Here is a 55,814-nt window from a genome sequence, read left to right as displayed (position 1 = left end):
TTTCCTCTTTATTAAACGGAAAGGTTTTGTCCTGAACTCCGTCTGTTACAAGGTTGATCCATAAGATCTGGGTAGGATACAGGGGAAAGGGCAAACTCAAGATAAAAGCGAGGGATATAAGGATTACCTCCGCGAAGCTCGCAGATAACAGGTAGTATATAGCCCTCCTTATGTTCCTCGCAATCATCCTTCCCCATCTGACGGCGTCCACTATGACCGAGAGGTTGTTGTTCGTTATGACCATCTTGGCTACGTCCCTCGCCGCTTGAGCTCCGGAGCCCATGGCTATACCTATGTCTGCAACCTTGAGGGCAGGAACGTCGTTTACACCGTCCCCAGTAACCGCAACCACCTCTCCCCTGCTCTGGAGGACCCTAACTATCCTGTACTTGTCCTCGGGAAGAGCCCTCGCAACGACCGTTATCCTCCGGAGGGCATTGTAAAGCTCCTCGTCGGTGTAATTCTCTATCTGTCTCCCTTCCACCGCCCAATCCCCTTCTCTGTATATCCCCACCTCCCTACCCACAGCCCTTGCAGTCTTCAGGTTGTCTCCCGTGAGCATTATCACTCTTATCCCCGCTTTCCTTGCGGTTTCGACCGCCTTCCTAACTCCCTCTTTTGGAGGATCTAAGAAACCCACGAGACCCACTATCTCTATATCCACCTCCTCAGGAGAGGCAGGGAGATCGGTCACGTCGGCGTAACCGAAGGCGAGAACTCTCAATCCTTCCTCAGCCATCCTGTCGTGCTCTTCAAAGATCTTCTCTGGGATCTCTTTCGACATGGAGGAGAGGCTCTCTAAGGCTCCCTTTATGAGGAGAAGATTCCTACCTTTACAACGATGGATGGTAGCCATGTAGCGCTTCTTTGTATCGAAGGGAAACTCTTTCACTTTCGGACATCTGCTCCTGATAGACTTCCAGTCAAAACCCTCCTCCTCGAGCCATCCTACAAGAGCTACTTCGACCGGATCTCCAGTTGAGCCATCGGAGTTGTTGCATAAGGCGGCGACGAGCTTAAGAAGCTCAGGCTTTACCTCGTAAGTTTCCCTTACCTTCAGCTTACCCTCCGTTATAGTTCCCGTCTTGTCCACCGCTATGTAGGTGGTGCTCCCGAGGGTCTCGGCCGCTGGAAGGTGTCTTATGTAGGTTTTCCTCCTGCTCAGCCTCACCGCTCCTACGACGAGAACTAAGGTTATGACTATGGGAAGTCCCTCTGGAACAGCGGAGACGAGCTCAGCTATAATGAGTAGGGCTACCTCGTAGAGATCCCTTCCCTGAAGGATACCTATAAGGAAGAGCAGGGATAGGAGAATTAGGAGAACCGTTATCCATCTCTTTGAAAACATCCTTAGGGCTTTGGTAAGAGGCGTGTCTGGAGACTTCTCCTCAGCCCTCAGGCTTATCTTCCCCAACTCCGTTCCCGCTCCCGTGGCGTAAACGACCCCTTCCCCGTGCCCTCTGACGACGATAGTTCCTTTGAAGAGGAGGTTCTTTCTTTCGTAGATAGGTGTATCCTCGGATAGGACAACCTCCGGATCCTTCTCGACGGGGACGGACTCGCCTGTCAGGACCGATTCGTCCACCAGGAGTCCTTCAGCCCTTATAAGCCTCATATCGGCAGGAACGACGTCCCCCTCACCAAGAAGAACTATATCTCCGGGAACCAAAAGGCTTGAGGGTATCTCCCTTTCCTTCCCCTCCCTCCTAACTCTGACCCTCACCTCAGTCATCTTACGGAGAGACTCTAAGGAAGTTACAGCCCTGTATTCCTGTACAAAGCCTATGAGGGAGTTCACGCAGACTATCCCGATTATGAGAAAGAAGTCGAAGGTTTCACCTATCAGGAGGGAGACAAGTGAAGCTGCCAGGAGGATGTAAACCAAGGGGCTTTTGAACTGGCGTAAGAATATCCCTAAGGTGCTCTCCTTCTGATGCTCTACTTCGTTCTTACCGTAAATCCTGAGCTTTCTCTCAGCTTCTTTCTCTGATAGTCCCTCCCTGCTGGTTTTGAGCTTCTCAAAGATCTCTTCAATTGGGAGGGTGTGAGCCTTAGGAAGTTCCATACTGACTTAAAATTTTAAGGGCATGCTTCCTATCCTGTTCGTTAACCTAAAGCTCCTCTTAGAGAGGAGGAGACAGTCTTTAGTTTCCATTGTCGGTGTCGCTATCGGCGTCACAGCCTTCGTAGTCATGAGCTCCCTTATGTTAGGGTTTCAGAAGCACTTCATAAAGCAGGTGATAGATCTCGATGCCCACATCAGCATAAAACCACAGCTGAACTACGACGAGAAAAGGATACTTAGAAGAGTTTTTGGCGATAAATACATTTTGGAGATACTCGGCTCTAAGCCGAAGGAAGTGAGAGACAGGATAGGAAGTTACAGGGATGTAATCAAAAGGTACACTGGGAAGCTTGGAATAATCGGTATAGCTCCCCATCTCAGGGGGAACGTGATAGTCAGGTACGGACCGAAAGATAAGCCTGTGAATCTTTTTGGGATAGATCCAAAGTTAGAGGGTAGAGCATCCAGTATAGAAAGGTACCTTGAGAACAAAGGTTTGGAGGATCTTAGGAGAAACAGAAGGGGTGTAATCCTCGGTAAGCTTGTAGCCCGTGATCTCGGAATAAAGGAAAGGGGTAAGAAGGTTCTACTGATAACCCCCGAGGGAACATCGGAAGTCTTCGAGGTTGTGGATTTCTTCAACTCGGGAATAACGACGATAGATCAGAGTAGAGCTTACATACATCTGAGGAGTATGCAGAAGCTCTTCAATAGACCCAACGAGGTAAACGAGCTCGTTGTTAAAGTCAAGGACGTGGACGAGGCTGTCCGGATAGCGAGGGTGATCGAAGAAGAAACCGGCTACGATGCCAAGAGCTGGCAGGAAGCTTACAGCAACTTCCTTCAGCTTTTCAAGATACAGAAAACCATAACCTACCTCGTGGTAGGCGCCATACTCCTCGTCTCAGCCTTCGGTATATTCAACATACTGATGATGACGGTTTTAGAGAAGAAGAGAGATATAGCGATACTGATGGCCATGGGGTATTCGAGAAAGGATATAACCCTAATATTCTTACTTCAGGGGTTTACCATAGGGACATTCGGCGTGATAGTGGGAAGTGTGGCTGCTTACCTACTTCAGGAGTACTTGGAAAGCGTGGAGATAGACCTCGAGGGACTGCTCAGAGCCAAAGGATTTATCTTGGACCGCTCCTACTGGTATTACGTGGGAGGTGCCCTCTTCGCCCTCGCCTTCTCCTGGTTTGCCTCAGTTTACCCTGCGAGGAGAGCAGCCAAGCTCGATCCTGTCGAGATATTCAGGAGCGGAGGAGTCTGAAGCAGGCTACCGTTCCAAAGAGGTAGAGGAGATGGAGCGTCAGGAAAGATATCAGGGAAGCGAGGGGAGGCAGAAAGAAGAATAAAAGACTCAAGAGGAAGAGAAGGAGAGATATTATGGAGATGACAAGAGAGGACTTCAGGTAATCCCAGCTGAGGAGCATCCTCCAGCTCACCTCTACGAAGAGGGCTCCCAAGAATTTGGTGAGCGTCTCACTAAAACCCTTCCCTCGGAGCATAGCTCTTCCGAAAAAGAGAGGAAAGGAGGTAACTGTGGAGAAGTAAAGTAAGAGGGCAAGGATTAAAGTTATCAGGAGTCCGGTCCAGCTAACCTCACCTCCAGAGAGAAGGGGCTTTATGACCGATACTCCCCCGCCTATAAGGAAGATCAGAACAGAAACTATAAGGACGAGGACCGTTAGGACGAACTGAGCAACTAAGACAGCCAGAGTTTCTGGTATATACTCTATAATGAGGTTCAAGAAGTTTTTCCTCCTCAGGCTATCCAAGAAAGCGTCTTCCCTCCCTTCGGAAGCTACGTAGGTCTTGGAGACGAGAACCATAAAGGAGAAGGTCAGGGAGGAGAGGAGTAGAGCTGATATCTGACCTATCAGTGGGATAGAAATGGGAAGGCTAAGAAACAGAAAGATCAGTAGAAATGGTACCGACAGGCGGGGGTTGGAAAGGAGGCTGTATTTCCAAAGTCTAAGGCTTTCTCTCCACAAAGGTTATATTATTATCCCAGACCCGTAGGAGGAAGGAAATGGAAGTTCTCATAGATGATCTATTCAAGACCGTAGAGGACAAGAAGTTTCTGAGCGTAGCGGAGAAGGTTTTTGAAGATAAAAGGATAACTGAAGAAGAAGCTCTATACCTCTTCGAGAGCAACGAGCTGACCGCGCTCGGACATCTCGCCGAGTTTGTAAACAGGAAGAAGAACGGTATGAACGCCTACTTCATAGTGAACAGACAGATAAATCCTACCAACGTCTGCGTCTATCAGTGTGACTTCTGTGCCTTCGGTGTGAGAAAGTCCGACCCGAGAGCCTACGAGATGGATACGGAAGAGATACTGAGGAAGGTGGGGGAGACCTACGAGGCTGGAGGTAGGGAGGTTCACATCGTCGGAGGGATACCTCCCCACTGGGGTTATGAGAAGTACGTCGATATAGTGAAAAAGATAAAGGAAAGGTATCCCGAGATAGTCGTTAAAGCCTGGACCGCTATAGAGATACACCACATGGCAAAGATCTCCGGAAAGAGTTACGGGGAAGTCCTCACGGAACTCAAAGATGCAGGGCTCGAAGCCATACCGGGAGGAGGGGCCGAAATATTTTCCGAAAGGGCGAGGAGGATAATAGCTCCCTACAAGGCGAACGCGGAAGAGTACTTAGAGGTTCACAGGACAGCCCACAGGCTCGGCATACCCTCAAACGCCACGATGCTCTACGGACACGTTGAAACTTTAGAGGAGAGGGTGGAGCACTTGTCCAAACTCAGGGAGATACAGGACGAAACGGGCGGGTTTCAGGTGTTCATCCCCTTAGCTTACTGGCCTGAGGGAACGAGGCTTGGGGGAAGGAGAACCTCCTCGGTGGACGATCTTAAGACGATAGCCATATCGAGGATATTCTTGGACAACTTCGATCACATAAAGGCTTACTGGGTAACCCTCGGAGAGAAGGTAGCTCAGATAGCTCTGAACTTCGGAGCGGACGACTTGGACGGAACCGTAGAGGAGGAGAAGATAGTCCACTCCGCCGGAACCAAAGCGGCCTACGGACATTCTGTAGATAAGCTTGTTAACTTGATCAGAAAGGCGGGGAAGGTGCCCGTGGAGAGAGACACCTTCTACAGGGTCGTTAAGGTTTACTCCTGAGTTTCCTTTACGCTGAACCAGGCGACTATAAGAAGAATCTCTCCGATTAGAGAGATTAACCCTCCAACCATTATTATCATCAGCACCGTTCCGATGAACATGAGAAGTCCACCGGTCTTGAAGAGTCCCACGCCTGTTTTGTCCGAGAGAGAGGCGTTCGCCTTATACCAGAACCATGAGGCTGCCAGAAAGAGAATCCAAGCGATTACCATCACGAGGAAGCCAGTCCCTCCGAAGTGCATACCTCCCCCCTCTCTAATCGAGGAGATCATGCTCAACATCATCGTTCCACCGCCGATCATGAAGACGATCACCCCCACTATCCCCGCTATTATCGCTTTGAGGGTGTTGTTCTTTATCTCAGGTTCTCCCAACTCATCCGATGCCTTGAAGTATGCAACTAAGACGGCTATCCAGCCTCCAAGGACGAGTATCATCGAAAAAGGTATGACCATGCCGAGTACACTCCCCACGAGAGCTACTACGAGGCCCCATCCTCCCAGTTGCTTGGTTTGCTTACTCATCCCTCTACCTCCCTTTTTAATTTCGACATGACGTTTTAGAATTTAACCTGCAGCTTTCGGCTTGCAATTCCTATTTGAGGGGATAAATTCAAGACACCATAAAAACTACAAGGAGGAGTAAATGCAGTTCACATTCGATCAGTTAAGCGAAAGGGTTCAGAATGCCCTGAGAGAGATGGAGTTTACAAAACCCACACCCATTCAGGAGGAGGCTATACCGAGAGCTTTGGAAGGTAAGGATCTCCTGATACAGGCGAGAACTGGCACGGGAAAGACGGGAGCTTTCGGAATTCCACTTGTTGAGATGATGAGGAGAGGGGAGAGAGCTCTCATACTCGCACCGACGAGGGAGCTTGCCATACAGATAAAGGATCACCTGAGGGACATAGCTAAATTCTCGAGGCTCGGTATCTTCACCTTCTACGGAGGAACCTCCGTCGGTAGGGATCTTAACCTCCTCTCCAGGAGGATACCAGACGTGGTCGTCGGAACGCCGGGAAGGATAAAGGATCTTATAGAGAGGGGAGCCCTAAAGCTCGATACCTTCCGATACCTCGTTCTCGACGAGGTGGACATAATGCTCGACATGGGCTTCAGGGAGGATATCGAGTGGATAGTCTCGAAGCTCCCGAAGGATAGGCAGACATTCTTCGTGTCCGCCACCGTTCCGAGAGAGATCAGGGAGATAGCGAGGAAATTTATGAAATCCGACTTTGAACACGTAAGCGTAGAGTCGGAGGAGCTAAAACCGAAGATAAACGAGATAGTGGTCAGAACCCACTCCGAGAGGCATAAGTACGAAGAGCTTGAAAGGATACTCAAGGAAAACCAGGACAGGAAAGTTATCGTCTTCGTGAAGATGAAGAGGAACGCGAAGGAGATGGCTTTCCAACTCAAGAGGGACGGCTTCAACGTTGAGGCTCTTCACGGAGACATGACCCAGAGGAGAAGGGAAACGGTGATGAGGCTCTTTAGAGAGGGTAAGGTCAAGGTTCTGATAGCGACCGACGTAGCGTCGAGAGGTCTTGATATAGAGGGGGTTTCTCTGATAATCAACTTCCACCTTCCCGAGGATCCGAGGGTTTATACCCACAGGATAGGAAGGACGGGAAGGCTCGGAAGGGAAGGGACGGCTATAAGCCTTGTATCTCCTTTAGAAAAGAAGAACCTCTGGAGAATACAGAAACACAGGGAGCAGGCTGTTTAGCAAGTAATGAAGCTCAGACCGAGAACTTTCAAGGAATCATGAGTTTGGGAATTATCTTATTAGAGCGGGGTGGAAGAAATGAATGAACTTATTCCCTATATCGGAAGTGCTATTTTGCTCCTGTTTCTTACAGCGATCGTTCTATTTACTGAACCGTCCAAGAAATCAGAAGGATCTGCAGAGGGTAAATGATCGTAGAAGTCCTCCCGCCCGAAGAGAACATGAAGAGGGACTTCGAGTCCTTTCTGAGGGTTGAAGAGGGAGGAGAACCTTCTTTTAGGCTTTACCGCTGGGATAGGCTCTGTTTGAGCCTCGGACACTTTCAGAAGGAAAAGGTAGGCGTAAAGCTCCCTACGGTCCGCAGACCTACAGGAGGGGGAGCTCTCTTACACGGTTGGGACATTTCCTTTTCGATGGCGGATCTAAAGGAAAAATGGGGAGGGAAGCCTTCCAAGATCTACGCTGAGGTCTCTGACATTTTTATAAAGATCTTTCGGGAGTTCGGAATAACCTTGAAGCTTGAGAAGTTCAGGGGAAGGTATTTAGACAGGTTCTACTGCTTCTGGGTTCCGACCTTGGGAGAGCTCAGTCTTGACGGGAGGAAGGTTCTATCCATGGCTATGAGAACCGGAAGGAGAGCCTTCCTTATTCACGGGAGTATATACGTCAACTTCAATTACGAAGAAGCCTCTAAATTGCTCGGTGTTCCTGAGGAACTTCTGAGGAGCAGGATAGTCTCCCTTAAAGAGCTCGGTATAGATGAGCGCTTCTTCATTGAGACCTTACACCGACAACTGAGCTCATCACTTCTCTCAAGCTCACGGGTTTGAACTCCCAAAGCTCCACGTTTACGTTTAGGCAGGGGATGCCCTTAAGATAACACCCGCACATGGGACCCGTAGGGTTATAGTGAACGTGTCCGTGAATGAGGATATCGCACCTTTCTTCAAAAAATCTCTCCTCTACAAGTTCCTGCATCTCGGGGAACCTGTCCGTCTTCAGATCTAAAGCGGGGTAGTGGGAGAGTAGTATCCTTAGCCCGTCCACCTCGAGGATGTAGAAGGGATCGTATATCTCGTCAAAGAACTCCTTTAGAACCTCCTTACCGAACCTATGATCGTGGTTTCCCATAAGGAGTATCTTCCTTACACGTAGCCTCTTCCATCTCTCAAGGACTCTCATCTTGTCATAGAGTTGCCAGGTGAAGTCTCCGAGGTGGTAGAGGGTATCCCCTTCCCTGAGGGTTTTCTCAAGGTTTTTAAGTATCTCTGTTTCAAAGCCGAACTTCCTCACGAGAGGGTTGAGCTTCAGAATGTTGAAGTGGTAGAAATGGGTGTCGGAAACAAAGTAGATCATTCCAACTTTCCGAGGTGGATAAGTAGAGCGGTTATAGCCGCCGGAGTGATGCCGTCTATCCTCGCCGCTTGACCCACGGTGAGGGGTCTCATCTTCTTGAGCTTTTCCCTCGCCTCGTTGGTGAGTCCGTGAACCTTATCGTAATCTATGTCCTCGGGTATCCTTATGTCCTCGAGCTTCTTCAGTTTCTCATTTAATTTTCTTTCCCTCTCTATGTAAGGCTCGTACTTGAGCTCTATCTCCACCTCTTCCTTCACGTAGGGGTGCTCCGGTATCTCGTAGCCGAACTTCTCCTTAACGTCCTCTATGGTGTGGTTCGCCGTAAAGAGGGTAGCTATAGAGTAGCTCCTTGTTCCCTCTCCGACCGCTACAGAGACTCTTTCCTTTCTGTAGAACTCCTTCCACCTCTCTATCTCCTCCTGAAGCTCTTTAATGAGTTTGAACTGCTCATCGGTGAGGAGTCCGAATCCGTGCCCCAACTTGGCGAGCCTGAGTATGGCGTTGTCCTGTCTGAGGTAGAGCCTGTACTCTGATCTTGAGGTGAAGAGCCTGTAGGGTTCCATAACTCCCTTGGTGGTGAGATCGTCTATCATAACTCCGATGTAGCTCTCGTCCCTCCTCAGGTATATGGGTTCCCTCCCGAAGGCTCTGAGGGCGGCGTTTATCCCCGCAACGATGCCCTGTCCCGCAGCCTCCTCATAGCCCGTCGTCCCGTTGAAGTTCCCCGCGTGGAAGAGCCCTCTTATCTTCTTGGTTTCAAGGGTCGGGTAGAGCTCGGTGGGAGGAACGACGTCGTACTCAATCGCGTAGGCGGGACGGATGAGCTCCACCTTCTCAAGTCCCGGAATGGAGCGGTACATCTCCCACTGGATCTCCTCCGGGAGGGAGGTGGAGAGTCCGTTGGGATAGATCTCTATGGTGTCGAGCCCTTCCGGCTCCAAGAACACGGTGTGCCTCGGTTTGTCGGGGAACTTGACGATCTTGTCTTCAATCGAAGGGCAGTATCTGGGACCTATCCCCTTTATCAAACCTCCGTATAGGGCGGTTCTGTGGAGGTTCTTCCTTATTATCTCGTGGGTTTTCTCGGTGGTGTAGGTTATCCAGCAGTCCACTTGCTCTTTCCCCGGTTCGAACCAGTAGGATCCTACCGGATCGGTCCAGAAAGAGAACTTGGGAGGTGGATCGTCTCCGGGAGCTCTCTCCAAAACGGAGAAGTCTATGGTTCTTTTATCAAGCCTCGCGGGAGTTCCCGTCTTAAATCTCAGGAGGGGGAAGCCGTGCCTTTTGTAGAAATCCGCGAGGCTCTCGGATCTCGGCTCCCAAGCCCTCCCTGCGGGAAAGGTCTTATCTCCGATATATATGAGCCCGTTCAGGAAGGTTCCGGTGGTAACTACGACCGCTTTAACCTTGTACTCTATTCCCAACTTGGTTTTTACGGCTACGACCTCGTTCTTGGAATTTAGGATTATGTCCACCACCTCGTCCTGCTTTATGTAGAGGTTCTCCTGATTTTCGCAGACCTTCTTCATATACTCCCTGTATCTCTTCTTGTCCGCCTGAGCTCTTGGGGACTGAACCGCCTTGCCCTTACGGGTGTTGAGCATCTTAAATTGGATACCGGTGTTGTCTATCGCCTTCCCCATCTCCCCGCCGAGGGCGTCTATCTCCCTCACCACTATCCCCTTCGCTATCCCGCCTATTGCAGGATTGCAGGACATCTGACCTATGTTGTCGGCGTTCAGGGTGAACATGACGGTCTTCGCCCCCATCCTCGCGGAGGCTAAAGCCGCCTCTATCCCCGCATGACCACCGCCTATAACCGCAACGTCGAACTCTTCCACCAGCATGGGAGATATAAGATAGAGCTAATAAGTCAGTCCTTCAAGGTTCCCTTCAGCAAACGAACGTCGTCGGTGGCTATACCGTCCACTCCCCTGTCCCACAGCTCTTCCGCCTTAATAGGGTCGTTCACCGTCCACGCCACGACGTAGAGCTTGAGCCTGTGAGCGAAGTTCACCGCTTTTTGGGTAGCGAGCATGTACTTGGGGAGGACGAACTTACATCCAACCTTCTTCGCTTCGGGGATCATCCCCGGAGGTCTAGAGTAAACGAGACCAGTAACCAGCTTACCTTTAAGCTCTTCCATAACCTCTAAGTGGAAGCTTATAACCGCTACCCAGTCCTTAACTCCCTTTTTCTCTATAAGCTCGAGAACGTGAGGAGTGTCCTCGGGGTGCTTTATCTCGACGAACATACCCGCCCTCCCGTTTACGAGATCGAAAGCCTCCTCGAGCCTCGCGAGGGTGTAGCCGCCCTTCTTGATACCTTTCAGATCCTCCCAGGTGCTTTCCCTGACGTTCACACCAATACCGAAGGTTCTCTCAAGGCTCTCATCGTGACTCAGAACCAGAACACCGTCCTTCGTCCTCTGGACGTCGGTCTCTACTATGTCCGCTCCGAGCTCTATGGCTCTTTCGAAGGAGGGAAGGGTGTTCTCGAGCTCTAAGGCAGGCACTCCTCTGTGCCCAACTATCGCCCTTTTAGATAGCTTTTCGAGAACGAGCATAATTCAATTAATAGAGATCAAATCCTCTTTTTCAACCTTGACCTTCATATCTATATTCCTTAGGAAAGTAAGGAGGTAAGAAACTAAAGTTTTGCAGATCTTGACAGGAAGCCACTCAAGTTGATAAAAAAGAACCTCCCCGAGGAAGTCCCCGAGGAGGTGAAACTCACGGTAGAAGCCAAATACCACGCTCTACTTAATATTCTCTCACAATCTCCCTATACTTTGTCATCCTCTCCCACCTACTCCGCCTCTGCCCTCTCAAGATTCCTTAGCCCTACCAACTCCAATCCAATGCCCTTGATTCAGGATCTTGCCTCCTCACTCCTTGACAAACTCAGATCCTTAAAGACCACCGCCTTCCTTATAGCCGATACAACTCTCTTGAGAAAGACAGGCTAAAAGATAGAAGGTGTCAGAAAACTCTACGATCCTTCCCTCAAAAGATCTATCCTTGCTCACAGAGCCCTGGTTATCAGCTTCTCAGTTCAAAACTTCAGAATCCCTATTCACTTGGAACTTCTGGTTGACAAAAAGCCCATAGATGCTCTGATATCTGTTCTCGGAGATCTCATTCCTCCACTGAAAAAGCTTTTCCCCAATCTCCTCTTTCTTTGCGATGCAGGGTTTACCTGCAACAGACTTATTAACTTCCTTCTCTCTCAAGAGATAGACTTTGTCTGTGCCATAAGCCAGAGGAGAGTGGATGAAGAGACAGGACACAAATTAAGGGATCTGTGGTTTCCCAAGTCTGAGAGGTTTGAGAGCTACTACAAGGTGAGATGGGATATAGAGCATGAGATAAGGACTATGAAGGGGATGGGACTTGAGGACTATATGGTAAGGAGACTCAGAGTTATAAGGCTCTGGATACTGGCTGTATGGCATGTGAGGCTTATAAGGCTCAAGGCGGAGCTGAGCGGCAAGGACTTCAGGAGGTTTCTTCTTTCTCTTGTTATGCCAGATGTTTATCTGCGGGTTTTGGATCTACTTGAGTTTCTTGAGTTACTGGTGCGACGAAGCTTAAGGTCCTCTCCTTTTCCGGACGATAGATTGGTTCTATTTCTGCTCAAAGACTTGATGGGAGGTTACTCATGTTCCGCAAAAGTTTAGTATAGATAGAACATGTCAACTTTTAACCTCCAGTAAAGTGTAAAGTGTAATAAAGGAAGCCAACCAGCTCCAAACAGTTTCATACTTCGCGTTCCACGAAAACCTCTTGTAGAACCTCTTGAGCCTGTGCTTTATGGGAAAGAACCACCTCTCTACAACGCTCCTCTTCCCAAAGGTCTCATGAATCCACTCCATCGGAAGCTTTTTAACGGCACTAACATACCAGGGACCTTTATCAGTAGTGCATACCTTTGCTCCTGTGTTACTAAGCACTACTTGGACTGTCCAGGAGTCTCTCTTAGCCGTGAGACTTGCATATACGGGATTTCCTTTCTCGTTTACTGCAAGCCACAGGTAATAGAACTTCTCTCGTTTCTTTATCTTCGTCTCATCCACATAAATCCATAGTGCATAAGTGTATAGAGCTCTTAGCATCTTGCCTACTGAGTGGAACCACTCCCTAATGGCTTCTATGCTTACTTTGTATCCCTCGTCTGAAAGGTATTTCTGAACATCTCTTAAGGACATGCCTCTGAAATAGAGCAAAACCGCTTTTTGCTTTCACACTTGCAGGGACTCTGTGCCGGTGGTAAACTTTATCAAGCAATTCTCTTACAAGGTTTAGTGCACTCATATCCCAATTCTACCCCTCCTTCTTGGGGGAATGCTTTCGTACGAAAAAGTTGACATCCTCCTCAGGAGAGTTCTACTGAATAATTCAAGATTTCTTTTATAAATGGTCTGTTTTCGATCTTCTTCAACTCATCTTCCGTGTAGATGAGGATGTTCGCATCAAAGGGCAAGTGCTCAAAGTATGGGGCAAATTCGTCCCGTCTCTTTATAAAGGGAAGATCGCTTCTTTTTACAACTATAAGGATATCCAGATCGCTCGAGGGTGTGAAGTTCCCTTTAGCAAAAGAACCAAACAGAAGAACTCGCTCTGCATTTTTTTCCTTCTTAAGGCGTTGTGCTATTTTCTTTAATTCCCTGATCAGCTTCTCCTTATCTACCGATAGTATTTTCAACGAACCTGATGATTTCCTCTGCAGCATCGACAGCCTCCTTGGCTATATCTCTATCGAAGTACTCGGCAGGATAGCCTTCTGGAAATCCATTAGGATACCTTGCCTCTATATAATACCTGTCCAGAATTCTGCCTCTGTGGATCAACTCTTCCGGAACATCGAAAAACTCCCTTGCATTAGATAACATCCGGGCTATGGAATGACCTCTGACGTCCCTGTTTGTGGCATAATACAGAGCTTTTACAGCCTTCTCCGCCGCCTGCTGAGCGGTAAAGCAAGCCCACTCATAAAAACCGTGTTCTAAGTCGAGATAAGCCTTTTTCAAATCTCTTATCGCCTGGGTTAGCCAATCCCTACTCCTCTCTGGCATCCCTTACTCCTTCGAGTAGTAAACCTTCAGATCAAGATCCCTTGCAAACTTGGATAGATCCTTAGATTGGAGCGAGAGAAGGCTCAGAACAACGAGGTCATCGAACCTGACATTCTTGTTTGATACAAACTTTATGCTCCCTCCCTCACTAAGCATTTTTTTTAGGGCTCCTTTGAGAGAATGTCCGAACTCGTCCACAGATGGGATACTCTTGTCGATTTTTGCTATCAGCTCCCTTTTAACCTCCTCTGGTTTCTTGCCACTTTCTCTGGCTTCCCTGCTCACAGCCCTTTCTATGAAACCGTAATCTCTCAAAGTAATCTCAAAGTTCTTTAGAACCACCTTCTGCAGTTCGTTGACTAATTTTGCCGTGTCTTCCCTATCTTTTGGATCACTATCCCTTATAAGTTCGAACACCTTTTCATCTATACCTTCAATCCTCAGCTTTATTCCCATGGATAGGGCTTCGGGAATTTCAACGGAGATATCTCTTACATAAAGTTCCTTCTTATTTCTGTAAAAGCTAAGATCTAAATGGGCATTTATTACGGGGTTCCTGTAGCCGAGGTCCCGGAGATCCCGTTTGAATTTATTAAATTCTTCGTCATCTCCCTCTATCCCCATCAGATAGATCTCTAAATCCGATTCCGTTATCTTCTTGAGGATAAGTTCTCTTATCGTTGTCTTACCCTCTTCCGTTTGTATGCTTGCACCTCTGACCTTTACCTCTCCAGTTGTTAGAGAGTAGTCTACCGACTGGTAGGTGGTTTTCTTCTCTATACCCAGGCGCTCTAATAAGGTTTTGATTGTCTTTTCTGCTCTGTAATTAGTGTAGAGCTTCAGACCTGCGAAGGTAGCTACTAAAAGGATTAGTCCGAATATTAACGCTTTCCGCATGCTTCAATTATAAGTTATACTTATGCCTATGAAGGAGTTCTGGGTCTGGGTAGAACCTTACGATAAGAAGATAGTTACCACGGCAATAGAGTCGGGAGCTACCGCTCTCGTTATACCGGACGCCTCTAAGGCTGAGGAAGCTAAGAAGCTTGCGCGGACTACTGTTATATCCCCTGACGGAGACCTTAAGCTCGGAGAGGACGTAGTTTATGTAAAGATAGAAGGGAAGGAGGACGAGGAGAGGGCTGCAAAGTATCCACCTCACGTCAAGGTGATCGTAGAAACCACCGACTGGACGGTGATACCCTTGGAAAACCTAATAGCCCAGAGGGAGGAACTCTACGCGGTCGTTAAAAATGCCCATGAGGCTGAGGTTGCCCTCCAAACCCTTGAGAAGGGTGTAAAGGGTGTTGTGTTGAAAACCCAAGACATAAACGAGATAAAGAGGGTGGCTAAGATAATAGAGGAAGCCCAAGAGATTCTCAACTTCGTAACTGTGAAGATAACCCGCATTCTCCCTCTCGGCTTGGGAGACAGGGTTTGTGTGGACACGACCTCCCTGATGACGAGGGGAGAGGGTATGCTCGTTGGTAACTCTTCCGGGGGAATGTTTCTCGTCCATGCGGAAACTGAGGAGAATCCTTACGTTGCTGCAAGACCTTTTAGAGTAAACGCGGGTGCGGTTCACATGTATATAAGGGTTCCGGGGAATAAAACAAAATATCTTTGCGAGTTAAATGCAGGTGACCAAGTTATGGTGTACAACTACAAGGGTCAGGGAAGGGTGGTTTACGTTGGAAGGTCCAAGGTGGAGAGGAGACCGATGCTTCTGATAGAGGGAAAGTATGAGAACAAGAAGCTAAGTTGTATACTCCAGAATGCCGAGACCATAAGACTAACTAAACCGGACGGGACTCCCGTATCGGTGGCGGAGCTGAAAGAGGGGGATGAGGTGGTAGGCTACATCGAAGAGGCGGGCAGACACTTCGGAATGAAGGTTGAGGAGACAATAATAGAAAAGTAGGAGGTAGGGAGATGAGATTCCTCGTCCTACTAATCAGCCTGTTCTTTTTTATATCAATATCTTCTGCAGAGGTTCTCAAGCTCGGGGCCGCCGTTTCCTTCTCGGGGAAGTACGCTAAGGAAGGAGAACTTTTAAAGAAAGGCTACGAGCTGTGGAAGGATAGGGTGAATTCCCAGGGTGGTATAAAGATAGGAGATAAGAGGTACAAGGTGGAGATAATATACTACGACGACCAGAGCGATCCTAAAACAACGGCTAAGCTCGTTGAAAAGCTCATAACCGAGGACGGCGTGAAGTTTATCTTAGGACCCTACGGAAGTTCCCAGGTCTTCGCCGCCGCCGGCGTGGTTGAGAAGTACGGAGCGTTGATGGTTCAAGGGGGTGGAGCTTCCTCAAAGATATACAAACAGGGATACAAACACATATTCGGGGTGTTTAACATAGCTCCGGACTACGGTAAGAACCTGATAGACCTTGCTGTGAAATTAAGACCTAAACCCAAGACCGTGGCTATAGTTTACGAGAAGGATATCTTCTCTGAAGATGCCGCGAAGGGCGCCCTCGATGCTGCTAAGAGGCACGGTTTAAAGGTGGTTCTCTATGAGGGATACCCGAAGGGCGCTCAAGATCTATCCTCGCTTATGTTAAAGATAAGGGCAAAGAAGCCCGATGTAGTTATAGGTGCGGGGCACTTTAAGGACTCAGTCCTCGTTGTCAAACAGCTCAAGCAGTTCAAGATAAACCCGAAGTTTCTTGGACTAACCGTAGGTCCTCCGGTTCCAGCCTTCGTCAAAGCACTGGGGGAGGATGCAGAATATATCTTCGGACCCGTGCAGTGGTCTAAGGCTTTTAAGTATAAAGATCCTCTATTCGGAAGCACCCAGGAATACGTTAAGGCTTTCAGAGAAAAGTACGGGGAGGATCCCGAATATCACGCCGCGGGCGGAACCGCAGCCGCTCTGACCCTTCAGATTGCACTGGAAGAAGCGGGTAGCCTCGACGTAAAGAAGGTCAGGAGAGCCTTACTGAACATGAAGGTAGAGACATTCTATGGAGTAATAGGGTTCGATGAAACAGGTAAGATAGTCACAAAACCGATGGCTGTTATCCAGATCCAGAAGGGGAAACCTGTAACCGTGTACCCCTTTGAGGAAGCTAAGCCAGTTTACCCCAAACCCGCCTGGAAGTGAATGGAGATCCTGCCCCAACTTGTCGTAGAGGCTATTCTGCTTGGTTCCTTTTACGCTTTTATGTCCCTCGGCTTTTCCCTTACATGGGGTGTCTTGGGAATTCTCAATTTGACTTACGGTAGCTTCGTAGTTCTTGGTTCCTACTTTGCCTATCTATTGTTCTCTCTTGCGGGTATAGATCCCCTCCTTTCTCTTCCACTGTCTTTCCTGTCAGGTTTTCTCTTAGGTGCTGTTCTTCAAAGGATTCTTGTAAACAGAATAATGGTGTTTGAGCCATTTATGGTTCTCATACTTACCTTCGGACTTGATATTCTACTGTCCCACTTGCTTAACCTTATATTTAAGGCGGACATACGTTCTATAGATGTTCCTTACGCTGAGAGAAGCTTTATCGTGGGCAACCTCATAGTATCGGAGGTGAAGCTGATCGTATTCTTGTTCTCCCTCCTGCTCACCTTGTTGCTCTTTATATTTTTAAAATTTTCGTGGATGGGGAAGGCTATTCGGGCGGTAGCTCTCGACAGGGAGGGTGCCCAGCTCGTCGGGATAGATCCCTCTAAGATATTTACCCTTACCATGGGAATAGGTACGGGTATAGCCCTGTCTTCGGGAAACCTCTACGGTGTACTTCAGGGCTTCACTCCCTTTGACGGAGGATTTTTAACGGTCAAAGCCTTCCTTGTGAGTATAGTAGGAGGGCTCGGCAGGGTTGAAAGCGCCTTAGCGGGCGGACTTCTCTTAGGATTTCTGGAGATATTTGTGTCCTTTTACTTTGGTGAGAGCTGGAAGCTCTTCGCTTCACTTCTGCTGATGATCCTGATCCTTGTAATCAGACCAAGAGGCCTTCTTGGCGGTAAGTACTATGGGGAGATCTGAAAAGTTAGTTATAGCCGGCTTGGTGCTTCTCCTTTTTGCACCCTTACTGCTCGAAATTCTGAACCTACCAACCGGCTACTGGATAAGAGTTTTAACCTTGATACTCATGCTAACCTCCTTGGTCTATGCCCAAAACGTTATCCTCGGTTACACGGGTTATCCTGCCTTCGGTATAGTCGCCTTCTTCGGTGTGGGAGGTTATACGACCGCGGTCCTCATGAAAAAGTTTTCCTTTCCCTTTCTTGCCTCGCTTCCGCTGGGAGCTCTCTTTTCTACTCTACTCGCCTTTCTCCTTGCCGCGCCACTTATGAGACTTAAGAGCCACTACTTTGCTATAACCACGCTGGCTCTTCAGCTCGTTCTTGGTGAGATGGTGGGCAATCTCGAAATAACGGGAGGATCTTACGGGATAAACCTTCCTATCTACAAGGGTCCCTTAGGCACCTTAGTCTTCTATTATGCCTTCTGGCTCTTAGTTCTTTCTTCCTTTCTCCTTAACCTTTACATCGACCGATCTGTCTTCGGATACGCCCTGAAGGCTATAAGGGAAGACGAGGTGGCAGCGGAGAGCGTCGGTGTAAACACTCTGCTTTTTAAAAGTATCTCCTTCTCTCTCATGGCTCTAATATCGGGTCTTTCCGGGGGTATCTACGCCTACTGGATAACCTACATAGATCCACCCTCCATGTTCGATCCCGTCCTCTCGGTCAAAGTTTTCGTTGCGCTCTTGCTGGGTGGTGTGGGGACTGTTGCCGGACCTTTCTTCGGCTCCCTCTTCCTCGAGATGTTTTCGGAGATGGTCTGGAGTAAGTTCTTTGAACTTCACGGTGTGGTTCTTGGAACCGTAATAGTCCTCACCGTTCTCCTCCTGCCGAAAGGAATATTGGGGGTAAAGAGGTGAGCATTCTGAGGGTTGAAGACCTTAACAAGAGCTTTGGGGGGAATAGGGTTCTCAGGGGTATCAGCTTTGGCGTCGATGAAGGCGGTATACTCGGTATAGTGGGTCCCAACGGTTCGGGGAAAACCACCCTCCTCAATGTTATCTGCGGGGTTCTGAAACAGGATAAGGGGAGGATAATATTCGACGGAGAGGAGGTGTCAGATCTAAAACCAAGTCAGAGGGCAAGACTCGGTATGGGTAGAACCTTTCAGATAACGAGGCTCTTTTCAAACCTTACGGTCCTTGAGAACGTCCTTATACCTCTCTACTACGGATCCCCTCTTCCTCCGAAAAAGTCCATTGCTGAAGAAATCGTAGATATGGTGGGTCTTTCTAACCTAATAAACCAGAAGGCGGGTTCCCTCTCCTTAGCCCAGAGGAAGAGGCTCGAACTCGCCCGTGCCCTCGCTCTAAAACCTCGTGTCCTGTTACTCGATGAAGTTTTCGCAGGACTGAACCCCGTTTCCATAAGGGAGATAGTTTCCCTTCTGCGCTGGCTCAACGAGGAGAGGGGTATTACTTTAGTCCTTGTGGAGCACGTCTTGAAAGCCCTATTCCAGCTAACCGAAAGGGTTATAGTTCTGAGCGATGGAAGGATCATATTCGATGGCAGACCTGAAGATATGGCAAAGAATGAGGAGGTTATAAAGGCTTACTTGGGAGAAAGGTACAGGTATGAAAGCGCTTGAGGTAAGCGATCTCACCGCGGGATACGGGGATGTGGAGATACTGAGATCCATAAACCTGCATGTGAACGATGGGGAGATAGTTGCTATCTTCGGATCCAACGGATCGGGAAAGAGCACCTTTCTCAAGGTGGTTGCTGGACTCCTCAAGCCTTGGAGCGGGAGGATACATTTCTTCGGAAGACATATAGACGACCTGCCCCCACAGGAGAGGGTTAAAGGGGGCATAGCCTTGGCGGCGGAGGGGAGGAAGCTCTTCTTAGGAATGAACGTTGAAGAGAACCTGATCCTGGGAGGATGGACCAACAGGAAGAGGGTAAAGGAAAACTTGGAGAGAGTTTACACTTACTTCCCACAGCTTAAGGAGAAGAGAAAGGTTCTGGCGGGAGATCTTTCGGGAGGACAGCAGCAGATGCTTTCCATAGGGAGGGCTCTCATGTCCAAGCCTAAGCTCCTGATGATAGACGAACTCTCCCTCGGTTTAGCTCCTGCGGTCGTGGACGAGCTGGCGGAGATCCTTCTTTCTATCAATCAGAATGAGGGGATATCTATGCTAATCGTGGAGCAGGAGGTCTCCTTAGCCCTCCAGATATCTGAAAGGGCTTACGTCTTCGATTTAGGGGAAGTGGTGGACGAGGGAACTTCAGAGGAGTTGAGGGAGAGAGATTCGATCAGAAGGATCTATCTGAGCGTTATTTAGGTGGGGGGCTGGTCGCCCCCCCTTAAGATTTAATCCTCGAGGGTGGATACGTCCCCGACGTCGAGACCGAGCTCCTGAGCTTTGAGAACCCTCCTCATTATCTTTCCGCTCCTCGTCTTGGGAAGCTTTTCGACGAACTCTATCTCGTCAGGAACAGCTATTGGTCCGAGCTCGTTTCTTACGTGAAGCTTTAATTCCTCCACCAGCTTGTCGGAAGGCTCCACGCCCTTCTTCAGTATCACGAACGCCTTTATGGATTCGCCCTTTACCTCGTGGGGTTTTCCTATAACGGCTGCTTCGGCAACGGCAGGGTGATCAACGAGGGCGCTTTCAACCTCCATCGTTCCTATCCTGTGTCCAGCGACGTTTATAACGTCGTCAGCCCTTCCGAGGATCATAATATAGCCTTCCTCGTCGTAGGAGGCGAGGTCCCCAGCGAAGTAGACTCCGGGGACGGTGTTCCAGTACTTCTCATACCTCTCTGGCTCTCCCCAACAGGTTCTAAGCATTGAGGGCCAAGGAGTCTTTATAACGAGGAATCCGACCGTATCGGGAGGTAGTCTCTTTCCGTCCTTATCTACTATATCCACCTCTACGCTGAACATCGGCTTTCCAGCCTTACCGGGTTTGGCAGGATAGGAGGGAACGGTGGTAATCATGTGAGCTCCTGTCTCCGTCTGCCACCAGGTATCTACGATTACACATTTTTCCCTTCCTATGTATTTGTAATACCAGTGCCACGCCTCAGGATTTATGGGTTCACCGACCGAGCCGAGAATTCTCAAGGAGGACAGATCGTACTTGGCGGGCCACTCCTCTCCGTACCTCATAAACATCCTTATGGCTGTCGGGGCAGTGTAGAAGACGTTCACCCTGTACTTTTCGACGTAGCTCCACCATCTTCCCGGATCGGGATAGTCAGGAGCTCCCTCAACTATTAGGGAGGTAACGCCGTTGGCAAGGATTCCGTAAACTATGTAGGAGTGTCCTGTGATCCAACCTATATCAGCTGTACACCAGTATATATCGTCCTCATGGAGGTCGAACACTACCTTCGAGGTGAAGTAGGTCTGGACCATATAACCTCCGGTGGTGTGGAGAACTCCTTTCGGTTTTCCGGTGGTTCCGGAGGTGTAGAGGATAAAGAGAGGATCCTCTGCGTCCATGACCTCGGGCTCACACTCCGGAGAGGCGTTCTTTACCATTTCATCAAAGTTTACGAAAAGATCACCCGATTCTTCCGTAAGGACATCTCCATCTCTGTCCCAGACAACGACCTTCTCAACAAAATCAAGGCCGTCTATAGCCTTCTCCACCGTAGGAAGAAGATCTATTCTCTTCCCTCTCCTCTTCGTGTAGCTCGCCGTTACAACTACCTTAGCCTTTGCATCCTCTATCCTTGTCCTAAGAGCTCCTTCAGAGAATCCCGCGAAGACAACGCTGTGTATGGCTCCTATCCTCGCACAGGCGAGCATCGTGGCGACCGCCTCTATGGTGTTCGGCATATAGATCGATACCCTGTCTCCCTTCTGGACTCCAAGGGACTTAAGACCGTTGGCAACTCTATTCACCAACTCTAAAAGCTCACCGTAGGTTATCTTCTTCTCGTTGTTATCCTCATCAAGGTAGATGTAGGCAACCTTGTTCCTCTTTCCATTCTGGACGTGTCTGTCGAGGCAGTTGTAAGTTATGTTCGTCTTCCCTCCGACGAACCACTTGGCATAGGGAAAGTTCCACTCTAAGACCTTATCCCATTTCTTGAACCAGTGGAGCTCCTCTGCGACCTTAGCCCAAAACCCTTCTCTGTCCTTTATGGACTCTTGATACAGTGATTCGTAATCCTTAATCCAAGCCCTCTCAACTATCTCCTTTGGAGGCCAATACTTCTCCTTAACTTTTAAAAGAACCTCAGCCTTTTCCTGATCAGCCATAATTCCACCTCCTCATGATTTTTTAAAATTTTATAATGCAATTTTTAAATAAGACAAGCCAAATTTTAATAAAACATCGTTTTATTTAAACAAAATAAGAGTATTCTAATAACCTTTTTAATTATTGTGGCACAAGAGCTTAGGAATGCAAGTATACAAGCTTACTTAAAACCAGCCTATAGAGACAGCAAGTAGATGGACAATCACCACTTTTAGATGGTGTTTCAATAAAACAATGTTTTATTTCAAACAAAATAATTGACATGTTAAACTTCGTTTTGTAAACTTTAAAACGAAATTTTAGAAGGAGGTGTGCGGGATGGACAGGGAAAAGCTTGAGGCTTACCACCGGGAGAATGTGCGATTAATTACCATTCTCCTGGCAATCTGGTTCGTCGTTTCTTACGTTGGGGCGCTCTTTGCAAAGCCCCTGAGCAAGTTTTCCATATTTGGCTTCCCTATGCATTACTGGGTGAGCGCCCAGCTGTCTGTAATCACCTTTGTAATTCTCATTTTCGTATACGCCTATGCTATGAACAGGTTGGATCAAAAATACGGAGTGGAGGAGTGAGCCATGGAGAACATAATGGGTTATGTAATAGTCTTTGGGATAGTCATAATCTTTATGGCGATAGCAATCTATAACAGAGCTACGGAAGCGGCGGAGTTCTATGTCGCCGGTAGAAGGATTCCCGCCTTCTGGAACGGAATGGCTGTTGCCGCCGACTGGATGAGTGCCGCATCCTTCATATCCATGGCAGGAGCTCTCTACGCTCTGGGTTACGACGGACTCGCTTACATAATGGGATGGACCGGGGGATACGTCCTCCTTGCACTTCTGATAGCACCGTACCTGAGGAAGTTTGGTAAGTACACTGTGCCCGACTTCATAGCGGAGAGGTACGAGAGTGATTTCGCAAGGTTAGTAGCGCTCATTACGGCGATAATCATAAGCTTCACCTACATGGTCGGTCAGGTGGCTGGTGTTGGAATCATAATGGGGAGACTCTTTGGAGTTCCCTTTGAGCTGGGAATTGCCATCGGAATGATCATCATAATAGCTACCACGGTTCTCGGCGGTATGAAGTCCATCACCTGGACACAAGTAGCCCAATACATAGTCCTCATAACCGCTTATCTGCTTCCTGTTTCCATCCTCGCTACTCAGTGGTTCGGAGTTCCTCTGCCCCAGTTCCTGTACGGTAAGGTCCTCCAGAACATCGTTGAGCTCGAGACCCAGTACGGAATCTCTCCCCATTACGTTGAGCCCTTCGTTAAGTTCAACCTTGCACAGTTTCTCGCTCTCACCTTCGTTCTTATGGCAGGAACGGCAGCACTGCCACACGTGCTCATGAGGTTCTTTACAACACCTTCGGTGAGGGACGCGAGGGTTAGCGCAGGATGGGCACTCTTCTTCATAGCTATTCTATATCTCACCGCCCCTGCTTACGCCGCCTTTTCGAGATACGTCATCCTCAAGGACGTTGTGGGCAAGCCTATAGACCAACTCCCCGCCTGGGCTCAGAAGTGGGCTGAGACGGGTCTCTTTAAGGTCCTCGATAAAAACGGTGACGGTATAATTCAGTGGGCAGAGCTGAACATACACAGGGATATAGTCGTCCTCGCCACGCCCGAGATAGCCGGTTTGGCTGCGGTGGTAGGATTCTTCGTTATGGCTGGAGGTCTTGCCGCAGCTCTATCGACAGCTGACGGACTCCTCCTCGTTATAGCCGCGGCTGTGTCCAACGACCTCTACAACAAGATGATCAATCCCGACGCTCCTGAGAAAAGGGTCGTTATGATCGGTAAGATAGCGGTCGCCGTTGCCGGTATCATCGGTGGTTTCGTCGCGGCGCAGAAGATAGCCTTCATCGTTCAGATAGTTGCATGGGCGTTCTCCTTAGCAACCGCATCCTTCTTCCCTGCACTCGTCCTCGGAGTGTTCTGGAAGAGGCTCAACAGGCAAGGTGCTATATCCGGTCTCGTTGTGGGACTACTGGTTACTATCCTTTACATCTACCTTAACAAGACTCAGGGCTTCTCGATATGGGGAATACAGCACACAGCCTCTGGACTCTTTGGACTCATAGCTAACCTCATAGTTACCGTTGCGGTTACCCTCGCTACACCTCCCCCCTCCGAAAGAATACAGAAGCTCGTTGAGGAACTCAGGTATCCTAAGAAGATCCACGAGGTATGATTCAGGATGTAGAAAGGTTTTTAAAGGAGCACTACCCCTTTTCGAGGCTCCCGGAGGAGGCTCTGGGAGCCCTCTCCTTTCACATAATCGTTCGCTACTATCCCAGGAACGAGATCGTCTTCGAGGAAGGCTCACAGCCTTTAGAGTATCTCTACATAATCCGTAAGGGAGCGGTGGTCTTAGAGGTGGACGGTAGGGAAATAGACTTCCTCCACGAGGGAGACGTCTTCGGATACCCCTCTCTCCTGAGCGGCAACCCTCCCACCTCAACCGGGAGAGTAGTTCAGGATGCGATCCTTTACCTTCTGCCTAAGGAAGTCTTCCTTAAGCTCATAGAGAAGTACGAGGAGTTCGAGCTCTTCTTTGCAAAGAACTTGGCAAAGAAGCTATCAGCCACTGTCAGGATGGTTAAGGCTCCAGTAAAGGAAGCGGGTTCTTTAGAGAGATTCCTCACTCTGAAAATAAAGGATCTCAAGTTCAGAGAGGTGCCCTTCCTCAAAGGCGATGACTCAGTCCTGTCCGCCGCCATCCAGATGAGGGATAAGAATCTCTCCTGTGTGTTCGTCAGGGACTCCCAGATCGGGATAGTTACGGAGAGGGACGTTATAAAGAGGGTAGTTGCTGAAGGGAAGGATCCCTCCTCAACCAAACTTTCCGAGATAATGAGCTTCCCGGTTATACACGTGGACGAGGAGAGCTTTCTTTTCGAGGCGATAATAGAGATGGCGAGCAGGAATATAAGGAGGATAGGGATAAGCAGAAGGGGAGAGCTCGTGGGAGTTTTAGAGGATAAGGACATAATAGCCCACGAAAGCAAGAACCTCGTCGTACTGATAAAGGAAATAGAGAGGTCAGAGAGCGTAGAGAACCTTAGGTACATCTACTCTCTCGTCGACGACATGGTAATCGATCTATTCTCCGAAGGTCTGAAGGTGAACTACATAGGCAGGCTGATAGCCGAGATCAACGACAAGATAATGGCTAAGGCGGTTCTTCTTACAATCAGAGAGCTCCAGATGGAACCTCCGGTTCCCTTCAGCATAATGGTTTTAGGAAGCGAAGGGAGGAGAGAGCAGACGCTCAAGACTGATCAGGACAACGCTCTCATATACGACGATACCTATCCCATGCTGGATGTTGACGTGGACGATTATTTCGATAGGTTCGGAAAGCTTTACACCGAGATCCTTATAGAGATAGGTTTCCCTCCTTGTCCCGGAAACGTGATGGTATCAAATCCAGAGTGGAGGTTAGGGATAAGCAGATGGAAGGAGAGGCTGAATTCCTGGTTCGCAAGGCCTGAGCCGGAACATACCCTCAAGCTCGGTATATTCTTCGATTTTAGAAACGCCTTCGGGAACTCTGAGCTTGTCGAGGATCTTCGTGACTTTATCTTCAAATCCTTAGAAGGGGATGAGCTCTTCATAGCCTATATGCTAACTGATGCGATAAGGTTCAAACCTCCCATAGGTTTTATGAGTAGGTTCGTCTTAGAGAGCAGAGGGGAACACAGGGGAGAACTCGACATAAAGAAGGGAGGTATATTTCCTATAACTCAGGGAGTAAGAGCCCTCTCTCTTAAAGGAAAGGTAAGGGAGACCTCGACCCTCGATAGAATAGATAGATTGATGGAGAAGGGGATACTTCCCAAGGACCTCGGAGGCGATCTTAAGGAAGCCTACACCTTTCTCCAGACCCTAAGGCTCCGTTCTCAGATAGAGAAGCTCAGGGAGGGGAGAGAACCCGACAACTACGTTAATCCCGAGAGGCTCTCCAAGCTGGAGAGGGATCTCCTAAAGGACACACTCAAGATAGTTGAGGAGTTCCAGAGCTTCATAGAGAGAAGGTACACTGCGGGAATACCTAAATGAACCTGCTCCTTCAGATCAAGAAAAAGCTCCTCTTAAGGAAGTACGGGGATTCTGAGCTTATCCATGATCTCCTCGAAGGGATAGATTTAAAAACTCCGATAGAGGAGGCAAGTTTTACCGTTTTCGATACGGAAACCACAGGCTTGGATGTGAAGAGTTCTGAGATCGTTTCAATAGGAGCTCTAAAGGTAGAAGGTATGTCTCTCAAGCTCTCCACCGCCTTTCACCGCTTCATAAAACCTGAAAACTTGAGGAGGGAGTCGGTGGAGATACACGGAATAACCCTTGAAGATCTCGAAAGGAAAGGTGAAGACGCCCGAAAGGTAGTAGAGGGTTTCCTCGATTACGTGAAGGGAAGTCTCCTTGTAGGTTTTAATGTCGAGTTCGACAGGAAGATGGTGAGCAGGTATACCCTGAAGTTCTTCGGAGTTCCCTTTATAACCTATCGGATCGATGTCTTTCATCTGTGGAAGAGGAGGGGAGGTCAGGAGAAGAGTCTTCAGGAGATAGCGCAGGATATGGGGATTCCAACGGAAGGTGTTCACTCCGCCTTAGACGATGCCTACATAACCGCCCTCGTATTTCTCAAGCTCGTCTCAAACATGAAGGGAGATCCCCTTTCCCGTCTTCCCATCCTTCTTTGACCTAAAAGTTATTAGAGCTTATACTTATGATTCATGCCTAAGCTCTGTGTAGCATTAGACGTAGACAGAAAAAGAGCCTTAGATCTAATAGATAGACTCTCCGAATACCCTATCGTTTTTAAAGTAGGTCCCCGCCTCTTCTTGGACGGTGGAAGGGAAATAATAGATGAAGTGAAAACGAGAAAGCGGGAGGCTTTCCTCGACCTTAAACTCCACGACATACCCAACACCGTGAAGATAGCGGTTCAGAAGGCGGAGGAGCTCGGCGTGGATTACCTCACCCTCCACACCCTCGGAGGGGAGAGAATGATGGAGTGGGCGGTTTCGGAGAGGAACAGGATAAAGCTACTCGGTGTTACTATCCTGACGAGCCACGATGAGAGCTATTTGAATTTTCTTAGAACTGAGCTTAGCAGTCTGAAGGAGATGGTTCTCTACCTTGCAGGAAAGGCAAGGGAGTGCGGTCTTGACGGAGTCGTCTGCTCGGCAAAGGAGGTCCGAGAGGTTAAGGAGAAGACGGAACTGCTCACCGTCGTTCCCGGTATCCGTTTGGGAGGGGAAACCCAGGATCAGGTCAGAGTCCTCACTCCTGAGAAAGCGGTCTCTTTAGGAGCGGACATGATAGTTATGGGAAGGGAGATATATGGAAGCTCTAAACCAGAGAGAGTGGTCGAAGAGGTTCTCAGGAGGATAGAAAAGCTCGTATGAAAGAGATTTTCAGGGAAGCGGGCTTTGAGCTCGAAGAGGAGGATCTGGAAAGGTTTGAGATTTACTTAGAGGAGCTCAAGAGGTGGAACAGGGTTCACAACCTCACGGCGATCGAGAAGGACGAGGAGATAGTCAGGAGACACTTCATAGACTCCCTCTCCTTGGCAAAATGTTTTCTCGATCTGGGCATCGATTGGAGAGGGAGGGATATAGCCGATGTGGGATCGGGTGCGGGCTTCCCTGGAGTTCCCCTCAAGATATATCTAAAGGAGTTTAACCTCTTCCTGATAGAGTCGGTGGGGAAGAAGTGCAGCTTTCTGGAGTATCTGAAGGTAAAGCTTGACCTTGATTGGAAAGTCATCTGCGATAGGGCGGAGAGGGTGAGGGGAAAGTTCTACATAGTGGTAGCGAGGGCGCTCGGCGAGTTTGAGGAGATAAGACCTGTTCTCGAAAACCTCTCGGAGAGATACGTTTTCGTAATGAAGGGGAGGGATATAAAGGAAGAGTGGAGGAAGGAGTACGACGTTTACGAGGTGAACATAAAGGGTCTTCCTAAGTCTTACATACTCTACAAGGACATGTTCACCTCACGTTCCAGATGATCACCCAGCCTCTGTCATCGGCGGTTATGAGCTTCCTTCCGTTAGGAGAGAACCTCAGTCTCACAACTGAACCTTTATGTCCCCTGAGAATGGCTATGGTACTCCAGTTTGAAGTGCTCCAGAGCTTTACCTGGCTGTCAAACCCGGCGGTGGCTATCATCTTCCCGTCGGGAGAGTATGACACCGTGTATATAGCACCCTCGTGAGCTTTAAACTTCTTCAAGATCTTTTTCCTTTTTACATCCCAGACTATAACGTATCCGTCGTTTCCAACCGATACGAGCCGTTTCCCGTTGGGGGAAAAGGAAAGGTCGTAAACGTAATCCTTGTGTCCCTGAAGAACCTCCGACCTTCCGTCCGGGTACCATACTCTGATAGTGTTGTCCTTGCTCGCCGAGGCGAAGATGTCCTCCGTCGGGGAGAAGTCTATGGAGAACACCCAACCGCTATGTCCCTGAAACTTCCTTATCAATCTCCACTCGGTGGCATCCCAGAGCCTGATCTCCCACAGATCATCACCGGAGGCGAGCTTCCTTCCGTACCTTGAAAAGGCGAGAGCCCTGACGTAGTCCTCGTGCCCTCTGAGAACCCTAACCAGTTTTCCTGAAGGTAAACGCCATACCTTTATAACTCTGTCCTCTCCGGCTGAGGCTACAAACCCCCTCCTGTTTATGGCAACTGAAAGTATTTGTCCCCTGTGCCCTCTGATTTTCAAAATGTTCTTTCCGTCAAGTGTCCAGATCTTTATGTAGCCGTCGTCTCCACAGGTAACGAAGAACTTTCCCGCGAGATCTATATCTCTCACGGCTCCCTCGTGAGCCTTTATAACCTTCTGAGGGAAGGAGAAGGTAAATAGCATGAGAAGAAGAGCGACCGATCTTTTTACCATCATACTCCCTCCTATCTCAGCCTTATAGAATAGTAAAATATGAAGACCATGAAGGTGAAGGATAAGATAAAGGTTTCCATAGAGGGCAAGGAGCTTGAGGTAGAGAAGGGAACTACCCTTGGTAGTATTTTTGAACTTGCAGGTATAAAGAGTGCTCTCGGTGGAAGGATAGGAGACAGGATCATAGATCTTCAAACTCCTGTAAACGAGGGCGGAGAGATAAAACCGATATTCCGGGAAGATCCTGAGAGTTTAGAGATCCTGAGACACTCCCTCGCCCACATAATGGCTCAGGCTCTCAAAGAACTCTACGGAACGGAGAAGGTTCATCTCGGAGTGGGACCGACCACCGAAGAGGGCTTCTACTACGACGTGGAGGTTGAGGGACACAGGATAACGGAGGAGGACCTCCCCAAGATAGAGGAGAAGATGAGGGAGATAATAAAGAGAGACTATCCTATCCTGAGGAAGGAGCTCGAGAGGGAGGAGGCTTTAAAGCTCTTTGAGAAACTGAGGGAGAAGTACAAGATAGACATAATAAACAGGATCCCTCCTGAGGAGGTCATATCCGTTTATCAGCAGGGGGACTTCGTAGACCTCTGCAAAGGACCTCACCTTCCTTCAACAGGTAAGGCGGGAGCCTTCAAGCTCACCTCCATATCGGGAGCCTACTGGATGGGAAGATCCGATCAGCCTCAGCTCACGAGGATATACGGGATAGCCTTCTGGAGCGACAAGGAACTCAAGGAGAGACTGAGATTTTACGAGGAGGCTAAGAAGAGGGATCACAGGAGGCTCGGAAGGGAGTTGGAGTTCTTCATGATAGACGAGAACGTGGGGGCGGGTCTCGTCCTCTGGCTTCCGAGGGGTGCTATCTACAGGAAGATCCTCGAAGACTACTGGAAGGAGGAGCACCTCAAGAGAGGTTATCAGTTCGTCTATACACCCCACGTGGGAAAGTCGAAGCTCTGGGAGATAAGCGGGCACTTGGAGTGCTACAGACCGAACATGTTCCCTCCCATGGAGATGGAAGGGGAGGAGTACTACGTAAAGCCTATGAACTGTCCCTTTCACATAGCCATATACAAGAGCAAGGTCAGGAGCTACAGGGAACTACCCATAAAGCTCGCCGAGCTGGGAACGGTCTACAGATATGAGATGTCAGGAGTTCTCCACGGACTCCTTAGGGTCAGGGGCTTCACCCAAGACGACGCCCACATCGTATGCACTCCCGAACAAGTGGACGGAGTGATCAGGGAGACCCTCGACCTCGCCCTCTCAATGCTCAAGGACTTCGGCTTTGAGGACTTCAAGATATACGTCTCCACCAAACCCGAGGACGCCATAGGCTCCGACGAACAGTGGGAGATCTCCGAGAACGCCCTCAAGAAGGCGGTGGAGGATCTCGGATACACCTACGAGATTGACGAGGGAGGTGGAGCCTTCTACGGACCCAAGATAGATGTGAAGATCAGGGACGCGATAGGAAGACTCTGGCAGTGCTCTACGATCCAGTTCGACTTCAACCTCCCTGAACGCTTTGACATGACCTACGTGGGACCAGACAATCAGAGACACAGACCCTACATGATCCACAGGGCGCTCTTAGGTTCCATAGAGAGGTTCACAGGAATACTCTTGGAACACTACGCGGGACTCCTGCCTCTCTGGCTCTCCCCCACACAGGTGAGGATAGTTCCCATAGCGGATAGGCATGTAGATTACGGTAGGAAGGTTCTCGAAAAGCTTATCGAGGCAGGTTTTCGCGCTGAAATAGACGGTAGGGACGAGAGGATGAACGCGAAGATAAGGGAGGCGGAGCTGATGAAGATACCCTACGTCGCGGTCGTGGGAGACAGAGAGGCTGAGGCTGGAACAGTATCGGTCAGGAGCAAGAAGGAAGGGAACCTCGGGACGATGACCGTAGAGGAGTTTGTAAAGTTCTTAAGGGAGAAGGTAGAGAGGAAGGAGTAGTTGAGCGGTTGCCCCCTAACCCCTATCGGAAGGTACTTTATAAAACCCCTCTGTCCCATCACCAAGCCGATCTTTAGGAAGATCTTCAGGATAGAGGTTTATGGAGACGAGAACATACCCTCCCAAGGGTCCTACATAGTCGCCTCCAATCACAGGAGCCATCTCGACCCTCCGGTTTTGAACTCCGTCTTCCCAGAGCCGCTGGTATTCCTTGCAAAGGAGGAGCTCTTTAAGCCTCCCCTCGGATGGATAATAAGGCACATGAGGGCCATTCCCATCAGGAGAGGGGCGGGAGACGTGGACACCCTCGAGATGACTCTCGAACTGCTTCATAAGGGGTGCGCCGTCGCCGTATTCCCTGAGGGAACGAGGGCAAAGCCGGGAGAGTTCCTGAGGCCCAAGCCCGGGATAGGTCTTCTGGCTGTAAAGAGCGGAGTTCCCGTAGTTCCCGTCCTGATAGAGGGAACGGATAGAGTCTTTCCAAGAGGAAGCTCCTTCCCCAAGCCCGGTCCCCCCATCTCGGTTTACATCGGAAAGCCCAGAAAGTTTTTAGGCTACGAGGACAATCTAAAAGGTTACCGAAAGGTCTCCCTTGAGATAATGGAGGAAATTAAGGCTCTTCGCCCTGACTGAAGAGCTGCTTCCTGAGCATCTGAAGTTCCCTGAACATCTCCTTGGTATTAAAGCGACTTTGATAGGTCTCTATCATGATATTCCAGTCCCAGTAGTTGTTCTTTGCCTCTAAGAAGGAAACCTTCTCAAGACGATCGTTTTGAAAGAGAGCTATAAAGGTTGAAGCCACCGGCTCTTTACTCTTTAAGGGTTGCCATAGAAGAACTCCCATTGTGAGAACTTCCTTTCCTCTCTTCTCTCCAAAACCCACCATCCCGAGAACATCTTTTACCTGCGTAGGATAGAGCCTTTTCAACCCGTCCCGAAAAGGTTCTACAAGTCTTTCCATCTCTTCCTGTGTAAGTTTTTCCGTCCGCAGCTCTTTAGTTCCCTTCTTCTTTTCTTTGCCGTCTCCCGAAGGAAACTCCACAATCTTTCCCATCACTTAGACCCGCATATATACTTTACCCCCTTCTCAGTCCTTGCCCAGTGGGGTGTCTCAGGATCGAGCTCTATCATATCCCCCTCTCTCAGGACTATCTCCCTTCCCTCCGCTCCTATCACCACCTCTCCCTCAACAACCCACCTGATCTCCCTGTCAGGATGGGTGTGGGTTGGATAGTAGGTCCCCGGCGGATCGGTCCAGGTGTAAACGGAGTAACCTCTTTCCCTGAGAATATCCTTGATCTTTCCCTCTTCCTTTATCCCCGTCGATTCCACTCTGACACCCACGGATAAAATTATAGATCCCGTCATGCTGTTAGAAAAGTGGCACGAGTTCATAGAGAGGGTGAGAACCTTCTACAGGAGCCGTGGTTATTTGGAGGTTTCAACTCCCGTTCTCCAGAGGTTTCCCAACTTAGACGCTAACGTGGAGCCTATTCCTGTCAAGGTCGGATTCGGGGCTGAGAATGAGGTTATGTGGCTCCAGACCTCACCGGAGTACTCTATGAAAAAGCTCCTCGCTAAGTATAAGAGAGACATCTTTCAGATAGCCAAGGTCTTCAGGAACAACGAAATCGGTAGGTTTCACAGAGTGGAGTTCCACATGTTGGAGTGGTACAGAATAGAGCAGGACTACAGGTATCTCATTTCGGAGATAAAGGATCTCCTTAGGGAACTTCTCGGAGTTGAAGAGTTCGAGGAGATATCTGTAGAGGAGGCTTTTAGGGATTACCTTCGGATAGACCTATCTGGAGACGATCTTAAGAGGGAGCTCGGGAAAGCCGGCATATATTACGAAGAGGGTGAGGATTGGGAAACCCTCTTTTTCAGAGCCTTCTTGGAACTCGAGAGGAGGATAGACAGGAAGAGGGCTGTATTCTTAAAGGACTTTCCTGAAGAACTCTGTGCCCTTGCGAAGGTAAGGGACGGTGTGGCGGAGAGGTTCGAGCTGTTCCTCAAGGGCGTGGAACTCGCCAACGGATGGACGGAGGAGACCGATCCCGAGGAGGTGAGGAGGAGGCTCGAAAAGGAGGCGAAGACAAGAGGGCTTCCCGTAGACGAGGAGTTTATAAAAGCTCACAGGGATATGCCTCCCTGCGCCGGGTGTTCTATTGGTCTTGACAGGCTCTTTATGATATACCTCGGGAAAGAGAGCTTGGACGAGGTAGAATTATAACCCATGAGCACCTTCGAAGCTTTCTTGGAGATAGTTCTCAGGTTCTCCGATCTCAGGTGGTCGGAGTTCAGGGACGATCTCGTGGTTAAATGTATGAAGGTTCTCAGGAGGTTTAGGGACGGGAAGAGCCTTGAGGAGATCCTTGCCGATAAGAAACTCTCTTCCGAGATAGAGGGTGTTCTCGAATACCTCGAAAACTTTGCCAGAGGGTCTTCTAAGGAGGAGGTAAACAGGCTTATAGACGCTTTAGGTATGTTTACAAAAGCTCCCGCTCCCTGCAAGATGAAAATAATAGCACTACTGGAGACCATGCTCGGAAGGGTGGAGGCTAAGGGGTGAGGATAGGGGATATACTTAGGAAGGGAATTTTCAGCGTTTCCTTTGAGTTCTTCCCACCCAAAACCCCAGAGGGTGAAAAACAGCTTTTCGAGACAATAAAGGATCTCAAGCCTTTAGGTCCCACCTTCGTCTCCGTTACCTACGGTGCGGGAGGTTCCACCAGAGACAGGACGAGGAACGTGGTCAAAAGGATCCACGAGGAGATCGGTTTAAACGTCATGGCACACCTCACCTGCATAGCCCATACAAGGGAGGAGCTTATAGACATACTTGAAGATTACAAGAGGATAGGAATAGACAACATCTTAGCCCTCAGGGGAGACGTCCCGAGGGACAGACCTGACTTCAGACCCCCCGAGGGAGCCTGTAAATACGCTTCAGAGCTGGTGAGGCTTATAAGGGAGAGCTTCGGAGGCTACTTCTCCATCGGGGTCGCGAGCTACCCGGAGGGTCATCCCGAGTCTCCCAACATGGAGTGGGAGGTAAGGTACTTCAAAGGAAAGGTAGATGCAGGTGCAGACTTCTCTATAACCCAGATGTTCTTCGAAAACAGGTATTATTACGAATTCGTAGATCTCTGCGAGAGAGCCGGCATAGAGATACCCATAATACCTGGCATAATGCCCATAACCAACTTCAAGCAGATAAAAAAGTTCGCGAGCATGTGTGGAGCGACCATACCCCAATCCTTGATCGAGAGAATGGAACCCGTGGAGGACAGACCCGAGGAGGTGGCAAAGATCGGTGTGGAGTTCGCCATAAGGCAGTGTGAGGATCTGATACTTAATGGTGTCCCTGGATTACACTTTTACACCCTCAACAGATCGAGGGCTACCCTGGAGATCTACTCCGCTATAAAGCACCTCATTCCTGTCAGGGACCGATATGCCTGACAAAGGAGGGAATCTCCTCGCTCCTGAGCCAGCCGGCGTCCTCAAGTCTTTCGTCCACAAAGTCCCTATCTTTACCCAGTTTCTCGGTTAAGTACTCGACAAAGCCAGATCTATTCCCTTTGAACCTCTCAATCTCCTCTTCGCTCACCTCGGGGAAGCGAGATATGATTCTCCTTTTAACCTCCTCCCACGCAGCTTTGTTGTCGTAAAGGGTGAACTTCTTGTCCCTGACCCCAGTTTTCGTAACGAGATCCTTCAACCTCTCGACCATCTCCGCGTCGTAGGTTACGATCGCCTCAGCCATTACAGGATCGATGGTGTAATAGATCCCAAAGAGCTTACCAAGGAGCCTCCTCTTGGTCCTTATGAATAGGTGGAGCCTGTCATGAACCTCCTGAAGCCGGTCGTGAAGGAGCTCCCAGTAGTTGAGCATCTCGAGTTCCATGCCTCCAAGGCGACGGATGTGGGCAGCGAGCTCTGCCATACTGAAAAGCTTTTTCCCCTCTACCGGCCTCTTCTCTTTTTCCTTAGTGGTATCACCGTAGTCGGGGTAAGCGTCCGTGTGAACGGGAGGTATGATGTGATAGGTCTCAGATTCCCAACCAGCTTTCCTGAGTATCTGTTCCGCTCCACTCTCGTCTATGTTGTACCTTTCCATAAGTAGCTTCTTAAGACCCTCCCTATCCTTTCTGTACTTATCGAGCTCTTCATCAGGAATGTTAACCTCAACGTAGACCAACTTCTCCCTCCCGTTATCGTCTTTAACGATCACGTTCTTCCTTCCGTTTATGTGTCTCTTTATGAACTCCCAGTCCTCGTCTGTCATTATGGGCTCGGGATGCCACCTCCTGTCCATCTCACTTTCGAGCTCAAGATAAGGTACCGTCTCGTACCAAGTTGCTCTCGTGAGCTTCTCCTCTATCAGCTCCACCGGCTCCCCCAGTCTCTCGTGGACGTAGTCTATGAACTCCTTACGCTTGAACTTAAACCTGTCTATCTCCTCGAAGGTGAGTTCTGGGAAGAAGATCTTTAGCTTGTACCTTATGTAATCCCAGTTCCCGAAGAGGTTCTGAGGCTCCAAAACCTCCTCGAAGTAAGGGTGTTTCTTTATGAAGTCGAAGTAATAGGATATGTACTTCCTAACCCTCGGGTCCGTGTTTATGAGTGCCTCCATGAACTTTGGATCGAACTCCCTTATCATAGAGAGTAGTCGGGCTATGTTCACCTTCTTTATGTTATGAAGGTGGCAGAGTTCTATAGCGTACTCCTTCGGTATCCTGTCGTTGATCTTGCAGTACTCGTTAAGGACGTCCATCTCCCTTTTGAGAAGCTCTCTCAAGAGAACGAGCTTCTCCGTCCTGCTTAAATCTTCTTTTAATACGAGGACATCAAACACTCCCATGATCCACCTCCCTTTACTCTTTAGTTTATAGATTACTCAGGGCTTTTCACTGACGAGTCTCAGAGTCTCAGCAAAGACGAGGGAAGGTTCAATTTCCAAACACCTGTAGTCTCCAAATCTGCACATCCCCTTCCCATGGATATCACAGGGTTGACACTCGAGCCCTTTAAAGATAACCCTTCCCTCGGAAGGGTAAAGGGAGAAGCCGAAGGTGGGATGTGTACCACCGAATATCTGAACGGCGGGGGTTCCCACAGCGCGAGCACAGTGGAGCAGTCCTGAATCGTTTCCCACGAATACCCTCGCGAGCTTTATAACCCCTAAGACGTCGGGAAGATCCAGCTCACCACACAGATTTATACCCTCCCCTGCAAGCTCAGCCTCGCTTCTGTCTCCAACCCAGACCACCTCGAAACCGTGTTCCCTCACCATCTTGGCAAGCTCTCTAAAGTAGGGGTACCTCTTTTTCCTGTACCTTGCCCCCGGAGCGAGGACTACAAAATCACCTTCAGGCAAAACCTCTGAGAGCTTCTCAAGCCTGTCTTCGGATACCAGTATCTTGGGGAGTGGCTTGGCGCCGTTTGCCATGTCGCCCAGAGCTTTCAAATAGCTTTCCGTAACGTAGTAAGTTCTTCTAAACCTCTGGAACCTGACGGCGAGTCTCCTCCTTATTGAGCCCTTCTCGTAAACGAGCCACTTCCCCTTCAGCTTTCTCCTCAGCAGGAACGTTCTCAGATTTCTGTGAACGTCGATGAAGAGATCGAAGCTGCACTCCCTGAGCTTATCGATGAAAGCACCGCTCAGAATCTCTCCCTTGGAGGTTCCTATCACCGTTACCCTCCAGTCATCTTCGAAGAGGGTATCGTAGGGCTTGAAGGTTAGAAGGTGCGGCTTGTAGCCGGCTTTTAAGATGGGGTCTATTAGAACCGAGGTGAGTACAACGTCCCCGAGGGAGGAGAGCCTCACTATCAGAGCCTTCTTCATCAACCCCCGCTCACCGGCGGTATTATCGCCACCCTCTCGTCTCCCTCCAAGTAGAAGTCGTCATCCACGTACTCCTCGTTCACTGCGAACCTCACCCTCTCCAAAATGGGTTTGAGTTCCGGATACCTCTCTATTAGAACTTCCCTGAATTTACCAACCGTTCCCTTAAAATCTATCTCCTCCTCAGACTTCTTCAGCTTCTCTTTGATAACAGAGAAGTAGATCACTCTTGGCATAGGGATAAATATAAACTAAATTTTCCCGTATGGGGGAGACGGGGAAGATAGCGGATTTTCTAAAAAAAAGTGTTCTCTTTCAAAACCTACCAGAGAGGGATCTGAAGAAGATATCCCTCAGCTTCAAGCTGATCGATTTACCGGCGGGAGAGATCCTCTTTTACGAAAAGGAACCGAGCAGCGATATGTACATAGTTTTGGAAGGGAAGGTGAGGGCTTCGCTTTTCGATGAGCAGGGAAACGAGCTTGTCCTTGCAGAACTCGGACCGGGGAAGTTCATCGGCGAGATGGGTATGATAGACGAGCTTCCGCGGTCTGCCACCGTCATAGCGGAGGAGAACACAAGGCTTGCGGTCCTTAGCAGGAAAGTCCTCTACAGGATGATAAGGGAGAACCCGGACATCGGCATAAACGTTATAAAAGCTCTCGTTGCAAGGCTCAGGAGAACGGACGACATGGTTGAGGCTCTCGCCTTCAGGAACGTTGAGAGCAAGATAGTGAAGTTTCTATTAGAGGTGGGGAAGGAGAAGGGGGAGACGGAGGGAGGAAAGTACAAGGTCAGGAAGATGACCCATAGAGATCTTGCAGCGTGAGTTGGCTCCTCAAGAGAGGCAGTAACGAAGGCTCTGAAGACCCTTAGCTTTAAGGGAGTGATAGAAGATATAGGAAACTTCTGGCTTATCTCCCCCGACGCCGAGGAGGGTATAGATCCTTAACTGATCCTCTTAAGAACCCTCTCTATCCTGTATATCACCCTCTCCTTCGGCAGGGTGGATAGAAGGACGTCTATGCCAACACCCTCCAGCTGACCCGTGAGGGCTATCCTGAGGGAATGCCATATCTCCTTGGGCTTCACGCCAAGTTCCTTCTGGATCTCCTTTGCGAGGGCTTTTACCTCTTCGGGAGTGTTTAGCTCCCTGTTCCTAAGCTTCTCCACAAAGGCGGACAGGACCTCGAAGCTCCTCATGTCCTCGAGGTAAGATAGCATCTCTTCGGGTATATCGAACTCGTCCACGAAGAAGGGCTTTAGCTTGTGAACCATCTCCTTAAAGGTCTCGTAGGCGTCCCTCGTCCTCTCGAGGACCTTCCTGACATAAGCCTCGTCCTCCACCTCATAACCCGCTTCCCTGAGGAAGGGAAGAGCCACCTCGTAGAGCCTATCTAAAGATATAACTTCCCTTATATATACACCGTTCATCCACCTTAGCTTCTCCCTGTTGAAGACCGCAGGCGCAGAGTTCACATCTTTCAGGTCAAAGAGTTCAATGAGTTCCTCTTTTGAGAAGATCTCCCTATCGGAGTCCGGCGGGGACCAACCCAAGAGGCAGAGGTAGTTGAAGAGGGCTTCTGGAAGGTAACCCTCCTCTCTGTAGTTCATCACAGAGACGGCTCCATGCCTCTTGGAGAGCTTGCTCCTGTCCTCCCCGAGGATAACCGGTAGGTGGGCGAACTTGGGAACCTCGAAGCCAAGGGCTCTATATATGAGTATCTGCTTTGGAGTGTTGGGTATGTGATCTTCTCCCCTGACCACGTGAGTTATACCCATGAGTGCGTCGTCCACCACAACCACAAAGTTGTAAGTAGGGGATCCGTCACTTCTAACTATCACGAAGTCCCCAAAGTCGTCCACGTTTATGGATATAGGTCCCTTTACGAGGTCCTCAAATACTACCATCTCCCCGTCGGGAACCCTGAACCTTATCGCATAGGATATTCCCCTTCTCTTTCTCTCCTCTACCTCTTCTCTGGAGAGAACCCTGCACTTCCCTGAATACCTGTAGGCTATACCCTTCCTTTGAGCCTCTTCTCTCTCCCTTTCCAGCTCTTCAGGTGTACAGAAGCAGGGGTAGGCGTGACCACTCTCGATGAGCTTTTCCACATACTCCCTGTATATATCGAACCTCTCGGACTGCCTGTAGAACTCGTCCCACTCCAAACCGAGCCACTCGAGGTCCCTTAGGAGCATCTCCTCGTACTCTCTCTTCGATCTCTCCCTGTCGGTGTCTTCTATCCTGAGAACGAACTTACCTCTGTGATGCCGGGCTAAGAGATAACTGAAGATCGCCGTCCTCGCGTTCCCTAAGTGAAGGAATCCCGTCGGACTCGGAGCGAACCTCGTTTTAACCATGATCTCTATTATATGTGAGGCTCCGTCCGATAAATAAAATATTATGCGGGGTATGAAGATCTTTAAGAAGTACAGAAACAACTGGAAGGAGTTAATACTGCCAACCGACAGGGATTGGATAGACCCCTCTGCTCTACTCTTGGCCCTGAAGGTTAGAAAGGAATGTCCGATAGGTCAGAGTGCCTACACGGCGAGGGAGAGACTCACCAAGGACATAGGAAGATTATCCCTTAAGGGTTCCAAGGGGCTTTAACCTGACGACCATCTTGGCTATACCAAGGTCGTGAATGACTCTAACAACCTCCGAAACATCTTTGTAAGCCTGCGGAATCTCCTCCATTATCGTTCCTTTCCCCCGTGCGACTACGGTGAGTCCAGCTATCACCTTTTCAAGACCCTGCTCTTTAACGAACTTCTTCGCCTGTCTTCTTGACATCACCCTGCCGGCACCGTGGCACGCCGTTCCGAAGCTTTTCTCCATCGATTCGGGCTGGCCAACGAGCAGGTAGGAGGCTCTCCCCATATCGCCAGGAATTATGACGGGTTGACCTATCTCTCTGTAAGCTGGAGGAACCTCGGGGTTGTGGGGAGGGAAGGCTCGCGTTGCCCCCTTCCTGTGAACTACCACCCTCTTTAGTTTGTTCCCTACCTTATGCTCCTCTATCTTCGCTATGTTATGGGCGTGGTCGTATATAAGCCTGTATCCGAATTCCTCCCAGGAGAGTCCGAGAAACCTCCTTACCGTGTTCGCCGTCTTGAAGCCAAGGATCTGTCTGTTGGCAAAAGCGTAGTTGGCTGCTGCGCACATAGCCTTGAAATAGTCCTGTCCTTCGTTGGATAGGAAGGGCATGCAGGCGAGCTGAGGGTCAGGGAGCTCTATACCGTACTTTGTAAGAACTCTGACGGCAACCTTCAGGTAATCAGTACAGACCTGATGACCGAAGCCCCTTGAGCCCGAGTGAACCATTATAGTGACCTGTCCTTCGTGGAGTCCGAGCCTCTGGGCCACCTCCTCGTCGTAGATCTCTTCCACCATTTGAACTTCTACGAAGTGGTTTCCCGATCCCACCGTTCCGAGCTCATCAGATCCCCTCTCGTAAGCTTCCTTGGAAGCCTTTGAAGGATCTGCATCCGGCAGAGCTCCAAAGCTCTCTATGTGTTCGAGATCCTCCTCGAAACCAAAGCCATGCTCGACCGCCCACCTCGCTCCCTTTATAAGAACCTCCTCCATGCTCGATTTAGAGAGTTTTATATCACCTGTAGATCCCACGCCTGCGGGAACGTTCTTAAGGACCTCCTCCATTATCTCCCTTATCTTCGGAGCTACCTCCTTGGTGTGGAGGTTGGTAGCGATGAGCCTCACCCCACAGTTTATGTCATAACCCACACTTCCGGGGCTTATTATTCCTGTCTCTGTATCGGTTGCCATTACACCTCCGACAGGGAAGCCGTAGCCTACATGAACGTCGGGCATGACATATACGGCCTTCTGAACGCCCCTCAGCGTCGCCGCGTTAGCTGCCTGTCTTATCGCATCCTCTTCTAAAAGCTCGAAGAGGGCATCGCTTATGTATAGAATTACCGGGACCCTCTGCCCTTCCACCGTCCCCTTCGGGAGCTCCCACACGAGCTCTCCTTTCCTAACAAGTTGCTCTTTCAGTCCCATCTCTCACCCCCTCATAATAAAGATCTTTCATCTAACGAACCTGTCTATAATCTTGGCACCGTTGAGATCACCCCAAACGTTCACCGCTGTCCTGAGCATATCTAAGAAACGATCCACCGCTATTATAAGACCTATACCCTCTAAGGGCACACCTATGGAGCTCAGAACGAGAGTAAGCATGATAAGTCCGGCTCCCGGTATAGCGGCTGCTCCTATGGAGGCGAGGGTGGCCGTCAGGAAGATCATGAGCATCTGGGAGAAACCGAGCTCCACACCGTAAACGTTAGCTATGAAGACGGCAGCGACGGACTCGTAGAGGGCAGTTCCGTCCATGTTTATCGTGGCTCCAAGGGGAAGGACGAAGCCGGCGGTTTCCTTACGCACACCTCCCTTCTCCTCAGCAACCTTCATTGATACCGGCAGAGTAGCAGCGCTGGAAGCGGTGGAGAAGGCGAGAAGGGGAGCTTCCCTGACCTTGAGAAAGTACTTGTAGGGGTTATATCTCCCGAATATAAAACCGAGGGCAGGTAGGGTTATTAGGGCGTGTATCAGGAGACCGAGTAGGACCGTAAGGGCATACTTCCAGAGGGAAAGCAAAACCTCTATACCCATATCGGCGACCATAAAGCTCACGAGAGAGAGGACACCTACGGGAGTTAATTTCACTATCCAGCCCGTTAGGTTTATCAACCCGTCATTGACTCCGTCGAAGAGGTTAAAGACGTGTCTCATCTTCTCCTTGTTTATAGCCAAGGTGGCGAGACCGAGGAGGACTGAAAAGAAGATTATCTGGAGGACCTTCCCTTCCACAAAGCTCCTGACGGGATTGGTGGGAACTATATTCCATATCACGTCCTCAATGCTCAACTTCTTCAGCTCGCCTATTTCCTTCCCGTGGTGGACGATCTCGTTTCCCTTCCCCGGTTCGAGAAGATTCACAAGGATAAGCCCTGTAAGGACGGAGAGGCTCGTCGTCGCCACGTAGTAAACTATGGTCCTCACACCCATATCCTTGAATCTCGATATATCCCCCAGTCCGAGCATAGCTATGAAGACGGAGGTGAAGACAAGGGGAACTATGATCATTCTCAGGAGGGCGAGGAAGATATCTCCCACTATCTTGAAGTCCTTCACTACCTCAGGGAGGTATATCCCTGCGACAATGCCGAGCAAAACGCCTGCAAGGGTTAGGTTTTCTACACTCAAAGCCTTCCACGTTGGTTTCATTTAGATCCTCCGCTTTGTGATATTGCCTTCTGACACACTTAACGGATTTTAATATGAAAATGCTGTTCTCAGTAAACAAGAGGATAATGTCCCGCTCCTTCAAATTCTTGCCAGACCACTTCTTCTATATTTGATGTCTAAAAAGACCCGTTGGACCAGGGCTGAAGAGTTAAGCCCTTCTAAACCTTCTCAACATTACGAAAGCTAATACTAAGAACCACGCGAGGAGGTTTACAAGAGGTGCTCCTGATGCCATAGAACATCCTCCACTAGTGGTCCCAGAAGAAAGATCCTTAACCAACTTTGATACAAATACATCATAGATTCCACCGTTGTAGCTTGTATCGTAAGCGCCAGTTGTTGTGGGAAAGTCTGATGAAGCGGTAAATCCGGCCACGTAAACGTTCCCTGAACCATCTATGGTAATTGCATAAACCTGATCATTACGATTTCCGCCCAAGTAAGTAGATGCGAGAAGATATGAGAGGTCATTATTTAATTTTGATACAAATGCATCAAAGCTACCGTTGTGGCTTGTATCGTAAGCGCCAGTTGTTGTGGGAAAGTCTGACGAAGAGGTGTATCCGGCCACGTAAACGTTCCCTGAACCATCTATGGTAATTGCATAAACCTGATCATCACCATTTCCGCCCAAGTAAGTAGATGCAAGCAATGGATCTATAATTACGGGTTTTGTTCTATCATACTTTCCGAGTCTGAAACCATATTCTTTCTCTGAAACCTTCACATAGGATACTTCAACGTATTTCCTCTTACCGTTTACTTCCTGATATGCTACAGGCTTTGTAAAGCTCACTTCCCCAAGATCTGTTTTTAAAATCAGCTTTCCGTCCTTTCCTACTTCTATCCCCTTTACACCTTCAAGTTTAATCCTTATCCGCTTCGGATCCGCTCCGGGCTTAACATAAAACAGCTTCTCCACATTGTTCCCGTAAGCTCTTAATCTAACCTCTATTCCCTCATAAACCTCACCGATGCTTACAGTTCTATAGGTATTTAGATTTCTCTTCCACTTCTTGGGATCTTTCCCTTTAAATATATTCACCTTTGTTACGCTTTTCTCAACTCCTCTTATATTAAACCCTTTTGCTCCGACCAGCTTTTCTCTGAAGGCTACCCCCTTCTTTATAGCAGGTTTATTGCCCTTAGCTGACTTTTCTTCAATTTTCGGCAGACTATAGACTATATCTCCGTCCTTCGTCAGGAATACGGTTCCTCCGAAGGTCTTTGCGTAAAAGAGAACCTTATCTGAGTGCTGTCCCCTGTTCTCTATAAAAGGAATTGAAAGTTTCGAAAGCTTAGCCTTCTGCTCCTCGGTCAGAAAATGCCGGTTTTCCATATTGACCTTTCCTAAAACAACGCTTGAGAATATCATGAAGAAGAAAAGCACTGCCCAGAAATAAAAGAGACCTGCTTTTCTCATGATCCACCTCCTAAACTTTATGTTTTATATAATACCAGTAATGAGTTTCGTTAGCCGTGAGTTCAAACCTTACTTCGAGAGGTCGCTCTATCCGATCGTGGATTTTTTAGCCGACAGGGGAGTGCACCCCAACCTGATAACCTTAGCCGGTTTCCTCCTGATAGCCCTTGGCTCTCTATTTCTCTATTATGGAGCGAACCTTATAGCCCTCCTCTTACTGAGTGTAGGAGCCCTCCTTGATGCGATAGACGGAGCGGTCGCCCGTAGGAGGGGTCTCGAATCGGAGTTCGGAGCCTTCTTAGACTCCACAGTGGACAGGTTTTCCGACGCCATGCCCTTCTTAGCCTTAGGGTTGATGTACTCTAATTTGGGAGAACTCGCCGGTGTTGGGCTCTCCTTCCTCGCCCTCTTAGGATCCTACGGCGTAAGCTACACGAGGGCAAGGGCTGAATCCCTCGGTGTTTACGGAATAGGTGGTGTCTTCGAGAGGACCGAGAGGTGGATAACACTCCTCTTAGGAGTTATACTCGACCTTATACCTTTGGCGTTGTTGATAATCTTCCTCGGAGGTATGGCAACTACCTTCCAGAGGATATACGAGGTTAGGAAGAACCTCGGCAGGAGGTACTTATGAACATATACGACATGATGAAGCAGCTCAAGAACCTCCAGCAGGGTTTTGAGGAAGTTAAAGAGAGCCTCAGGCTCAAGAAGGAGATCTTGGAGAGAGAAGGTGTGGAGATAGTCTTCAACGGTCTCGGAGAGATCGTAAATATAGAGATAAAAGATGAGGAACTAAAAAAGGATTGGGCTAAGCTGAAGCCTATCCTTCTCGAATTGATAAATCAAGCCCAGTCTATATCGAGGGACATAGCGAAGGAGGAGTTCAATAAAAGGTTCGGAGGTCTCTTGGGAGGCTTGGGACTTGGCTTTTGAGGATATATTTCCCAAACCCCTGAAGGAAGCCCTTGAATTCGTTCAGAGGATTCCAACCTACGGAGAGAGAGGGGCGAGCAGGCTCGTTTACAACCTTCTCAAGTTATCTAAAGAGGAGAGACTCGAGGTCGTAGATAAACTCAGGATTGCTGGGGATGAGCTGAGACCCTGCAGGGAGTGCTACCTCCTCACGGACAGAGAACTGTGCGCTATCTGTTCCAGCCCTAAGAGGAGTAAGAGATTTATATGCGTTGTGGAGGAATCTCAGGACGCCTACGCCATAGAAAAGCTCGAGAGGTATAAGGGAGTTTACCACGTCCTTCAGGGAAGGATAGCACCCTTGGAGGGAATATCGCCTCAGGATCTCACCGTAGACAGACTCCTTGAGAGGATAGGTAGGGGAAACGTGAAGGAGGTTATAGTTGCCACGAACCCCAACGCCGAAGGGGAGGCTACCGCCAACTACCTTATGAAGCTTATTAAGGAAAGGTTCCCTTCCGTAAAGGTGTCGAGGGTCTCTTACGGACTTCAGTTCGGATCGCTCTTGGAGTTCGTTGACGAGCTATCCTTGGAAAAGTCCTTCGAAAACAGGAAGTAAACTTCGTCCTTATCGACATATAGAACCGACTGAGAGATCTCTCCTATGAGGAAGTTCACCCTCTCGGGTATGCCGTAGCCTCTCCAAACGTGCCCGCTTCCCACTATGACCACGAGCTTCTTTTCTGGATTGCCGAGGGCGAGCTTCACCACCCTGTACGCCATTCCCGTGTCCCACGTAAGCTGTATATCAAAGAAGGTTTTCGCATCGCTGTTCTTATGCTTTCCTAAAGCCTTTTCCAAGAACTGCCTGTGTTTCTCCCTTATCGGCATTATCCTTCTCGGAAGGTAGCGGCTCTTAATATTCTCCAATCCCCTCTCCCTAACTTCCCTAAGGAGTTCCGTGGGGACGTTGAGGGCGTATATTGGGATTTCTCTTTCCCTTGCAAACCTCCATATAGGGGCGTAGAGCTCAGGGTCAAACCTCCACCTTCTTCTGTACTCCGTTCTCCTGAGCATCTCTTTCTCTTCAATCTCACCATTTACGTACTCATCGAGAGCATCTTGGAAGGGCTGCTGAAAGGCTTCCATAAGTATAAGGAGATCGTGACCCCTCTCGGAAAGGTCCTTGATTATCCTAAGCTGAAGATCGTGGACGTCCTTCCTGTTGTGGATCTCGCCTAAGTAAATTATTCTCGATCTTTCCATATCCCTAAGTATGTCTTCATACTTTGTCTCCTTGAAGAAGAGGAAATTTGAAGCGAAGGCTATGAAGGGTAAAAGGATCAGAAGAACCATTAATATATACTACATGCAAGCCTTCCTGGTCACCGGAACCGATACGGGTGTAGGAAAGACCTTCATAACTTACAACCTCGCCTTGGCTCTTAAGGAGAGAGGAGTCAGGGTCGGTTGCTTCAAGCCTGTGGAGACCTACGTGAAAGATGTTCCCGAAGACGGGTTTTTACTCTCCAAAGCTACTGGACAGGATGTGGATGAGATAGTTCCGGTAAGATTTAGCCTCCCCCTTTCGCCTTACGCCGCTATTGTCGAGGAAGGAAAGGACTTTTCCCTTGAAGATCTAAGGATGAAGTTCGAGGAGCTCACTAAAAAGTACGAGATCCTTCTTATAGAGGGTGCCGGGGGCATAGCCGTGCCTGTAAAGAGGAGCTATACCTATGGGGATCTCGCAAGAGATTGGAGTCTGCCTGTGATAATAGTTGCCAGAGCCGGTCTCGGAACCCTGAATCACACCTTTTTAACATGGTTTTACGTCCGATCCCTTGGGCTTAAGATCGTAGGAGTTGTGATGAACGGCTTCACCGGGAAGGATCCGTCCGAAAGGACCAATCCGAGGATAGTTGAGGAGATGACAGGTATCAAACCGGTTGAGATTCCGAAGATGCCCGGTCTGGAACTCCCGGAAGAGCTCAGAGCTAAGTTACTTCACCTTGTCGGGCTTTAGCCCGTAATAGAAGGCTATCTGTTCCGCGAGCTTTTTAAAATAAGGGGCGCTGACTACACCTCCGTAAAGGTATTTGCCTCTCGGCTCGTCCACGACTATAACCGCAACGAACCTCGGGTCCGACGCCGGGAAGAAGCCTGCAAAGTAGGTAACCACCTTATCCTTCGAGTACTTTCCCGTCTTGAAATCAAACTTCTGAGAGGTTCCTGTCTTTCCTGCTATGGTGAAGTACTTAGATTTTGCCCGTTTTCCTGTCCCCCGCTCTACAACTTCTGTAAGGGCTCCTCTTATCCATCTGAGAGTCCTATCGGAGAACGTTTTTTCCCCTATAATCTCCCTTTCCGCCCTGTAAACCACCTTCCCTTCAGCGGATACTATCTCCTTAACTATATGGGGCTTCAATATCTTACCCGTGGCAAGACCTCCGAACGCGACAGCAATATTCAGCGTGTTGAAGGCTATTCCCTGCCCTATGGCGGAGTAAAGTAGATTCGCCGGATAGTTGAAATCTGGTATCTGAGGATTTGCTTCGCCTGGGAAAACCCCGAATTTCCTATCAAGATGAAACCTTTTCAGGAGTTCTTCCACGTCTTCCTTCCTTAGATGAGAGGCTACCTTTATGGTTCCAACGTTGGATGATTGAACCAGGACGTCTTTCAATCTTATCCTGCCCAGCCTCTTTATATCTCTGACATGCCTGTCGAATACCTTTATCCTTCCCTTTCCCGTGTCTACAATAGTTTTAGTAGATACGTATCCTTTTTCGAGAGCCATGCCTACGAAGAAGGGCTTCATTATGGATCCGGGTTCGAAAACGTCCGTGACGGCGAAGTTCCTTCTCTTCTCAGGGGAGTAATCGCCGAACCTGTTGGGATCGAAGTAGGGATAGGTTGCGAGACCGACTATGTATCCGTTGGATAGATCCATGACAAGTATAGATACCTTCTTGGGCCTCCACTTCTTAACTATCTCGTCCCTTATTCTCTCGATTATGCTCTGAACACTTAAATCGAGAGTTAGGAGTACGTCCCTTTCCTTTCCAAGGAGTCCTGCGAGAGGATGAAGGTATATCTTTCCAAGCCCTCCGTTCAGATACATTAGAGCGGTTGCAAAGCCTCCTCCCAAGTGGGCGTTGAGGAGGTACTCCATGCCCTCGAGCCCTGTCCCGTCTACGCCTACAAATCCTACAGTGTTCGAAGCGATCGTCCTGTTAGGATAAATCCTTACATACTCCTCCTGCAAACCCACGTATCTGGAGTTTTCGGTCTTTTTTATCAGATCCTTCAGTTCTTCCTTCAAGGATATATCTAATCCAGAGAGTATCTTTAACGGTTTTCCTTTTCCCTCCTTTATCCTTTTCCACAAAAGTTTTTCGGATACACCAGATATGGAGGCAAGACCTCTTATGAAATCCTCTTTCTTCTTTATCAGCTCAGGGTCTGGATGAACGTAAACAGATAGGGTGGGTACGCTCAGGGCTATCTCCCTCCCGATCTGATCCTTTATACTCCCCCGGTAAAGGGGTATCCTTATGGGATAGATTCTGTCGAATCTATCTTTTATCTCCCTCGCTATGTCGCTTCCTATAGTTACTTGGAGATCGAGGATCCTAAGAGAGACAACAAGAAGAGCCAGGAGGAAGGAGAAGAGTATTAGATTTAACTTGCTAACAAACTTTCTTCTACCTTCCCAGCTCGGACCCAACTCAAGAGTATTTTACTGGTATCTGAATACGCTCGGATTAAGAACGTCCGGATAAGCCGTCTCCATCTCGTAATCGAAGAGCTGTTTCCTGATATTCTTGAGATCGTTCTTGTTGGGCTTGAAGGGATAGCTCTTTATGTCGGAGACAGAACTGTCACCAAAAGGCCTGTTACAGGCTACCTCTGTAGTCTTACCCCTACATCCGGCGGTCATGAAAGGTTTGCCACTCCAGAATATTTCTTCAAAAACCTCTTTAGAGACGCCCCAGTCGATTATCTGTCCTTTCTCGTTGAACTTCATATCCTCGTATCTCGAGAGCCCATTATCTATAAGATACCTTGCCATTTGAACTCTTCTATACTGGGGTGCGGGGCAGGGTTTCTCCTTCTCCATAAGGGATCCCTCCTCGGGCCAGAAGGAGAAGAGGTGAGTTCTCGCCCCCAGATCTCTAACCTTTTGGATGGTTTCTACCATCTCCTGCTCCGTTTCACCAAGACCGACTATGAGGTGGCACCCGGCGTAGCCGTCTCCCATCACCTCGGCACACCACTCCAAGACTTCCCAGTAAGTTTCCCATCTGTGGGGGCTATTCATCGGCCTTCCCCTGAGCCTGTCGAAGATCTCCGGTGTTGCCGCATCAAGAGCCACCGTGAGGGTATCCGCCCCAAGCTTTTTGTAATCCTCTATATCTTCGTAGGTCTGACCTGTTGCGTTCATAAGTATGGAGACGAAAAGCTGATCTCCCAACTCCTCGATAACTCTCTTCAGGACGTACTTTGTGTCCCTTATCGATCTCGGATGGGTTATCTGAGATATACAAAGACGCTCGGCGTGACCTACCTGCTTGGTTCTCTCTATGATATCTTCGAGCTTTACCGTGGGCCACTCGACCCTTATAAAGTTCTTCTTTGAATACTCCATGTCTCTTGCCTTCTGAAGACCACAGTAAGCACAGGTGGCATGACATCCAGAGGGATACGTAAGGAGCGTATTTATACAGCTCAACTTGGTATTTCTATAAAATTGCCCCGGAATAAGCCCGAGAGTCATAGCTGCTGCCCAGCTTATCTGAAGATATTCGGGGCTTTCCTTCTGCTCGGTGAGTTGCTCAAGGGCGATCTTATCCATTCCTTTACCTCCCGGCGGATTATTGAAAAGATTATATAACCTGTGATCTCGGAAGGGTATAAGAATAACGACCCAAAGGTAAAGATCACCGAAGATGCTAACTTTGCAAGAGCGGTTTGGCTCTATCTCAGAGGCACGTCTTTGAGAGATGTTCTCAAAATACACCTATGTACTGTAGGTTTACGTAGATGAGGCAAAGATCGAAACCTTTACGTCTATGAATTTTTCACATAACCGTTTGAACTCTTAGCTTCCTCGAGAGAACATTTATGAGTTCGGGTGATGGTTTTACTCTGAAGTCCGGAGGAGCCTGTAAAACAGCGGTGAACTCCTCGTCTCTTATCTCAAAGGTTATCTGAGCTCCTTCTCTGTCTTTGAACTTCTCCAGTATTTCCTTCAACTTTTCTAACTTCCCGTTCATAACGTCCCTCTTTCTGAGCACGAGGGTGATATAGCCGTTACCGTTTTTAGCAACCTCCTCTGGCGGAACTACCTCGGAAACAATCACTTTTAAGCTTTCCGTTTCAAGATCCTCGTCGAGATTTCCCTTAAGAAGGACTACAGAATCCTCCTTCAACTTTTCCCTGTTTTCCTCAAAAACCTCTGGAAATACTACGCACTTGACCATACCGGTCCTGTCTATAAGGTTGAAGACCGCCATGTAGTTCCCATTTTTCGTTTTCTTAACTTGGAGAGAAGACACGACACCCGCTAAGGTCACGGTCTGACCCCTTTCGAGGTTCTCAATCTCTTCTATAGGTGTGTACTTTCCTCTCAAAAGCCTGTCGAACTTATCTAAGGGATGACCTGAAATGTAGAAGCCTATGACCTCTTTTTCCATCCTCAAGAGGTCGTTTATATCGAGCTTCCTCTTCTTGGTGGAACCTCCAAATAGGGAGTTCTGGGCTATTGAAGCCATATTCTTACCGGAGGATCTCACTTTTTCCAGTAGCTCATCCCTCTTCATACCGGTGAAGTCAAAGGCTCCCGCCTTTATCAGAGCCTCTATAACCCTCTTGTTCACCTTCCTACCATCGACCCGCGTGACGAAGTCCTGAATTCCCCTGAAATCCCTGTTTTTCCTCGCTTCGACAATAGCCTTAGCTGCTTCCTCCCCCACACCTTTTATCCTTCCTATACCGAACCTTATCTCCCTTTCTCCCTCTATTTTGAAACCTACGTCGCTCCTGTTTATATCCGGAATCAGGATATGAAACCCCATGAGCTTAGAGTCCTTTATTAGGTTTATGAACTTGTTGTCGTTCTTTTCCGTGGTGAGCTTCACCGCGAAGAACTCTGCTGGGTAGTGAGCCTTCATATAGGCGGTCCAGTAGGAGATGTATCCGTAGGCTACAGAGTGGGATTTGTTGAAGGAGTAGGAAGCGAACTTCTCTATATCCTCCCAGAGCTTCCTTATCCTGTCCTCCGGAAAACCCCTCTCCACCGATCCCCTTATGAACTTTTCCCTCATCTGCTCCATTAGATCCTTCTTCTTCTTCCCTATAGCCTTCCTGAGGGTGTCCGCCTCTCCCGGTGTGAAGCCGGCGAGGATTTGGGACATCTTCATCACCTGCTCCTGATAGACGATCACACCGTAGGTTTCTTTTAGGATCTCTTCGAGCTCCGGGAAGGGGTATTCAACCGGTTCCTTTCCGTGCTTCCTGTTTATGTACCTGTCCACGAGACCGCTCTTCAGTGGTCCGGGTCTGTAGAGGGCTAAGACCGCAACGATGTCGTCGAAGTTGTCGGGCTTGAGTCTCTTCAGAAGCTCCTTCATACCCCTGCTCTCTAATTGAAAAACTCCCGTGGTGTTCCCCTCCTGAAGAAGCTCGAAAACCTTGGGATCGTCCATCGGGAGGCTGAGGAAGTCCACGTCTATTCCCCTCCTCTCCTTAACGAGATCTCTCATGGCTTTTAGTTCCGTGAGTGTCTTCAGACCCAAGAAGTCCATCTTGAGGAGTCCGAGCTCCTCGAGCTTCGTCATGTCGTACTGGGTCGCCACCGCTCCATCCCGATCGTAGTAGAGGGGTATGAGTTCGGAAAGAGGCTGAGGAGCTATAACGACGCCTGCGGCGTGGAGGGAGGTGTGGCGGGTGAGTCCCTCGAGCCTCAGAGCTATCTGGACGAGTTTGTCTATCTCAGGACTCTCTTTACAGAGCTTCCTGAACCTGTTTACGTTGTCCTCTATGTCCCCCCTGTGGGACCCGTAGCGTTCCTTTAGAACCTCCATGGGGGTTGAGTACATCTCCTCAAGGGAGAGCCACGTTCCCTGAACGTCCCCCTGAGGTATTAGCTTGGCGAGCTGGTCGGCGGTTGAGTAAGGGAGTCCGAGGGCTCTGGCGACGTCTCTGAGGGTCTGTTTCGCCTTCATGACGTTGTAGGTTATGATCTGGGCTACGTTCTCCCTCCCGTACTTCTCTTTAACGTACTCTATAACCTCGTCCCTCTTCTCCTGACAGAAGTCCACGTCTATGTCGGGCATAGAGACCCTCTCGGGGTTCAGAAATCTCTCAAAGAGAAGTCCGTGCTTTATAGGATCCACGTCCGTTATACCTATGGAGTAGGCCACCAAGGATCCCGCCGCCGATCCCCTTCCGGGACCTACGGGTATTCCCCTACCCTTAGCCCAGTTTATGAAGTCCTGAACTATCAAAAAGTATCCCGCAAAGCCCATCCTGTTTATAACATCCAGCTCGAACTCTAACCTCTCCCAGTATTCCTTGGAGTCCTTAGCCTGTCCCTTGGCTATTCTCTGTTTTAAACCCCTTATGGCGAGATCCCTGAGATGCTCTTCTAAGGTTCTATCCGGAGGGACGTCATATTTGGGAAGAAGGTACTTCGTGTTTTCAAATATCTCAAAGCTATCTGCGGTCTTCTCCATAACCTCTAAGGTGTTCAGGAGAGCCTCCTCCCATCCGTCGAACTTACCCTCGAACTTCCTCCATACCTCTTGGGGAGAGGCAAAGTGGAGTCCGTCGTTGGCGCATCTGAAGTTCCCCTTGGTAAGGTCGTGGATCGTCTTCTTCATCTGAATAGCCATCAGAACGGTGTGGGCTTCCCTGTCCTCGGGGTTGAGGTAGTGGGAGTCGTTGGTCGCTATGAGCTTGACCCTGTACTTTTTTGCTATCTCTATCAGGTTTCGGTTTGCAGTCGCTTGCTCCTCAAGATCGTTCGCCTGTAGCTCCAAGTAAAGGTCGTTCCCGAATATGTCCTTGAACTTCTTAACCCACTCCTTAGCCTTATCAACTTCGTTTATGGAGGCGTAGTAGGTGGGAACTCCCTTGAGGCACGCGGTCAGGGCTATGAGTCCCTTCCCGTACTTTTCCAAAAGCTCGTAGTCTATCCTCGGCTTGTAGTAGAAGCCCTCCTTGTAAGCTAAGGTGGAGAGCTTCATGAGGTTCTTGAGACCATCGTCGTCCTTGGCTATGAGTATGAGATGGTGGTTGTACTTGTCGGTTATGTTGTCCTCGCTACCCTTCGTTCTCCTGTCGAACCTTGACCCAGTAGTAAAGTAGGCTTCCATACCTATTATGGGCTTTATATTTTCTGCCTTCAGAGCCCTATAGAAGTGAAGGGAGCCGAAAAGGTTTCCGTGATCGGATACACCCACAGCCCTGTATCCAAACTCCTTCGCCTTCCTTACAAGATCTTCTATCTTTATGGCGCCGTCCAATAGAGAGTATTGGGTGTGAAGGTGAAGGTGGACGAAGTCCTTAACCCCCTCTCTCATCGTTTTCAAATATTACGGCCCCGCTCCCTCAAGCCTTTACGACGAATTAGTCAGGTATTTCTTGATCTTCCGATCGGAGATGTAAGTTCATGTAGTCTATGCCTTTTCTTCGGCTCTCTTCAGAACCTTGACTATCACCTCTTTCACACGGTTCTTCTCCACGTCCCCTATTATGAACTTGAAACCGTCATACTCGAACTCATCCCCCTTCTGGGGTATCTTCTCCAAGTTAGCCATCACAAAGCCGCTCACCGTGTCGTAGTCGTACTCCTCGGGAAGCTCGAAGCCGAGCCTCTCCGCAACCTCCTCTATGTCTGCAGAGCCATCTATTTTGTACATATCCGAGGAGAGCTTCTTTATCTCTTCTTCCTCCTCCCACTCCTCTGGAACCTCTCCAACGAGCCACCTGAGTATGTCGTACATGGTCACAAGTCCCGAAACCGCTCCGTGCTCATCAACCACTATCGCCATCTGGGTTTTAGCTTTCCTCAGTTCCTGAAGAAGGCTCCCTACAGTCATGACCTCCGGAACGAAGAGGGCTTCCTCTCTGAACTCCCTCAGAGTTCTCCCGGCGTTCTTGCTTATAGGGAGGAGGCTCTTTACATGAACTATCCCGGTTATATCGTCGAGCCTCTCCTTGTAGATCGGTATTCTGCTGTGTCCGTGCTTCCTTATCTCTCCTAAGACCTCTCCGACTTTGGAGTCTTCGGGAAGGGCGAATATGTCGGGTCTTGGGGTCATTATCTCCCTAACGAGAACCTCGTCCATCTCGAAGACCTTCTCCACCATTTCCCTCTCGTCCTCGGAGAACTCCCCGGACTCTATACCCATCTCCAAGATCCCTAAGAGTCTTTCCTCCGAGAGCTCAAACTCCTCCTTCTCTGTCTCTACACCAAGCCTTCTGAGTATTCCCTCCACGGGTGTGAACAGGAAGAACCTGACAGGGGTTATGAGTGCGTGGAATAGGTAAAAAACGGGAGCGTAGATAAGGGAGAGCCTGTCGGCGAGGGGTAGGACCGCGTTCTTGGGAAGGGTCTCCCCGAAGATAAATATCAGAAAGGACATCAGGACCGCGGAGATAAAGGCTCCCTCCCTTCCGAACATATCCGTAAAGAGCTTGGCTCCGTAGGAGGATATTAGGACGTTCACCACCTCGTTACCTATGAGTATGGAGACGAGAACCTCCTTGGGTTTCGAGAGGAGCTTTATCAGGAAGGGGTAGAACCTGCTCTTGGAGTACTTCATCAGGATGGGTCTGCTTACGCTGAAGAAGACCACCTCCGAGGAGGCGAAGAAACCGGAGGCGAAGAGTAAGAAAACGAAGACGAGGAAGTCAGTATAGGTTGCAGTAAACGATCCTTCCATTCAGTTCAGACCTCCTGACGCTTTTCGAGCACTCTTCCGTATAGTCGGAACAACGGGGTGCGAAGGGACACCCTTCCTTTGGTATCTCATACTCCACCTCTGTAAAGCTGTCCTCCTTCCTCATCTTCGGATGCCTGACGGGAACGTTGCTCAGGAGAAATTTCGTATAGGGATGCATGGGCTTTTCGAGAACGTCCTTCTTCTTCCCCAGCTCCATGAGTGCACCTCCGTAGATCACCGCCACCCTGTCCGCTATCTTCTCTATCACCCTTATATCGTGGGTTATGAAGAGGAAGGCTATACCTTCCTCTTTCAGGGACATGAAGAGCCTGAGTATTTCCCACTGAACGGAGACGTCGAGGGAGGCAGTGGGCTCGTCTGCAACTATCAGGCTCGGCTTGAGGACTATAGCCCTCGCTATTGCTACCCTCTGTCTCTGCCCTCCCGAAAGATCATCGGGTTTTCTCTTAAGAAACTCCTCTGGAAGCTGAACCCTCGAGAGGGCTTCCCTTACCCTCTCCTTTCTATTCTTGATCCCGTGAACTATCAGAGGCTCCTCCACTATCTCCTCCACTTTCATCCTCGGGTTCAGGGAGTTCCTCGGATCCTGAAACACCACCGCCACCTCTTTTGTGTACTCCTTTCCGAGAGAGAATATGTCCCTTCCTGAAAAGAAAATTTCGCCTTCAGAAGGTCTTTCGAGCCTGAGGATCACCTTACCGAGGGTCGTTTTTCCAGAGCCTGACTCTCCCACCACTCCGAGTATCTCGGATCTTCTTACGGAGAGGCTCACTCCTCTGAGGGCGTAAAAGGGTTCCTTCTTGAAGAGACCCTTCCTGACCGGGTAAACCTTGCTTACCTCCCTGACCTCTAAGAGCGCTTCCATCATATAGTTTTGGAGAACCTGAGCTCCTTCTTTGTTTTCAAGTAAACATCGAAAACCATAGCTACGTTCCTTATCAAGAGCCTACCTACGGGGAGTATGTCTATACGCCCTTCTCCTATCCTTATAAGTCCGTCCTCCTCGAGCTCCCTGAGCTCCTCCAACTCCTCGGAGAAGTAGTCCTCAAACTTTATCCCGAACATATCCTCTATCTTTTTGAAGCTCACACCGAGGTTGCACATGATGTCCATTATCACCTCTCTCCTTATAAAGTCGTCCTCGTTCAGGATGTAGCCTCTGTAGGTGGGTAGCCTCCCCTCATCTATGGAGAGGTTGTACTCCCTAAGAGTCTTGTAGTTCTGGAAGTAGGAGTCGTAGAGCATACCTATGGAAGTCGCTCCGAAGCCTATGAGTTCCACCCCCTTCCTCGTGGTGTAACCCTGGAAGTTCCTCCAGAGCTTTCCTTCCCTCTGGGCAACCGCAAGCTCATCTTCGGGCTTGGCGAAGTGATCCATTCCGATGTAGACGTAGCCCGCGTCCTGAAACTCCTCTATCACCATTTCAAGAATAGAGAGCTTTTCCTCCGCCGAAGGTAGGGTCTCAGGGTCTATGTGCTTCTGTATAGGCTTCACCCAAGGAACGTAGGCGAAGCTGTAAACCGCTATCCTGTCGGGACCAAGCTCTATCACCTTCTCAACGGTCTTCTTAAAGCTCTCCCTGCTCTGGTAGGGAAGTCCGTAAATCAGGTCTATGTTTATGCTTTCGAAGCCGAGATCCCTGAGCTTCTTCATCATAGACTCCATAAGCTCGTAAGGCTGGATCCTGTTTATCGCCCTCTGAACCCTTTCGTCGAGATCCTGAAGACCCATGCTTATCCGGTTGAAGCCTACCTCCCTTATCACCTTGAGCTGTTCGTCGGTCGCGTACCTCGGATCTATCTCTATGCTGACCTCCGCATCATCGGAGAAGTCGAACCTCTTCCTTATCTCCTCCATGAAC

57 protein-coding genes (2 of these 57 only partly in view) are annotated in these 55,814 nt (G+C 49.1%); 29 read left to right on the top strand and 28 right to left on the bottom strand.

The features are described from left to right. Positions 1-2,065: the 5' portion of a cation-translocating P-type ATPase gene (locus ACZ483_RS01945; RefSeq protein ID WP_464324492.1), read on the bottom strand. The gene continues 488 nt to the left of window position 1, outside the view; 2,065 of the gene's 2,553 nt are visible here — the first part of the coding sequence; its start codon is at positions 2,063-2,065; its stop codon lies beyond the left edge, outside the window. A 22-nt stretch (positions 2,066-2,087) separates the two neighbouring features. Here ACZ483_RS01945 and ACZ483_RS01940 point away from each other — a divergent pair, with 22 nt between their 5' ends. Next, positions 2,088-3,344: an ABC transporter permease gene (locus ACZ483_RS01940; RefSeq protein ID WP_464324491.1), complete on the top strand. Its 1,257-nt coding sequence runs from the start codon at positions 2,088-2,090 to the stop codon at positions 3,342-3,344. Here the strand turns inward: ACZ483_RS01940 and ACZ483_RS01935 are convergent. Further along, a complete protein-coding gene (locus tag ACZ483_RS01935; protein ID WP_464324490.1) occupies positions 3,325-4,068 on the bottom strand; it encodes a hypothetical protein in 744 nt (247 codons plus the stop codon). The two genes, ACZ483_RS01940 and ACZ483_RS01935, sit on opposite strands and share 20 nt — an antisense overlap. A gap of 38 nt (positions 4,069-4,106) precedes the next feature. Between ACZ483_RS01935 and mqnE the strand changes: the two genes are divergently transcribed. Further along, the gene (mqnE, locus tag ACZ483_RS01930; protein WP_464324489.1) at positions 4,107-5,222 is read left to right on the top strand and encodes an aminofutalosine synthase MqnE; all 1,116 of its coding nucleotides are present in this window, start codon (positions 4,107-4,109) and stop codon (positions 5,220-5,222) included. Here mqnE and ACZ483_RS01925 read toward each other — a convergent pair. Further along, positions 5,213-5,746, bottom strand: a complete 534-nt coding sequence (locus ACZ483_RS01925; protein WP_464324488.1) for a DUF996 domain-containing protein — start codon at positions 5,744-5,746, stop codon at positions 5,213-5,215. The genes mqnE and ACZ483_RS01925 overlap by 10 nt on opposite strands. Before the next feature lie 121 nt (positions 5,747-5,867). On the opposite strand from ACZ483_RS01925, the gene ACZ483_RS01920 reads away from it, so the two are divergent. Together ACZ483_RS01920 and ACZ483_RS01915 are read left to right on the top strand one after the other, a co-directional pair. Next, positions 5,868-6,953: a DEAD/DEAH box helicase gene (locus tag ACZ483_RS01920; RefSeq protein ID WP_464324487.1), complete on the top strand. Its 1,086-nt coding sequence runs from the start codon at positions 5,868-5,870 to the stop codon at positions 6,951-6,953. Positions 6,954-7,141: 188 nt separating this feature from the next. Beyond that, on the top strand, positions 7,142-7,783 hold the full coding sequence (locus ACZ483_RS01915) for a lipoyl protein ligase domain-containing protein (protein ID WP_464324486.1): 642 nt from the start codon (positions 7,142-7,144) through the stop codon (positions 7,781-7,783). Here ACZ483_RS01915 and ACZ483_RS01910 read toward each other — a convergent pair. From ACZ483_RS01910 to ACZ483_RS01900, 3 genes are read right to left on the bottom strand one after another with little or no spacing between them, the layout of a single operon-like run. Beyond that, on the bottom strand, positions 7,725-8,309 hold the full coding sequence (locus ACZ483_RS01910) for a metallophosphoesterase family protein (RefSeq protein ID WP_464324485.1): 585 nt from the start codon (positions 8,307-8,309) through the stop codon (positions 7,725-7,727). The two genes, ACZ483_RS01915 and ACZ483_RS01910, sit on opposite strands and share 59 nt — an antisense overlap. After that, a complete protein-coding gene (mnmG, locus tag ACZ483_RS01905) occupies positions 8,306-10,156 on the bottom strand; it encodes a tRNA uridine-5-carboxymethylaminomethyl(34) synthesis enzyme MnmG (protein ID WP_464324484.1) in 1,851 nt (616 codons plus the stop codon). The genes ACZ483_RS01910 and mnmG overlap by 4 nt, the downstream gene beginning before the upstream one ends. A gap of 26 nt (positions 10,157-10,182) precedes the next feature. Further along, positions 10,183-10,875: a glycerophosphodiester phosphodiesterase gene (locus tag ACZ483_RS01900; protein WP_464324483.1), complete on the bottom strand. Its 693-nt coding sequence runs from the start codon at positions 10,873-10,875 to the stop codon at positions 10,183-10,185. Positions 10,876-10,995: 120 nt separating this feature from the next. Here ACZ483_RS01900 and ACZ483_RS01895 point away from each other — a divergent pair, with 120 nt between their 5' ends. Together ACZ483_RS01895 and ACZ483_RS01890 are read left to right on the top strand one after the other, a co-directional pair. Continuing rightward, on the top strand, positions 10,996-11,277 hold the full coding sequence (locus ACZ483_RS01895; RefSeq protein ID WP_464324482.1) for a hypothetical protein: 282 nt from the start codon (positions 10,996-10,998) through the stop codon (positions 11,275-11,277). 111 nt (positions 11,278-11,388) lie between these two features. Continuing rightward, a complete protein-coding gene (locus ACZ483_RS01890) occupies positions 11,389-11,988 on the top strand; it encodes a transposase (RefSeq protein ID WP_464324481.1) in 600 nt (199 codons plus the stop codon). Positions 11,989-12,003: 15 nt separating this feature from the next. On the opposite strand, the gene ACZ483_RS01885 is transcribed toward ACZ483_RS01890, so the two are convergent. From ACZ483_RS01885 to ACZ483_RS01870, 4 genes are all read right to left on the bottom strand, one after another. Next, a complete protein-coding gene (locus ACZ483_RS01885) occupies positions 12,004-12,516 on the bottom strand; it encodes a DDE-type integrase/transposase/recombinase (protein WP_464324480.1) in 513 nt (170 codons plus the stop codon). A gap of 167 nt (positions 12,517-12,683) precedes the next feature. Next, entirely contained in the window at positions 12,684-13,040 is a 357-nt protein-coding gene (locus ACZ483_RS01880) for a nucleotidyltransferase domain-containing protein (RefSeq protein WP_464324479.1), read from the bottom strand. Further along, positions 12,991-13,383 (bottom strand): HEPN domain-containing protein, encoded by a 393-nt coding sequence (locus tag ACZ483_RS01875; protein ID WP_464324478.1) that lies wholly within the window; start codon positions 13,381-13,383, stop codon positions 12,991-12,993. The genes ACZ483_RS01880 and ACZ483_RS01875 overlap by 50 nt, the downstream gene beginning before the upstream one ends. A gap of 3 nt (positions 13,384-13,386) precedes the next feature. Then, positions 13,387-14,280, bottom strand: a complete 894-nt coding sequence (locus ACZ483_RS01870) for a hypothetical protein (protein ID WP_464324477.1) — start codon at positions 14,278-14,280, stop codon at positions 13,387-13,389. Positions 14,281-14,308: 28 nt separating this feature from the next. On the opposite strand from ACZ483_RS01870, the gene ACZ483_RS01865 reads away from it, so the two are divergent. From ACZ483_RS01865 to ACZ483_RS01840, 6 genes are read left to right on the top strand one after another with little or no spacing between them, the layout of a single operon-like run. Next, positions 14,309-15,304: a 3-dehydroquinate synthase II gene (locus ACZ483_RS01865; RefSeq protein ID WP_464325161.1), complete on the top strand. Its 996-nt coding sequence runs from the start codon at positions 14,309-14,311 to the stop codon at positions 15,302-15,304. An 11-nt stretch (positions 15,305-15,315) separates the two neighbouring features. Next, positions 15,316-16,494: an amino acid ABC transporter substrate-binding protein gene (locus ACZ483_RS01860; protein WP_464324476.1), complete on the top strand. Its 1,179-nt coding sequence runs from the start codon at positions 15,316-15,318 to the stop codon at positions 16,492-16,494. Beyond that, the gene (locus tag ACZ483_RS01855) at positions 16,495-17,370 is read left to right on the top strand and encodes a branched-chain amino acid ABC transporter permease (protein ID WP_464324475.1); all 876 of its coding nucleotides are present in this window, start codon (positions 16,495-16,497) and stop codon (positions 17,368-17,370) included. Further along, positions 17,342-18,271: a branched-chain amino acid ABC transporter permease gene (locus ACZ483_RS01850; RefSeq protein WP_464324474.1), complete on the top strand. Its 930-nt coding sequence runs from the start codon at positions 17,342-17,344 to the stop codon at positions 18,269-18,271. The genes ACZ483_RS01855 and ACZ483_RS01850 overlap by 29 nt, the downstream gene beginning before the upstream one ends. Further along, entirely contained in the window at positions 18,268-18,999 is a 732-nt protein-coding gene (locus ACZ483_RS01845; RefSeq protein ID WP_464324473.1) for an ABC transporter ATP-binding protein, read from the top strand. Before ACZ483_RS01850 ends, ACZ483_RS01845 begins: the two co-directional genes overlap by 4 nt. Next, complete coding sequence (locus ACZ483_RS01840) at positions 18,986-19,696, top strand: ABC transporter ATP-binding protein (RefSeq protein WP_464324472.1); 711 nt, start codon at positions 18,986-18,988, stop codon at positions 19,694-19,696. Before ACZ483_RS01845 ends, ACZ483_RS01840 begins: the two co-directional genes overlap by 14 nt. Before the next feature lie 29 nt (positions 19,697-19,725). Here ACZ483_RS01840 and acs read toward each other — a convergent pair whose 3' ends face one another. Then, positions 19,726-21,627: an acetate--CoA ligase gene (gene acs, locus ACZ483_RS01835; protein ID WP_464324471.1), complete on the bottom strand. Its 1,902-nt coding sequence runs from the start codon at positions 21,625-21,627 to the stop codon at positions 19,726-19,728. 319 nt (positions 21,628-21,946) lie between these two features. On the opposite strand from acs, the gene ACZ483_RS01830 reads away from it, so the two are divergent. The 6 genes from ACZ483_RS01830 to rsmG are packed head-to-tail and all read left to right on the top strand — an operon-like array spanning position 21,947 to position 27,652. After that, positions 21,947-22,198, top strand: a complete 252-nt coding sequence (locus ACZ483_RS01830; protein WP_464324470.1) for a DUF4212 domain-containing protein — start codon at positions 21,947-21,949, stop codon at positions 22,196-22,198. Positions 22,199-22,201: 3 nt separating this feature from the next. Next, a complete protein-coding gene (locus tag ACZ483_RS01825; RefSeq protein WP_464324469.1) occupies positions 22,202-23,827 on the top strand; it encodes a sodium:solute symporter family protein in 1,626 nt (541 codons plus the stop codon). Next, positions 23,824-25,698: a putative nucleotidyltransferase substrate binding domain-containing protein gene (locus ACZ483_RS01820; protein ID WP_464324468.1), complete on the top strand. Its 1,875-nt coding sequence runs from the start codon at positions 23,824-23,826 to the stop codon at positions 25,696-25,698. The genes ACZ483_RS01825 and ACZ483_RS01820 overlap by 4 nt, the downstream gene beginning before the upstream one ends. After that, positions 25,695-26,342 (top strand): 3'-5' exonuclease, encoded by a 648-nt coding sequence (locus tag ACZ483_RS01815; protein ID WP_464324467.1) that lies wholly within the window; start codon positions 25,695-25,697, stop codon positions 26,340-26,342. Before ACZ483_RS01820 ends, ACZ483_RS01815 begins: the two co-directional genes overlap by 4 nt. 33 nt (positions 26,343-26,375) lie before the next feature. Continuing rightward, the gene (gene pyrF / locus ACZ483_RS01810; protein WP_464324466.1) at positions 26,376-27,050 is read left to right on the top strand and encodes an orotidine-5'-phosphate decarboxylase; all 675 of its coding nucleotides are present in this window, start codon (positions 26,376-26,378) and stop codon (positions 27,048-27,050) included. Then, positions 27,047-27,652, top strand: a complete 606-nt coding sequence (rsmG, locus tag ACZ483_RS01805; RefSeq protein ID WP_464324465.1) for a 16S rRNA (guanine(527)-N(7))-methyltransferase RsmG — start codon at positions 27,047-27,049, stop codon at positions 27,650-27,652. The genes pyrF and rsmG overlap by 4 nt, the downstream gene beginning before the upstream one ends. On the opposite strand, the gene ACZ483_RS01800 is transcribed toward rsmG, so the two are convergent. Beyond that, positions 27,633-28,544 carry a WD40 repeat domain-containing protein gene (locus ACZ483_RS01800; protein WP_464324464.1) on the bottom strand — a complete coding sequence of 304 codons (912 nt, stop codon included), beginning with the start codon at positions 28,542-28,544 and terminating at the stop codon, positions 27,633-27,635. The two genes, rsmG and ACZ483_RS01800, sit on opposite strands and share 20 nt — an antisense overlap. Before the next feature lie 45 nt (positions 28,545-28,589). Here ACZ483_RS01800 and thrS point away from each other — a divergent pair, with 45 nt between their 5' ends. Both thrS and ACZ483_RS01790 read left to right on the top strand, forming a co-directional pair. Further along, entirely contained in the window at positions 28,590-30,515 is a 1,926-nt protein-coding gene (gene thrS, locus ACZ483_RS01795; protein WP_464325160.1) for a threonine--tRNA ligase, read from the top strand. Further along, the gene (locus tag ACZ483_RS01790) at positions 30,516-31,148 is read left to right on the top strand and encodes a lysophospholipid acyltransferase family protein (protein WP_464324463.1); all 633 of its coding nucleotides are present in this window, start codon (positions 30,516-30,518) and stop codon (positions 31,146-31,148) included. On the opposite strand, the gene ACZ483_RS01785 is transcribed toward ACZ483_RS01790, so the two are convergent. Together ACZ483_RS01785 and ACZ483_RS01780 are read right to left on the bottom strand one after the other, a co-directional pair. Next, positions 31,126-31,569, bottom strand: a complete 444-nt coding sequence (locus ACZ483_RS01785; protein ID WP_464324462.1) for a hypothetical protein — start codon at positions 31,567-31,569, stop codon at positions 31,126-31,128. The two genes, ACZ483_RS01790 and ACZ483_RS01785, sit on opposite strands and share 23 nt — an antisense overlap. Next, the gene (locus tag ACZ483_RS01780; protein WP_464324461.1) at positions 31,569-31,859 is read right to left on the bottom strand and encodes a cupin domain-containing protein; all 291 of its coding nucleotides are present in this window, start codon (positions 31,857-31,859) and stop codon (positions 31,569-31,571) included. Before ACZ483_RS01780 ends, ACZ483_RS01785 begins: the two co-directional genes overlap by 1 nt. 22 nt (positions 31,860-31,881) lie before the next feature. Here ACZ483_RS01780 and epmA point away from each other — a divergent pair, with 22 nt between their 5' ends. From epmA to metF, 3 genes are read left to right on the top strand one after another with little or no spacing between them, the layout of a single operon-like run. Beyond that, a complete protein-coding gene (epmA, locus tag ACZ483_RS01775; RefSeq protein WP_464324460.1) occupies positions 31,882-32,748 on the top strand; it encodes an elongation factor P--(R)-beta-lysine ligase in 867 nt (288 codons plus the stop codon). 3 nt (positions 32,749-32,751) lie between these two features. Then, positions 32,752-33,087 carry a hypothetical protein gene (locus ACZ483_RS01770; protein WP_464324459.1) on the top strand — a complete coding sequence of 112 codons (336 nt, stop codon included), beginning with the start codon at positions 32,752-32,754 and terminating at the stop codon, positions 33,085-33,087. Then, positions 33,084-33,980, top strand: coding sequence for a methylenetetrahydrofolate reductase [NAD(P)H] (gene metF, locus ACZ483_RS01765; RefSeq protein WP_464324458.1), 897 nt, complete (start codon positions 33,084-33,086; stop codon positions 33,978-33,980). Before ACZ483_RS01770 ends, metF begins: the two co-directional genes overlap by 4 nt. Here the strand turns inward: metF and ACZ483_RS01760 are convergent. From ACZ483_RS01760 to moaD, 3 genes are read right to left on the bottom strand one after another with little or no spacing between them, the layout of a single operon-like run. Beyond that, positions 33,961-35,382 carry a hypothetical protein gene (locus ACZ483_RS01760; RefSeq protein ID WP_464324457.1) on the bottom strand — a complete coding sequence of 474 codons (1,422 nt, stop codon included), beginning with the start codon at positions 35,380-35,382 and terminating at the stop codon, positions 33,961-33,963. The genes metF and ACZ483_RS01760 overlap by 20 nt on opposite strands. A 36-nt stretch (positions 35,383-35,418) precedes the next feature. Further along, complete coding sequence (locus ACZ483_RS01755; RefSeq protein WP_464324456.1) at positions 35,419-36,366, bottom strand: glycosyltransferase family 9 protein; 948 nt, start codon at positions 36,364-36,366, stop codon at positions 35,419-35,421. Further along, positions 36,366-36,602: a molybdopterin converting factor subunit 1 gene (moaD, locus tag ACZ483_RS01750; protein WP_464324455.1), complete on the bottom strand. Its 237-nt coding sequence runs from the start codon at positions 36,600-36,602 to the stop codon at positions 36,366-36,368. Before moaD ends, ACZ483_RS01755 begins: the two co-directional genes overlap by 1 nt. Positions 36,603-36,631: 29 nt before the next feature. Between moaD and ACZ483_RS01745 the strand changes: the two genes are divergently transcribed. Next, complete coding sequence (locus tag ACZ483_RS01745; RefSeq protein WP_464324454.1) at positions 36,632-37,195, top strand: Crp/Fnr family transcriptional regulator; 564 nt, start codon at positions 36,632-36,634, stop codon at positions 37,193-37,195. A gap of 119 nt (positions 37,196-37,314) precedes the next feature. Here ACZ483_RS01745 and gltX read toward each other — a convergent pair whose 3' ends face one another. Next, on the bottom strand, positions 37,315-38,730 hold the full coding sequence (gene gltX / locus ACZ483_RS01740; RefSeq protein WP_464324453.1) for a glutamate--tRNA ligase: 1,416 nt from the start codon (positions 38,728-38,730) through the stop codon (positions 37,315-37,317). 52 nt (positions 38,731-38,782) lie between these two features. On the opposite strand from gltX, the gene ACZ483_RS01735 reads away from it, so the two are divergent. Then, positions 38,783-38,983, top strand: a complete 201-nt coding sequence (locus ACZ483_RS01735; RefSeq protein ID WP_464324452.1) for a hypothetical protein — start codon at positions 38,783-38,785, stop codon at positions 38,981-38,983. Here the strand turns inward: ACZ483_RS01735 and ACZ483_RS01730 are convergent. From ACZ483_RS01730 to ACZ483_RS01720, 3 genes are all read right to left on the bottom strand, one after another. Further along, positions 38,954-40,396: an RtcB family protein gene (locus ACZ483_RS01730; protein WP_464324451.1), complete on the bottom strand. Its 1,443-nt coding sequence runs from the start codon at positions 40,394-40,396 to the stop codon at positions 38,954-38,956. The two genes, ACZ483_RS01735 and ACZ483_RS01730, sit on opposite strands and share 30 nt — an antisense overlap. Positions 40,397-40,423: 27 nt before the next feature. Next, a complete protein-coding gene (locus tag ACZ483_RS01725) occupies positions 40,424-41,623 on the bottom strand; it encodes a dicarboxylate/amino acid:cation symporter (RefSeq protein WP_464324450.1) in 1,200 nt (399 codons plus the stop codon). A 169-nt stretch (positions 41,624-41,792) separates the two neighbouring features. After that, positions 41,793-43,067, bottom strand: a complete 1,275-nt coding sequence (locus tag ACZ483_RS01720) for a DUF7948 domain-containing protein (RefSeq protein WP_464324449.1) — start codon at positions 43,065-43,067, stop codon at positions 41,793-41,795. A gap of 40 nt (positions 43,068-43,107) precedes the next feature. Here ACZ483_RS01720 and ACZ483_RS01715 point away from each other — a divergent pair, with 40 nt between their 5' ends. Genes ACZ483_RS01715 through recR form a run of 3 tightly spaced genes read left to right on the top strand, consistent with a single transcriptional unit; the run spans position 43,108 to position 44,601 of the window. Continuing rightward, positions 43,108-43,701: a CDP-alcohol phosphatidyltransferase family protein gene (locus ACZ483_RS01715; protein WP_464324448.1), complete on the top strand. Its 594-nt coding sequence runs from the start codon at positions 43,108-43,110 to the stop codon at positions 43,699-43,701. Beyond that, a complete protein-coding gene (locus tag ACZ483_RS01710) occupies positions 43,698-44,003 on the top strand; it encodes a YbaB/EbfC family nucleoid-associated protein (protein ID WP_464324447.1) in 306 nt (101 codons plus the stop codon). Before ACZ483_RS01715 ends, ACZ483_RS01710 begins: the two co-directional genes overlap by 4 nt. After that, complete coding sequence (gene recR, locus ACZ483_RS01705) at positions 43,993-44,601, top strand: recombination mediator RecR (protein WP_464324446.1); 609 nt, start codon at positions 43,993-43,995, stop codon at positions 44,599-44,601. Before ACZ483_RS01710 ends, recR begins: the two co-directional genes overlap by 11 nt. Here recR and ACZ483_RS01700 read toward each other — a convergent pair. Next, complete coding sequence (locus ACZ483_RS01700; RefSeq protein WP_464324445.1) at positions 44,532-45,338, bottom strand: ChaN family lipoprotein; 807 nt, start codon at positions 45,336-45,338, stop codon at positions 44,532-44,534. The two genes, recR and ACZ483_RS01700, sit on opposite strands and share 70 nt — an antisense overlap. Before the next feature lie 13 nt (positions 45,339-45,351). Between ACZ483_RS01700 and bioD the strand changes: the two genes are divergently transcribed. Then, positions 45,352-46,005 carry a dethiobiotin synthase gene (gene bioD, locus ACZ483_RS01695; RefSeq protein ID WP_464324444.1) on the top strand — a complete coding sequence of 218 codons (654 nt, stop codon included), beginning with the start codon at positions 45,352-45,354 and terminating at the stop codon, positions 46,003-46,005. On the opposite strand, the gene ACZ483_RS01690 is transcribed toward bioD, so the two are convergent. The 6 genes from ACZ483_RS01690 to hemN form a co-directional block, all read right to left on the bottom strand. Continuing rightward, positions 45,982-47,709: a peptidoglycan D,D-transpeptidase FtsI family protein gene (locus ACZ483_RS01690; RefSeq protein ID WP_464324443.1), complete on the bottom strand. Its 1,728-nt coding sequence runs from the start codon at positions 47,707-47,709 to the stop codon at positions 45,982-45,984. The two genes, bioD and ACZ483_RS01690, sit on opposite strands and share 24 nt — an antisense overlap. Positions 47,710-47,721: 12 nt before the next feature. Beyond that, positions 47,722-48,837: a radical SAM protein gene (locus ACZ483_RS01685; protein ID WP_464324442.1), complete on the bottom strand. Its 1,116-nt coding sequence runs from the start codon at positions 48,835-48,837 to the stop codon at positions 47,722-47,724. Between the two features lie 226 nt (positions 48,838-49,063). Beyond that, a complete protein-coding gene (gene dnaE, locus ACZ483_RS01680) occupies positions 49,064-52,567 on the bottom strand; it encodes a DNA polymerase III subunit alpha (RefSeq protein ID WP_464324441.1) in 3,504 nt (1,167 codons plus the stop codon). A 96-nt stretch (positions 52,568-52,663) separates the two neighbouring features. After that, positions 52,664-53,932: a hemolysin family protein gene (locus ACZ483_RS01675; protein ID WP_464324440.1), complete on the bottom strand. Its 1,269-nt coding sequence runs from the start codon at positions 53,930-53,932 to the stop codon at positions 52,664-52,666. Next, positions 53,901-54,821, bottom strand: a complete 921-nt coding sequence (locus ACZ483_RS01670; RefSeq protein ID WP_464324439.1) for an oligopeptide/dipeptide ABC transporter ATP-binding protein — start codon at positions 54,819-54,821, stop codon at positions 53,901-53,903. Before ACZ483_RS01670 ends, ACZ483_RS01675 begins: the two co-directional genes overlap by 32 nt. Continuing rightward, a protein-coding gene (hemN, locus tag ACZ483_RS01665) for an oxygen-independent coproporphyrinogen III oxidase (RefSeq protein WP_464324438.1) crosses the window boundary here: on the bottom strand, positions 54,818-55,814 show its 3' portion. The gene runs 374 nt beyond the window's last position; 997 of the gene's 1,371 nt are visible here — the last part of the coding sequence; its start codon lies off the right edge, out of view; its stop codon occupies positions 54,818-54,820. The genes ACZ483_RS01670 and hemN overlap by 4 nt, the downstream gene beginning before the upstream one ends.

It is taken from the genome of Hydrogenivirga okinawensis, assembly GCF_055385515.1.
The sequence above is the reverse complement of the archived record's forward strand: the minus strand, read 5'-3'. Positions and strand labels throughout refer to the sequence as shown.

Coding starts and splice junctions, on each gene's coding strand:
- ACZ483_RS01940 (WP_464324491.1), top strand. CDS start 2,088: ATGCTTCCTATCCTGTTCGTTAACCTAAAGCTCCTCTTAGAGAGGAGG.
- mqnE (WP_464324489.1), top strand. CDS start 4,107: ATGGAAGTTCTCATAGATGATCTATTCAAGACCGTAGAGGACAAGAAG.
- ACZ483_RS01925 (WP_464324488.1), bottom strand. CDS start 5,746: ATGAGTAAGCAAACCAAGCAACTGGGAGGATGGGGCCTCGTAGTAGCT.
- ACZ483_RS01920 (WP_464324487.1), top strand. CDS start 5,868: ATGCAGTTCACATTCGATCAGTTAAGCGAAAGGGTTCAGAATGCCCTG.
- ACZ483_RS01915 (WP_464324486.1), top strand. CDS start 7,142: ATGATCGTAGAAGTCCTCCCGCCCGAAGAGAACATGAAGAGGGACTTC.
- ACZ483_RS01910 (WP_464324485.1), bottom strand. CDS start 8,309: ATGATCTACTTTGTTTCCGACACCCATTTCTACCACTTCAACATTCTG.
- mnmG (WP_464324484.1), bottom strand. CDS start 10,156: ATGCTGGTGGAAGAGTTCGACGTTGCGGTTATAGGCGGTGGTCATGCG.
- ACZ483_RS01900 (WP_464324483.1), bottom strand. CDS start 10,875: ATGCTCGTTCTCGAAAAGCTATCTAAAAGGGCGATAGTTGGGCACAGA.
- ACZ483_RS01885 (WP_464324480.1), bottom strand. CDS start 12,516: ATGTCCTTAAGAGATGTTCAGAAATACCTTTCAGACGAGGGATACAAA.
- ACZ483_RS01880 (WP_464324479.1), bottom strand. CDS start 13,040: ATGCTGCAGAGGAAATCATCAGGTTCGTTGAAAATACTATCGGTAGAT.
- ACZ483_RS01875 (WP_464324478.1), bottom strand. CDS start 13,383: ATGCCAGAGAGGAGTAGGGATTGGCTAACCCAGGCGATAAGAGATTTG.
- ACZ483_RS01870 (WP_464324477.1), bottom strand. CDS start 14,280: ATGCGGAAAGCGTTAATATTCGGACTAATCCTTTTAGTAGCTACCTTC.
- ACZ483_RS01865 (WP_464325161.1), top strand. CDS start 14,309: ATGAAGGAGTTCTGGGTCTGGGTAGAACCTTACGATAAGAAGATAGTT.
- ACZ483_RS01860 (WP_464324476.1), top strand. CDS start 15,316: ATGAGATTCCTCGTCCTACTAATCAGCCTGTTCTTTTTTATATCAATA.
- ACZ483_RS01855 (WP_464324475.1), top strand. CDS start 16,495: ATGGAGATCCTGCCCCAACTTGTCGTAGAGGCTATTCTGCTTGGTTCC.
- ACZ483_RS01840 (WP_464324472.1), top strand. CDS start 18,986: ATGAAAGCGCTTGAGGTAAGCGATCTCACCGCGGGATACGGGGATGTG.
- acs (WP_464324471.1), bottom strand. CDS start 21,627: ATGGCTGATCAGGAAAAGGCTGAGGTTCTTTTAAAAGTTAAGGAGAAG.
- ACZ483_RS01830 (WP_464324470.1), top strand. CDS start 21,947: ATGGACAGGGAAAAGCTTGAGGCTTACCACCGGGAGAATGTGCGATTA.
- ACZ483_RS01825 (WP_464324469.1), top strand. CDS start 22,202: ATGGAGAACATAATGGGTTATGTAATAGTCTTTGGGATAGTCATAATC.
- ACZ483_RS01820 (WP_464324468.1), top strand. CDS start 23,824: ATGATTCAGGATGTAGAAAGGTTTTTAAAGGAGCACTACCCCTTTTCG.
- ACZ483_RS01815 (WP_464324467.1), top strand. CDS start 25,695: ATGAACCTGCTCCTTCAGATCAAGAAAAAGCTCCTCTTAAGGAAGTAC.
- pyrF (WP_464324466.1), top strand. CDS start 26,376: ATGCCTAAGCTCTGTGTAGCATTAGACGTAGACAGAAAAAGAGCCTTA.
- rsmG (WP_464324465.1), top strand. CDS start 27,047: ATGAAAGAGATTTTCAGGGAAGCGGGCTTTGAGCTCGAAGAGGAGGAT.
- ACZ483_RS01800 (WP_464324464.1), bottom strand. CDS start 28,544: ATGATGGTAAAAAGATCGGTCGCTCTTCTTCTCATGCTATTTACCTTC.
- thrS (WP_464325160.1), top strand. CDS start 28,590: ATGAAGGTGAAGGATAAGATAAAGGTTTCCATAGAGGGCAAGGAGCTT.
- ACZ483_RS01785 (WP_464324462.1), bottom strand. CDS start 31,569: ATGGGAAAGATTGTGGAGTTTCCTTCGGGAGACGGCAAAGAAAAGAAG.
- epmA (WP_464324460.1), top strand. CDS start 31,882: ATGCTGTTAGAAAAGTGGCACGAGTTCATAGAGAGGGTGAGAACCTTC.
- ACZ483_RS01770 (WP_464324459.1), top strand. CDS start 32,752: ATGAGCACCTTCGAAGCTTTCTTGGAGATAGTTCTCAGGTTCTCCGAT.
- ACZ483_RS01760 (WP_464324457.1), bottom strand. CDS start 35,382: ATGGGAGTGTTTGATGTCCTCGTATTAAAAGAAGATTTAAGCAGGACG.
- ACZ483_RS01755 (WP_464324456.1), bottom strand. CDS start 36,366: ATGAAGAAGGCTCTGATAGTGAGGCTCTCCTCCCTCGGGGACGTTGTA.
- moaD (WP_464324455.1), bottom strand. CDS start 36,602: ATGCCAAGAGTGATCTACTTCTCTGTTATCAAAGAGAAGCTGAAGAAG.
- ACZ483_RS01745 (WP_464324454.1), top strand. CDS start 36,632: ATGGGGGAGACGGGGAAGATAGCGGATTTTCTAAAAAAAAGTGTTCTC.
- gltX (WP_464324453.1), bottom strand. CDS start 38,730: ATGGTTAAAACGAGGTTCGCTCCGAGTCCGACGGGATTCCTTCACTTA.
- ACZ483_RS01735 (WP_464324452.1), top strand. CDS start 38,783: ATGAAGATCTTTAAGAAGTACAGAAACAACTGGAAGGAGTTAATACTG.
- ACZ483_RS01730 (WP_464324451.1), bottom strand. CDS start 40,396: ATGGGACTGAAAGAGCAACTTGTTAGGAAAGGAGAGCTCGTGTGGGAG.
- ACZ483_RS01725 (WP_464324450.1), bottom strand. CDS start 41,623: ATGAAACCAACGTGGAAGGCTTTGAGTGTAGAAAACCTAACCCTTGCA.
- ACZ483_RS01720 (WP_464324449.1), bottom strand. CDS start 43,067: ATGAGAAAAGCAGGTCTCTTTTATTTCTGGGCAGTGCTTTTCTTCTTC.
- ACZ483_RS01715 (WP_464324448.1), top strand. CDS start 43,108: ATGAGTTTCGTTAGCCGTGAGTTCAAACCTTACTTCGAGAGGTCGCTC.
- ACZ483_RS01710 (WP_464324447.1), top strand. CDS start 43,698: ATGAACATATACGACATGATGAAGCAGCTCAAGAACCTCCAGCAGGGT.
- ACZ483_RS01700 (WP_464324445.1), bottom strand. CDS start 45,338: ATGGTTCTTCTGATCCTTTTACCCTTCATAGCCTTCGCTTCAAATTTC.
- bioD (WP_464324444.1), top strand. CDS start 45,352: ATGCAAGCCTTCCTGGTCACCGGAACCGATACGGGTGTAGGAAAGACC.
- ACZ483_RS01685 (WP_464324442.1), bottom strand. CDS start 48,837: ATGGATAAGATCGCCCTTGAGCAACTCACCGAGCAGAAGGAAAGCCCC.
- dnaE (WP_464324441.1), bottom strand. CDS start 52,567: ATGAGAGAGGGGGTTAAGGACTTCGTCCACCTTCACCTTCACACCCAA.
- ACZ483_RS01675 (WP_464324440.1), bottom strand. CDS start 53,932: ATGGAAGGATCGTTTACTGCAACCTATACTGACTTCCTCGTCTTCGTT.
- ACZ483_RS01670 (WP_464324439.1), bottom strand. CDS start 54,821: ATGATGGAAGCGCTCTTAGAGGTCAGGGAGGTAAGCAAGGTTTACCCG.